This window comes from Flavitalea antarctica (assembly GCF_054461535.1).
On record NZ_JBTLQG010000023.1, the window covers coordinates 1 to 57671 of the forward strand.

Annotated in this window: 41 protein-coding genes (1 of these 41 running past the window's edge); 23 read left to right on the forward strand and 18 right to left on the reverse strand. The window is 44.4% G+C overall.

The annotated features are described in order from the left end of the window. From ACX0G7_RS18215 to ACX0G7_RS18225, 3 genes are all read left to right on the forward strand, one after another. A partial coding sequence (locus ACX0G7_RS18215) for a T9SS type B sorting domain-containing protein (RefSeq protein ID WP_458924948.1) occupies positions 1-5341 on the forward strand: 5341 nt, incomplete at its 5' end. A 10-nt stretch (positions 5342-5351) separates the two neighbouring features. Continuing rightward, complete coding sequence (locus ACX0G7_RS18220; RefSeq protein WP_458924949.1) at positions 5352-6350, forward strand: PorP/SprF family type IX secretion system membrane protein; 999 nt, start codon at positions 5352-5354, stop codon at positions 6348-6350. 273 nt (positions 6351-6623) lie between these two features. After that, positions 6624-7025 carry a DoxX family protein gene (locus ACX0G7_RS18225; RefSeq protein ID WP_458924950.1) on the forward strand — a complete coding sequence of 134 codons (402 nt, stop codon included), beginning with the start codon at positions 6624-6626 and terminating at the stop codon, positions 7023-7025. A 123-nt stretch (positions 7026-7148) separates the two neighbouring features. Here ACX0G7_RS18225 and xrtN read toward each other — a convergent pair whose 3' ends face one another. Further along, positions 7149-8504 (reverse strand): exosortase N, encoded by a 1356-nt coding sequence (gene xrtN / locus ACX0G7_RS18230; RefSeq protein WP_458924951.1) that lies wholly within the window; start codon positions 8502-8504, stop codon positions 7149-7151. A 4-nt stretch (positions 8505-8508) separates the two neighbouring features. After that, positions 8509-11094 (reverse strand): XrtN system VIT domain-containing protein, encoded by a 2586-nt coding sequence (locus ACX0G7_RS18235; RefSeq protein ID WP_458924952.1) that lies wholly within the window; start codon positions 11092-11094, stop codon positions 8509-8511. A 518-nt stretch (positions 11095-11612) separates the two neighbouring features. Here ACX0G7_RS18235 and ACX0G7_RS18240 point away from each other — a divergent pair. The 3 genes from ACX0G7_RS18240 (at position 11613) to ACX0G7_RS18250 (ending at position 14708) form a co-directional block, all read left to right on the forward strand. Then, positions 11613-12413, forward strand: coding sequence for a GNAT family N-acetyltransferase (locus ACX0G7_RS18240; RefSeq protein ID WP_458924953.1), 801 nt, complete (start codon positions 11613-11615; stop codon positions 12411-12413). A 100-nt stretch (positions 12414-12513) separates the two neighbouring features. After that, complete coding sequence (locus tag ACX0G7_RS18245; protein ID WP_458924954.1) at positions 12514-13230, forward strand: 3-keto-disaccharide hydrolase; 717 nt, start codon at positions 12514-12516, stop codon at positions 13228-13230. 65 nt (positions 13231-13295) lie between these two features. Then, complete coding sequence (locus tag ACX0G7_RS18250) at positions 13296-14708, forward strand: serine hydrolase (protein ID WP_458924955.1); 1413 nt, start codon at positions 13296-13298, stop codon at positions 14706-14708. A 74-nt stretch (positions 14709-14782) separates the two neighbouring features. Here the strand turns inward: ACX0G7_RS18250 and ACX0G7_RS18255 are convergent, their stop codons facing one another. Further along, positions 14783-16408, reverse strand: coding sequence for an amidohydrolase family protein (locus ACX0G7_RS18255; protein ID WP_458924956.1), 1626 nt, complete (start codon positions 16406-16408; stop codon positions 14783-14785). 88 nt (positions 16409-16496) lie between these two features. Next, on the reverse strand, positions 16497-16988 hold the full coding sequence (gene msrA, locus ACX0G7_RS18260) for a peptide-methionine (S)-S-oxide reductase MsrA (protein ID WP_458924957.1): 492 nt from the start codon (positions 16986-16988) through the stop codon (positions 16497-16499). Between the two features lie 229 nt (positions 16989-17217). On the opposite strand from msrA, the gene ACX0G7_RS18265 reads away from it, so the two are divergent. Continuing rightward, positions 17218-20067, forward strand: a complete 2850-nt coding sequence (locus tag ACX0G7_RS18265; RefSeq protein WP_458924958.1) for a TonB-dependent receptor — start codon at positions 17218-17220, stop codon at positions 20065-20067. 226 nt (positions 20068-20293) lie between these two features. Here ACX0G7_RS18265 and ACX0G7_RS18270 read toward each other — a convergent pair whose 3' ends face one another. Beyond that, entirely contained in the window at positions 20294-20803 is a 510-nt protein-coding gene (locus ACX0G7_RS18270; RefSeq protein ID WP_458924959.1) for a DUF4382 domain-containing protein, read from the reverse strand. A gap of 508 nt (positions 20804-21311) precedes the next feature. Between ACX0G7_RS18270 and ACX0G7_RS18275 the strand changes: the two genes are divergently transcribed. Continuing rightward, positions 21312-22646 carry a vanadium-dependent haloperoxidase gene (locus tag ACX0G7_RS18275; RefSeq protein WP_458924960.1) on the forward strand — a complete coding sequence of 445 codons (1335 nt, stop codon included), beginning with the start codon at positions 21312-21314 and terminating at the stop codon, positions 22644-22646. 185 nt (positions 22647-22831) lie between these two features. Continuing rightward, the gene (locus ACX0G7_RS18280; RefSeq protein WP_458924961.1) at positions 22832-23263 is read left to right on the forward strand and encodes a DUF1801 domain-containing protein; all 432 of its coding nucleotides are present in this window, start codon (positions 22832-22834) and stop codon (positions 23261-23263) included. 23 nt (positions 23264-23286) lie between these two features. Here the strand turns inward: ACX0G7_RS18280 and ACX0G7_RS18285 are convergent, their stop codons facing one another. Then, positions 23287-23733 carry a hypothetical protein gene (locus tag ACX0G7_RS18285; RefSeq protein WP_458924962.1) on the reverse strand — a complete coding sequence of 149 codons (447 nt, stop codon included), beginning with the start codon at positions 23731-23733 and terminating at the stop codon, positions 23287-23289. Positions 23734-23900: 167 nt separating this feature from the next. On the opposite strand from ACX0G7_RS18285, the gene ACX0G7_RS18290 reads away from it, so the two are divergent. Further along, entirely contained in the window at positions 23901-24509 is a 609-nt protein-coding gene (locus ACX0G7_RS18290) for a YdeI/OmpD-associated family protein (RefSeq protein WP_458924963.1), read from the forward strand. A gap of 30 nt (positions 24510-24539) precedes the next feature. Here ACX0G7_RS18290 and ACX0G7_RS18295 read toward each other — a convergent pair whose 3' ends face one another. Then, positions 24540-25454, reverse strand: a complete 915-nt coding sequence (locus ACX0G7_RS18295) for a sugar phosphate isomerase/epimerase family protein (RefSeq protein WP_458924964.1) — start codon at positions 25452-25454, stop codon at positions 24540-24542. Positions 25455-25693: 239 nt separating this feature from the next. Here ACX0G7_RS18295 and ACX0G7_RS18300 point away from each other — a divergent pair, with 239 nt between their 5' ends. After that, positions 25694-30070 (forward strand): hybrid sensor histidine kinase/response regulator transcription factor, encoded by a 4377-nt coding sequence (locus ACX0G7_RS18300; protein WP_458924965.1) that lies wholly within the window; start codon positions 25694-25696, stop codon positions 30068-30070. A gap of 37 nt (positions 30071-30107) precedes the next feature. Here the strand turns inward: ACX0G7_RS18300 and ACX0G7_RS18305 are convergent, their stop codons facing one another. The 4 genes from ACX0G7_RS18305 to ACX0G7_RS18320 form a co-directional block, all read right to left on the reverse strand. Next, positions 30108-31757, reverse strand: coding sequence for a glycoside hydrolase family 28 protein (locus ACX0G7_RS18305; RefSeq protein ID WP_458924966.1), 1650 nt, complete (start codon positions 31755-31757; stop codon positions 30108-30110). Positions 31758-31795: 38 nt separating this feature from the next. Then, positions 31796-33436 carry a RagB/SusD family nutrient uptake outer membrane protein gene (locus ACX0G7_RS18310; RefSeq protein ID WP_458924967.1) on the reverse strand — a complete coding sequence of 547 codons (1641 nt, stop codon included), beginning with the start codon at positions 33434-33436 and terminating at the stop codon, positions 31796-31798. A gap of 16 nt (positions 33437-33452) precedes the next feature. Further along, positions 33453-36416 carry a SusC/RagA family TonB-linked outer membrane protein gene (locus tag ACX0G7_RS18315; RefSeq protein WP_458924968.1) on the reverse strand — a complete coding sequence of 988 codons (2964 nt, stop codon included), beginning with the start codon at positions 36414-36416 and terminating at the stop codon, positions 33453-33455. A gap of 409 nt (positions 36417-36825) precedes the next feature. Continuing rightward, positions 36826-37278, reverse strand: a complete 453-nt coding sequence (locus ACX0G7_RS18320; RefSeq protein ID WP_458924969.1) for a DUF1569 domain-containing protein — start codon at positions 37276-37278, stop codon at positions 36826-36828. Between the two features lie 204 nt (positions 37279-37482). On the opposite strand from ACX0G7_RS18320, the gene ACX0G7_RS18325 reads away from it, so the two are divergent. Beyond that, a complete protein-coding gene (locus ACX0G7_RS18325; RefSeq protein ID WP_458924970.1) occupies positions 37483-38478 on the forward strand; it encodes a GlxA family transcriptional regulator in 996 nt (331 codons plus the stop codon). Here ACX0G7_RS18325 and ACX0G7_RS18330 read toward each other — a convergent pair whose 3' ends face one another. After that, on the reverse strand, positions 38479-39375 hold the full coding sequence (locus ACX0G7_RS18330) for a sugar phosphate isomerase/epimerase family protein (protein WP_458924971.1): 897 nt from the start codon (positions 39373-39375) through the stop codon (positions 38479-38481). A 78-nt stretch (positions 39376-39453) separates the two neighbouring features. Then, entirely contained in the window at positions 39454-41268 is a 1815-nt protein-coding gene (locus ACX0G7_RS18335; RefSeq protein WP_458924972.1) for a DUF885 domain-containing protein, read from the reverse strand. 179 nt (positions 41269-41447) lie between these two features. Between ACX0G7_RS18335 and ACX0G7_RS18340 the strand changes: the two genes are divergently transcribed. Next, on the forward strand, positions 41448-42743 hold the full coding sequence (locus tag ACX0G7_RS18340) for a serine hydrolase domain-containing protein (protein WP_458924973.1): 1296 nt from the start codon (positions 41448-41450) through the stop codon (positions 42741-42743). Positions 42744-42886: 143 nt separating this feature from the next. Further along, entirely contained in the window at positions 42887-43306 is a 420-nt protein-coding gene (locus ACX0G7_RS18345) for a pyridoxamine 5'-phosphate oxidase family protein (RefSeq protein WP_458924974.1), read from the forward strand. 16 nt (positions 43307-43322) lie between these two features. On the opposite strand, the gene ACX0G7_RS18350 is transcribed toward ACX0G7_RS18345, so the two are convergent. After that, a complete protein-coding gene (locus tag ACX0G7_RS18350; protein ID WP_458924975.1) occupies positions 43323-44597 on the reverse strand; it encodes an alginate export family protein in 1275 nt (424 codons plus the stop codon). Positions 44598-44791: 194 nt separating this feature from the next. Here ACX0G7_RS18350 and ACX0G7_RS18355 point away from each other — a divergent pair, with 194 nt between their 5' ends. Then, a complete protein-coding gene (locus tag ACX0G7_RS18355; RefSeq protein ID WP_458924976.1) occupies positions 44792-45130 on the forward strand; it encodes a YciI family protein in 339 nt (112 codons plus the stop codon). A 7-nt stretch (positions 45131-45137) separates the two neighbouring features. Beyond that, positions 45138-46397 (forward strand): RNA polymerase sigma factor, encoded by a 1260-nt coding sequence (locus ACX0G7_RS18360; protein WP_458924977.1) that lies wholly within the window; start codon positions 45138-45140, stop codon positions 46395-46397. Positions 46398-46495: 98 nt separating this feature from the next. Here ACX0G7_RS18360 and ACX0G7_RS18365 read toward each other — a convergent pair whose 3' ends face one another. Next, positions 46496-47347 (reverse strand): class I SAM-dependent methyltransferase, encoded by an 852-nt coding sequence (locus ACX0G7_RS18365; RefSeq protein ID WP_458924978.1) that lies wholly within the window; start codon positions 47345-47347, stop codon positions 46496-46498. Positions 47348-47706: 359 nt separating this feature from the next. Between ACX0G7_RS18365 and ACX0G7_RS18370 the strand changes: the two genes are divergently transcribed. Beyond that, complete coding sequence (locus ACX0G7_RS18370) at positions 47707-48090, forward strand: rhodanese-like domain-containing protein (RefSeq protein WP_458924979.1); 384 nt, start codon at positions 47707-47709, stop codon at positions 48088-48090. 125 nt (positions 48091-48215) lie between these two features. Beyond that, on the forward strand, positions 48216-48830 hold the full coding sequence (locus ACX0G7_RS18375; RefSeq protein WP_458924980.1) for a LysE family translocator: 615 nt from the start codon (positions 48216-48218) through the stop codon (positions 48828-48830). Positions 48831-48875: 45 nt separating this feature from the next. On the opposite strand, the gene pckA is transcribed toward ACX0G7_RS18375, so the two are convergent. Beyond that, positions 48876-50519: a phosphoenolpyruvate carboxykinase (ATP) gene (pckA, locus tag ACX0G7_RS18380; protein WP_458924981.1), complete on the reverse strand. Its 1644-nt coding sequence runs from the start codon at positions 50517-50519 to the stop codon at positions 48876-48878. 165 nt (positions 50520-50684) lie between these two features. On the opposite strand from pckA, the gene ACX0G7_RS18385 reads away from it, so the two are divergent. The 5 genes from ACX0G7_RS18385 (at position 50685) to ACX0G7_RS18405 (ending at position 54793) form a co-directional block, all read left to right on the forward strand. Continuing rightward, positions 50685-51038: a DUF6152 family protein gene (locus ACX0G7_RS18385; protein WP_458924982.1), complete on the forward strand. Its 354-nt coding sequence runs from the start codon at positions 50685-50687 to the stop codon at positions 51036-51038. A gap of 8 nt (positions 51039-51046) precedes the next feature. Next, entirely contained in the window at positions 51047-51517 is a 471-nt protein-coding gene (locus tag ACX0G7_RS18390; protein ID WP_458924983.1) for a DUF6644 family protein, read from the forward strand. A gap of 101 nt (positions 51518-51618) precedes the next feature. Next, positions 51619-52113, forward strand: a complete 495-nt coding sequence (locus ACX0G7_RS18395; protein WP_458924984.1) for an SRPBCC family protein — start codon at positions 51619-51621, stop codon at positions 52111-52113. Positions 52114-52256: 143 nt separating this feature from the next. Beyond that, entirely contained in the window at positions 52257-52871 is a 615-nt protein-coding gene (locus ACX0G7_RS18400) for a DinB family protein (protein WP_458924985.1), read from the forward strand. A 290-nt stretch (positions 52872-53161) separates the two neighbouring features. Then, positions 53162-54793 (forward strand): NADP-dependent glyceraldehyde-3-phosphate dehydrogenase, encoded by a 1632-nt coding sequence (locus tag ACX0G7_RS18405; protein ID WP_458924986.1) that lies wholly within the window; start codon positions 53162-53164, stop codon positions 54791-54793. Positions 54794-54799: 6 nt separating this feature from the next. On the opposite strand, the gene ACX0G7_RS18410 is transcribed toward ACX0G7_RS18405, so the two are convergent. Together ACX0G7_RS18410 and ACX0G7_RS18415 are read right to left on the reverse strand one after the other, a co-directional pair. Beyond that, the gene (locus ACX0G7_RS18410) at positions 54800-56470 is read right to left on the reverse strand and encodes an FAD-dependent oxidoreductase (protein WP_458924987.1); all 1671 of its coding nucleotides are present in this window, start codon (positions 56468-56470) and stop codon (positions 54800-54802) included. Between the two features lie 171 nt (positions 56471-56641). Further along, a protein-coding gene (locus tag ACX0G7_RS18415; RefSeq protein WP_458924988.1) for a S9 family peptidase crosses the window boundary here: on the reverse strand, positions 56642-57671 show its end. Its footprint extends 1220 nt past the window's final position; the window shows 1030 of its 2250 coding nt (coding positions 1221-2250); its start codon lies off the right edge, out of view — the gene reads right to left on this strand; the stop codon is at positions 56642-56644.

Consider the following 57671-nt stretch of genomic DNA (forward strand, 5'->3'; position numbering starts at 1 on the left):
TGTATCCTCAGGAACATTTAGCAACCTGGCTGCAGGAGCGCATACCGTTATCGTAAGAGATGCAGCTGGCTGTACCAATACTGCCAACATAACCATCACCCAACTGAACAATACCGTTACAGGAACCACCACCAAAACTGATGTCACCTGTGCCGGACCAAATACCGGTTCCATAACGGTTACCGGTGCCGGTGGAACGCCACCATATCAATATGCATTGGGTACCGGGGCTTACCAAACGAGTGGTTCATTTACCAACCTGCCAACAGGCAATTACACGGTTCATGTACGTGATGCAAATCTTTGTATCACCGATCTTCCTGTTGTTACCATTGCAGCCGCAGTGAACACCGTTACTTCAAGCATCACCAGCCAGACCAATGTATCCTGTGCCGGTGGAAACACGGGTGCAGTTACTGTAGCCGGTGCCGGTGGAACCGGACCTTATACTTACCAGTTAGATGGTACCGGTGCGTTTGTATCCTCAGGAACATTTAGCAACCTGGCTGCAGGAGCGCATACCGTTATTGTAAGGGATGCAGCTGGCTGTACCAATACTGCTAACATAACCATCACTCAACTAAACAATACCGTTACAGCTACGATGACCAAAACCGATGTCACCTGCGCCGGGCTAAACACCGGTGCTATAACGGTTACCGGTAGTGGTGGCACCACACCATATCAATACGCATTAGGCACCGGTGCTTACCAGACCAGTGGTTTATTCAGCAATCTTGCAGCAGGAACCTATGCCATTCATATCCGTGATGCGAACCAGTGTATAAAGGATACAAGCATAACCATTGTAGCGGCAGGAAGTACAGTAACTGTAGGTCTCGTTTCAAAAACCGATGTTTCCTGTGCAGGAAATGATGGAAGCATTACAGTGGCGGGTGCAGGTGGAGCGGCTCCATATACCTATCAACTTGGGGCCGCGGCCTTCCAGACTGCTCCAGTATTTAATAACCTGGCTGCAGGCAATTATACCATTACAGCAAAAGATGCTGCCGGTTGTACCAATGCAACAGTTGTCACCATCGTGCAATTGAACAATACTGTCGGCGCAGTCTTCAGCGCACAAACCAATGTTAGCTGTGCCCCGGGAAGTACCGGCTCATTCACCATAAGCGGTACCGGTGGAACAGGACCCTATAATTACAGGCTGGGAACAGGAATCTATCAGCCCAACGGAACATTTAGCGGCCTCGCAGTCGGCACTTATGCAGTCAGCGTACGTGATGCAAACAGTTGTACAAAGGACACAACGATAACCATCGTTCAAACCGCAAACACGGTAACAGGTAGCATAACAGCCAAGACTGATATCGCGTGTACAGGTAATACAGGATCGGTAACAGTTGCAGGCAGTGGCGGCACAGCACCATATGAATACCGCATCGGCAATGGTGCGTTCCAGGCCGGCAATGTTTTCTCCGATCTTCCAGCCGGTAGTTATACCATCGGTGTCCGCGACGCGGTTGGCTGTATAGCAAATATCCCGGTAACTATTTCACAACTTGCCACCACCCTGACCGTGGCAGTCGCCGCTAAGACCGACATACCATGTACAGGGGGAACGGGTTCAGTAACGGTAACAGCTGGTGGTGGTACGTCGCCTTATACTTATAAGATAGGCACTGGTGCATACCAGGCCGGATCAACATTCACAGATCTTCCGGCAGGAAACTATATAATAACGGTTCAGGATGCACTTGGCTGTACAAGGGATGTGAACGTAAATATTGTGGCTTTACCAAACACAGTAACCCCAGTATTAGTTTCAAGAACCGATGTACCTTGTTCAGGTGGCAACGTTGGATCACTTAGTGTAGGTGCTAACGGTGGTGCTGCACCATATCAATATAAACTGGATAACGGAGCGTACCAGGCTACCGGTGTCTTCACCGGCCTTGCCAGCGGTAGTTATATTGTTACGGTGAGAGACGCCAACGGATGTACGCGTGATCTCGCAGTCGCAATAACACAGGTACCCAATACAGTAGTTGCGGGAGTAGCATCGAAGGTTGATGTCTCCTGCGCCGGAACACCAGGTTCCGTAACCATAACCGGCAGCGGTGGCACCCCTCCGTATACGTATAAACTTGGGGCGGGAGCTTTCCAGGCGAGTCCGGCTTTCAGCAACGTTCCTGCTGGTAATTATATCGCCACCGTAAGAGATGCCAACGGTTGCACCAGCGATATAGCCGTTACCATAGTACAGTTGAATAATACGGTGTTACCGGTGGTGACTTCAAAAACAGATATTCCATGTACCGGTGGTACCGGGTCCGTGACCGTTGCTGGTAGCGGCGGTACTGCACCTTACCAGTATAGCCTGGGCGGTGCAGCATTCCAGGCAACTGGTGTCTTTAACGGTCTTGCAGCTGGCAGTTACAATATAACAGTCAGAGATGCCGGCGGCTGTACGAAAGATGTGGCTATAATCATCGAGCAGGCAGTTAATACCGTTGTTGGTACCGTGGTCGCAAAAACTGACGTTCCATGCTCAGGTGGAAATGTGGGTACACTGACGGTTGCAGGTAGCGGAGGCACCGCGCCTTACACTTATAGATTAGGAACAGGTGCATTCCAGCCGACAGGAGTTTTCAATAATCTCGCCGCCGGTGCACATATCATAACCGTGAGGGATGCCAATGGGTGCACCAGCAACGTTACCGGCACCATTGCCCAATTGAATAATACCGTTGATGGTACCGTGGTTGCAAGAAGAGACGTTCCATGCTCAGGTGGCAATACTGGCTCAATAACAATAGCCGGCACAGGCGGTACGGCACCATATGAATATAAACTGGGAACCGCACAGTACAGAGCTGACGGTACATTTATCGGATTGCCAGCAGGTAATTATATAATCACCGTAAAAGATGCTGCGGGTTGTACAAAAGATGTCCCTGTGACAATAGGTCAGATAAATAATAATGTTGTTGCTGTACTTAATTCGAAAACCGATGTTTCCTGCCTGGGTGGTAACACAGGTTCGATAACTATATCCGGAAGCGGCGGTACTGCACCTTACGAATACAAAATCGGTACGGGCAGATATGGTTCGGCAAATACGTTTAGTAACCTTGCTCCAGGAGAGTATATAGTGTCTGTACAGGATGCACTGGGTTGTTCGAGGGATTTAACGGTGCGCATTGATCAATTACCGAATGCAATCACTGCCACTATCAATAATAAAACAGACATCCCTTGTGCAGGTGGTAATGGCGGGTCAGTTAGCGTTACGGGTGGCGGTGGCACGGCTCCTTATGCATATAAACTTGGCAGCGGTCAATTCAGCGGAAATTCAACGTTTACTAACCTTGCAGCGGGACAACATATCATCACCGTCAGGGATGCGACCGGATGTTCAAAGGATACAACTATAACTATAGTCCAGACACCCAACACCGTCAGACCATCGGTTATTTCCAGGATTGATATCCCATGTTCAGGCGGTACCGGATCAATAACCGTAACAGGTGTTGGTGGTACAGCCCCATATGAATACAGGTTGGGCACAAGTCCGTACCAGCCTGGCGGTTCGTTCACAGAACTGGTGGCAGGGTCTTATACCGTAACGGTGAGAGATGCCGGTGGTTGTACAAGGGATACAACACTGGTAATTTCGCAGATCCCCAATACGGTCACAGTTACCCTGGGATCCAAAACAGATGTTGGATGTGCGTCGGGCAATATAGGGTCAATCACAGTTGTTGGCAGCGGCGGAACAGCGCCTTACGAATACAGAATTGGCAGTGCTGCATATCAGACCTCTAATACATTTAATAGTCTGCCGGCAGGTCGTCATGTGATTACGGTCAGAGATGCAGCAGGCTGTACCAATGAGGTAGCTGTTACCCTCACCCAGATAAACAATACGGTGACGGCGACTGTAACAAAAACTGACGTCCCTTGCACTGGTGGAAACACGGGTTCAATAACGGTACAAGGTGGCGGTGGTTCCACACCATACACGTACAAACTTGACAGCGGGGCTTACCAGCCAGGCGGCACATTCAATGGTTTGGCAGCAGGCAGGTATGTGATCACCATCAGAAATAGCCTTGGTTGCACAAAGGATACAACTGTTGTAGTTGACCAGGTAGATAATACTATCATCGCAAGAATTGGCAGTCAGAAAGATGTACCATGTGCCGGTGGAAACGTCGGATCTGTTACCATAGTTGCAACAGGTGGTTCAGGTGTCTTACAGTATAAGATTGGTACAAGGCCAAATCAAAACACCGGTGTCTTTAACGATCTCGCGGCTGGTGATTATGTTGCTACAGTAACGGATATAGCAGGCTGTACCAGGGACGTCCCTGTAACTATTGCACAGATCAACAATACTATAAACCCGGCAATAGCAACTAAAACTGATGTGCCATGCTCCGGTGGCAATACTGGTTCAGTGACAATTTCAGTAACTGGCGGTAATGCACCATTCACCTACAAAATGGACACCGGGCCATATCAGCAAGCAGCAACCTTTGACAATCTTGCTGCCGGCGAACACGTTGTTACCGTCAAAGATTCCGCTGGTTGTACAAAAGACCTGAAGGTCACCATCGAACAAGTCGGTAATACAGTCGCGGCGACTGTCACCAAAACCGATGTTCCTTGTTCAGGCGGAGGCGGCACAGCGACAGTGACCGCAACCGGTGGAACCGCTCCGTACACGTATAAGATCGACAATGGGCAGTATGGACCAGACGCAACCTTTGATAGCCTGCCTGGTGGTGAGCATGTGATTACTGTTAAAGATGCTGCAGGTTGTACAAAGGATGTCACTGTAACCATTGCATCGCCTGCCGGAACTCCGGGAACAATCACCCCTGCAACTGTTGATCCGATCTGTGCGGGAACAAGCCAGGTGCTGACTGCTTCCGACGGAGTAGCTTATCAATGGTATCGAAATGACACACTCATTCCGGGTGCTACGGGCAAAACATACTCAGCTAACACAGCGGCCAGGTATACAGTCGTAATCGACAATGGTACCTGTAAGATCAGGTCATCCAATGTTGTTACCCTTACTGTTAACAGTTGTACTGAAACTGTAGTATTCGTGGCGAAGGCGTTTACACCTGACAACAATAATCTGAATGATAAGCTGGCTCCGAAGTTTATCAATGTTAAACAGTTCAGGTATTTCAAAGTATTTAACAGATGGGGTCAGCTGGTCTTCCAGACCACTGTTATTGGCGAAGGATGGGATGGTGTATTCAAGGGAGTACGTCAACCTATGGAAACCTATAGTTGGATACTGGAATGTGTTGATAACAATGGCAAAACCATTAAAGCGAGTGGTAAAACAATCTTAATACGATAAACTTAAAAACATGAAAAACACTTTAAGTTATCTATGCCTTGTACTATTCTTAGCTACGGATGTCAGTGGACAATCATACCACTTCTCCCAGTTTTTTAGTACTCCCCTTCTTACAAACCCCGCAAACACCGGGGTGATGGAAGGTCCTTACAGGCTGGCATCTAATTTCAGGGCACAAGGCCTTTCGGGAGGCAGCCCGTATCTCACGGGATACATATCGGCAGATATCAGCCCCTTTAAAGAAAAACTCACGGACGGTCATAAAGCCGGTATAGGCTTATACGTCATGAACGACCAGGCGTTAAACGGAGCATTGGTCACCAATTCCGTTGGATTCAGTGCAGCATATAATGTAGGACTTGACGCAAACAAGGTACATAGCCTGGGACTTGGCTTCCAGGGCACCTACCATCAACGTGAACTCGATTATAATAAACTCTCGTTTGATTCACAGTTCGGAGGATCGGGTTATAACCCGGCCCTCCCTATCGGTGAAACCTTCCAGTATTTCAGGAAAAATTATTTCGATCTCAATACCGGTTTGTTGTACAGAGCACAAACCGATAACGTTTCCTTTTTTGGAGGGGTTTCTGCTTACAACATTCTGAAGCATGAAGACAATGTTTTTGTTGACGAATTTAAAATGCCAACACGGTTTGTTGCCCAGGGCGGCGCTCAGTTTCATTCCGGCACAACCGGGACAGTATATACTTCCTTCACTTATATGCAACAGGCGAAAGCCAGTTCCACTACTGTTGGTGCAGCTTATGGCATACAATTAAATGAAGGTGAACAAAACAACATAAGGTTTGGAGCCTGGTATCGACTAAACGATGCTATCATTCCTTATATTGGTTTTCATAAAAATGGATTCCAGGTCGGCTTTACTTATGATTACACCACATCTTCTAAAAAGACAGGAGCTGAAATCAGAAATGGTTATGAGCTCACGATTTTGTTTACCGCTCCAAATAAAAATGAATTGAAAGAAGCCCTTCCCTGGTATTGATCTGTTAATCGATAAAACTCCTCTTATTTCATTTTTGAACCTGGATGTTCCATTTTTAAAACTTCTATTAATCAATTCTAAACTGGTATTGACCTACTCTTAAGACTGGTATTGATCTATTTTAAAATAGGTATTTAGCATCTTAACAACAGGCCGATCCGGTCCTGCTGAATTGTTTGTCGCAAATCACCCCGAAAATTGGCGTATTGCAGGACGTTGTTTGTACAGTAACCAACCTAATTTTGGATTGTCAAACCACTAAAATGCTTTTTTATGAAACGCACAAAAATCCTTTACTGGGTCTTTACTGTACTTTTCGCCGCCTTCATGATATGGTCTGGAATACCAGGCATCGAGCCTTCCAAACAATCTGTTGAGTTTCTGAACGGCTATCTCGGATATCCCGTTTATTTTATCCAGTTCATAAGTGTCGCAAAGGTTATTGGTGCAATAGTTATCCTTGTACCTGGTTTGGTAAAAATAAAAGAGTGGGCTTACGCTGGTTTGTTTTTCGACCTGGCCGGAGCCGTTTATTCAGTCATATCAGTCGCTCAAAAAGTAGACCCGGGTGTGTTTTTTATTTTCCTTCCCATTTTACTGGGAGTGTTTTCCTATATCTTCTGGAAAAAACAATTGCCACACACCACTGAATACCGGCAAGCTGCTATGGCATGATATCAATGGTATCAATCCCATTCTTCTTAACAGGCTTATTGGGCAATGTAACTGGTCTTAAATCTGCTCATTCTTCGAAAATGCTATATCATTTGCTCAATCCCCACTTGCAAGGTAAGGCAGCTATAACTCCTGGTTCATAAAAAATTGAATGCTTTTTACGAGTGATGCCTCGTCTCCTACGGTAACATTCACAAGCCTGAACTTCTCCTCTCCTTTTAACATACGGAAGCGCCAGTCCAGTTGACTAATTGTTATGGTTTTCCCGTTGCTGTACCACCAGGCAGTAAACAATACTTCACCGGGCCGCGACAACTTACCCGTATACACCTCTACCCCATTAACAGCTGATTTTTTCACTCCTTTAAAAGAGTAGCCGCCACCCCGCCAGCATATGAGGGGGGTATGTTCTCCTGAGAAGAATTCCGGGATTGGTTTTATATAAACCAGGGTCTCCCGGTTAAATAGTTTCGTTATGCCATCACTGATCGCTGCGGATTCAAATCCCGGCACAACAATAGAAGAACTTAAGAACCGTTCATTTCTGTGTTTGATTATGTTGAGATAAACGCCAAGCGACAGGAGAATCAGAGAGACAAAAAACAGGAATGGACTAAGAAACGATCTGCCGGCATTTCCAGCATGCACTGAAACTCGTGCAATCCGTGCTTTCCTGATCATCCATGAACTGAGAAAAAAGACAGGAACCATAATGTAAGAAGAAAAGCAAAGCAGACCGATGATCTCATGCATCGGATCTTCAGGTTCAATTCTGAATGCCACGAGTACAATTATCCTAAGGAGATTGCAAACTATATTCAATAAAAATACAATAGAAAAAAAGAGAATAAGCTTACTAAAGGATAACCTGTTTTTATGGATCCTGTATCTGTACCCTAAAGAAAATACCGCCATAAGCATGGATGTTGAAAGCATATTTAAACCCATACAGGCTTCATCCACCGAAAACGCGGATCCATTAAGTACCATCAGATTCCCTTCAACCTCCACATTAACTCCGGCAGCCATCAGAATGTTTCCTGCGACTGCACTCAGCCCGAGCCGTATGGGAAAACCCATTATCGCTATGACCTGGTGAAAAAAGGGAGACATGAATAAAAAAAGGAACAAAATGATCTTATCACACTTCCCGACATAAAGTTCCAATAACGTCAGTAAGAAAAACGCGAGGGCGAAAAAGTAAAATATTTTTACCTCGTAAGTGTATGAAACCGTAGCAAACACCACCATCGCCAGAAAATAAACCCCGTTGAACCTTTTTTTAGTGGAACAATACAAACTGACAGGCGCTATAACAAGTCCGAGCGTCACATTGGTCGAGGATAAATATGATAGAGGAAATGCAAATGCTGCTCCGACAAATGCAAAAATGATACAGCTACTGAAATAAAAGTTAATGCCCCTCAGGTTGATGTCCAGACCAACAAATCTTCTGTTTAGTCCTTGTATAGTACGCATGTTTTTATAGATATTGCCTGGGTGATTGCAATGATTGATTCCTGACTTTCATATACAAGGCAAATACAAGAAACATAATGATCAATACCCATTCATGCGGCTCGGGGACCGACCCGGATGACTCGCGGGCAGCATTTTGTAAACCATCACCCGTTTTCTTAATGTCAAATCTTTTGTAATCTTCCTGGGTTTCAAGTACGATTAAGCTTGATACCGGTGAAACAACATTAGCAGTTGCCGCCTCTTGCACCAGGCTTTCATTGATATAGTCATCATTGAAATAGCTTACGCCAACCTTCCTCATAATATTGTTATAAGCAAATAAGCGGGCCAGGTGATCCGGTGCATCACCGCCCTTAGGGCTTATGGAATCACTCGTCCTGGTTATTTTGACACCTGCTTCCGGCAATACAACAACATCATCATTTTCACCCGCCTCCGTATAAATTCCCTCATGGAGCAATTCCTGCAAATGGCTGACTTTTCCAACACAAAGGTCTATTCCACGCAGCTCAGCCAAAGAGGCTATATAGGTTGATCTTGCCCCGGTGATATTAAAGACTCTTACCTTTTTGCCCTGGGCAAAAAACCCATTTACACCATCCGCAAATTTGCTTTCTTTTATATCTGCCAGGTGGGGAGATAACCGGTTTCCTTTTGACACCACCAATGAATGCTCCGTGTCCTGAACCTTATGAAACGGAAACAATGAAAAGTTGCGCGCTTTCATTGCATTTGTTACGGCTGACCAATTGGCATCTGTAAGTTTTACGAACTGATCATCCTGGGAACCGAATACCTGGCGGTCTTTAAGCAATGTTCGTAATTCAGCAACTTCGGTATTCGTCCAGCTTTTATTGATATCGAGAAAAACACTTTCAATTGTCACATTAACTTTGCCAGGCTGAAATTCTTTCACTGAATAGGAATAGCCGTTGTAATTGAAATGGTTTGACTTCACTGGGGCAGCCCGATAAGAAAAAGTAAAATTGGGATCATATCTTTCCTCCGAAATATATTCACCCTTCAAATTTTTTAGAAAATTTGAAGGTGCTCCCATTGTACCATCACCTCCGATATACCGGATCCTCGTGGTGGCGGCGGCATCAGAGGGATCGGGCCCATCAAATAAGACGTTTTTATATACTACCTGTCCATCCTGAACATGGAGGGGTGATGTGATGCCAATCTTAAATTTTCGTTCCTCATCATTGGTACAGGGGAAAACGCGGACAGTAATTGTATTTCCTTCCTGCCAGTGAACCACCGAAGGATCCCGGCGCTCAACACCTACTATGGTTTGATATGCCTTAGTTGCTTTTTGGCGGGAAGTAAGTATTGCCTTTTCTTCTTTTCCATTGATCCAGAGAGAAAGCGAAGTCACTACTGAACCTGGTGATAAATAAAAAGTATAAATTCCTTCCTCAGTGTCTGTGCGGGATGCGTTTCGCAAGCTATTGTTACGGATGTTAAAAAACTGTTCCGTATACGTCAGTCGCAGATCAGCATAAATATCAATGTCGCTAAGTATATATGATGTGGTTAAATTGTCACCCGACCAAAGTCTTTCGTTTGAAAGATGCCGCTTATCTGAGATAGCCCTTAGTACTTTAATCCGTTCATCTGAAGCAAGCGTGATTTTTGAACTAAGACTGGCAAGATAAACCAGCGGGTCATGTTTTTTCTGCTCGCCCCATGAAAAGGTCTGCGGCATAAAACGCCATTCGTTAAAGTCCGTGTCGGCAGTTGTGAATACAAGGTCTGCTTTGAAAATCCTGTCTGAGATCCAATCATTTTTCAGTACCTCAGCAATCTTCAGCCATGAGGGTAGCTCAGCGTTTTCGTATAAGGGTGACTGATTACTTATCCTTTCAATGTTGGAAATCCTGGAGTTCCATTCAATCGTAAACGCGATTGCCGCAAAAGTTGGAATAAGAAAGCCGGCGGCAACTGAGATATTATGAATTCGCTGTGTTCTAAAATGCAGAAACAAAGTGATTGAAGTGATCAACAATATCAGCGGAACGAATATATGCCCCCCTATTCCGAAAAAGATGACTCCCAATGAACCAACAGGATAAAAGTTAACAACATACAACGCCAGGTATAGATAAAGTGTTATTGCGGTTCCCAAAAGAAAATACTGCAGGTTATTCACCCAAAGGGGTAATCTGTCAACGTAAGCAAAGCTCAACAAGGTGACGGAACTAAGGAGGATGTAAACACAAAGCCAGCTCACAGAATTTTCAAAGACGGTAAGCTCCCTGTTTAATGCAAATGCAGAGAGCAGGTAGAGGTTTAAAAGAATCACCGTTCTATTCGTATTTTCTTTTTTCCAGCTTCTTTTAATTCCAAAGGAACTGTTGAATATAAGTACGAACGTATACACGATTGCAGTGCTGTAGTGGAGAAAAAAGAACAGGAAAAGATTTTCCTTCACGTTGTAGTACTCGCACATCCCGTAAAGAACCGAAGATAGAAGAAGTAATATGTAGCCTGATCTGACAGGTGCTGGGGCGGGCCCGGGTATAACCGGGATTGTCCGTTGCAATCTCTTCGGTGATGGGGCAATGCTTGTTAAAGTATCCATGTTGTAATGTTTATGTTTTATAAAGTGCTTTGAATTACAAAGTGATTGACCATGAAAAAAGCCAAAACCCACGATTTGATTTCCATTTGGCTGATTACAATTAACTAACTGATTGTTTCAGGATTTCCGCGATCCGCACAAGATGCATACCAGGACTACGCTGCAGGCCGATCAATAATAGCCTGTATATATTAAAGGGTGACCTGGATCAATTCCGAAAAAACTTCCGGCTCTCAATTTCACTAAAAGGCTGCAACTGGACAAGTGGACTGTGTAATCCGTAAAGCACTTTGTATCTCAGAGCTAATAATGTTTTCCTGACTTCCAAATAAATCTTCAACAAATATTTGACGATTCTGTCGTTAGTGATGAGTCAATGAATTCACACTGTACTTTTTAGGCTGATCAATCGGGCGTTAAGCATCGGGCCGCGACCAGAGAGACAGTTTAGTCTTTAAATGGTCCATAAGTTTCCATTTCTTTGGCTTTTAGCGAATTTTTGATAACTTCAAAATGCAGTGAATTTCGAGTCCATCATACCAATTCTTTCTTCTGCTGATGTACACGCAAGCATCCGTTACTACACTGAAGTGCTGGGTTTCAAAAACAGTTGGACCTGGGATGAACCAGCAACTTTCGGCGGTGTAGACCTGGGAGATGTGCGAATATTTTTTTGTAAAGATGGACAAGGCAATCCTGGTACATGGCTGGCAATAAATGTGGAAGATGTAGATGCTTATCATGAACAGATAACCGCCCGTGGGGCAACCATTATCAATCCACCTCAAAGTTTCGACTGGGGCATGCGCGAGATGCTGGTCGGGGATCCCGATGGACATCGGATACGTTTTGGTCATGGCATTTCACACCGGTTGAAAAGCGCCGAACGGATGCCGGAGGATATTGAAATTATTCCCGGTATACCGACAGTTGATCAGCTTGAAAGCCTTATGAGATCTGTTGGATGGGCTGCCCAGGTGCCGGGCCAGCGGGCAGTTGTTGGCGACCCGGCCAATATTGCATATAGTGTTATTGCCAAAAAACGAAACGATGAGGAAGTTATCGGCTGTGCTTTTCTTTTTAGTGACAGCGCAGGTTTGTATTATATAAAAAACGTAATTGTTCACCCTGCATGGCAGGGAAAACTGATAGGTTCTGCCATGTTGAAACATATTAACGACTGGCTGGAAAATTATGCACCGGATCACTCTACGGTTGCACTGCATACAGGTCCAAACCTTGCCCATTTTTACCGCCGTTACGGATTCTCTACATCTTTCAGCATGCAGAAAACAATTACACGAAATAAGTTACTTTGACCTGATAGTGCTGTTTCACTATATTTTAATACTGCAAGAACGAATTGCCTCTTGGTCAGGTGCATCAATTTCCTAATTTAGCGATCTCAAAATGTGTTTCATGAAAAAGTTGTCCATCTTATTGGTTTTGATATTGTCCATAATCAGCATGTTTGCCCAGAAGCCTAATACGCTAACCAGGAAGGAGAAAAAGCAAGGCTGGAAACTGCTCTTCGATGGTAAATCCACCAATGGCTGGCATACTTACCTGCGTGACACTGTAGGTTCAAAATGGCAGGTGAGAAATGGTGTTATTATTTTTGATACTTCTAAACCAAGAAGCGGCGGTGGTGACCTGGTCACAAATGAAGCGTTTGAAAACTATGAGTTGCAATTGGAGTGGAAGATTTCAAAAGGCGGTAATAGCGGAATCATTTTCAATATACAGGAAGACCCGAAATTCCCGGCAACTTACCTGACTGGTCCGGAGATGCAGGTTTTAGATAACATTTACGCCTCTGACAATAAGAAACAAAACCACCTGGCAGGATGTTTATATGACCTTGCAGGCGATTCAACTGTCTCCAAACCGCGGCCCGTCGGCGAATTCAACAAAGTCAGGATCGTGCAGAACAAAGGCCATCTTACGCTTTGGCTGAACGGTATCCAAACCTATGATGGCCAGATCGGGAGCGATGATTGGAATGAACGGGTTGCTAAAAGTAAATTTGCGGCTAAACCTTTTGCAAACTTCGCAAAAGTACCGAATGGAAAAATCGCCCTTCAACAACATCCCGGTTCGAGTGAGTGGAGAAACATCAAGATAAGACCTCTCTAAATTATCATTTGCTATAGTTTGTAACGAATTGACCCGGGCAGCGTCCAATGACTTAAATAGTCTGTATGCATAAATCACACCGGGTTTTCCTTGTTTTTACATCTTGTGTAATATTGGGCCTGTGCTTTGTTCCAGCATCACTGAAAGCCCACCAGTTGTTACCTGATTCTGTGATACAGAAACTTGACCAGGTTGTGACGAAATTTATGGCTACCTCTAAGCCGCCGGCAATAAACGTTGCAATTATCCATGATCAGGACATTGTTTACAAACACGCATCCGGTTACACAGACGTGCGTCAGCAGGTGGTAGCGAAAGCAGACTCAAAGTTCCCGATCATGTCGATCACAAAAACTTTCACTGCAACCATGTTCATGCAGCTTGTCGAACAGGGCAAAGTTGGTTTGAATGATGATGTCCGAAAATACATCCCGGAGTACAAGGTCAGGTCGACCTATAACAGCACAACACCCACTACCCTGCTTCAGCTGGCGACACATACATCAGGGCTGCCCCGCAACTCACCTGCAGACACCGCTTTTACTTTCTCATTTGAAAGATGGATGTTAACGGATGGTGCATACCCTATACAACCTTTTGCAACCAACAAAGAAGTGCTGCACTCATTACAATATATGAAGCTGGATTACCCGCCCTATGATTTTATGCACCACAATGACCGACACTATTCTAACCTGGGATATACTTTGTTGGGGATTGCCATTGAAAGGGCAGCAAAAACATCTTTCAGCAAATATATACAGACCAATGTGCTTGACGTTCTGGGGATGACCGAATCAGGATTTTTAACTGAGCCGCGGATCGGTACCGAAGTTGCGAAAGGATACCGAATTGATAAAAAAAACGGGAAAACTTTTGAAACACCTTTGTTTGAGGTGAATGCTGCTATTTATCCCGGGGGCATGTACTCTACAGCCTCAGATATGACCAAATATATCAGGGCCCAATATGATGATGGAGATAAAATACTAAAAACTGAGAGCCGCGGTATGATGAGGCAACTCAAAATCGCATGGAAACCGGCATATCCCTATGTGTTACATGAGGGTGGTTTCCCGGGACATCGAAGCATCGCTGTTTTTAACCCGGCAAGCAAAATAGGCTGGGTTATCCTTACGAATAGTGGTGATATCGATTTTGGTTGGATCAATGAGCAGTTTGCCAATGTCCTATCCGCGGCTTATCAAAAGACAGCAAAGCTTCCCCTCGAAAGATATACAGGGAAGTATGTTTTACCGGGAGGTTATGGCAGCATTGATATTTACTTAAAAGATGATTTGCTTCATTCGACTTATTGCCAGGAACTATTAACAAGCACAACGATGAAACCGGACGGCACAAATCGTTTTAAAGTGGAAGCAAAAAATGGTTACAGTATAAACTATGAATTTGCCGCGGACAAATCCGGAAACATTACCGGACTAAGGCTCGGGCAGTTCCTCTGGGAGAAGCAATAACGATTAAGTACAAACGTCGTTCTTGTCAACTGACACTACCTGGTTCCCTGAGACGATCTGCCTTAAGACTACAATCATTTGATCCCGGGCTGAACGATCTTATACCCTGTTTTAGCTTTTTCTTCTGTGACCATTTTCTTTACATCTGCCAGCAGCTGTTTTGCATCGTAAATAATTCCATCCTTTATAGTATACTTTACACCACCTGCACGGATCACCTTATCATTTTCAACAAGTTTGATGGAACCGGTGCCATATAATGATTGGAGATTTGCCAGCGGGTTTTCTTCCACAATCACGAAATCTGCAAGTTTGCCAACTTCGACACTTCCGATCTGTTTTTCCATTCCAAGGGATTCCGCTCCGTTCAGGGTTGCTGCTTTGATAACTTCCAGCGGATGAAAGCCAGCTTCGCGTAACAGTTCCAGTTCACGCACATAAGAAAAGCCATACAATTCGTATATAAACCCGGCATCCGTGCCTACCGTAACGCGTCCCCCGCGATTTTTATATTCGTTCAGGAAGGTCATCCAGAGTTTATAATTGTCTTTCCAGGCAATCTCCTGCTCTGTACCCCAGCTATGCCAATAAGATCCATGTGAGTTCCAGCTTGGTTTGTAAAACTCCCAAAGCGAGGGCATGGTGTAGTCATCGTGCCATTCGGCACGGCGGGCCCGCATCAGGTCCCTGCTGGCTTCGTAGATCGACAAGGTAGGCGATAAAGAAAATCCGAGCGAGATGAGTTCATTCATCACCTTGTTCCATTTATCGGAAAATGGTGGTGCCGCCTGTTTCCATAAAGTCCCTGCCTCACCAAAACGATCCTGCTCATTCTGATAATTGTAGTCTAGCGAATAATCCTGCACGGTCCTGTCGGTGAACATAGCTTCAGGAAGGCCATACCAATGTTCCATTGAGGTCAGGCCGGCCCTTGCACTGTGTAATACATTCCAGCCGCCGACATGTGTTTGTGAGTGATGCATCTTTGAACGCAATCCAAGCTTCTTATTTTCATCGAGGGCGGCTGCCATTATCTCGGGACTGGCACCGAAAAATTTTATCCCGTCTGCGCCTTGTCTGGCATTTTCGCGCACCCACAGGCGTGCCTGTTCAGGCGTCGCCAGAGGGGTTGTGGCCCTGGCGCCAAACCGGTTAAAGGCCTGTATTCTGGGAGCCGTAATTTCGTTTTTACTGCTTTTTAATTTCTGATCCAGCACCCAGTCGAGACCGTTCATGCAACCAGGTTCAGCGATTGTTGTTATACCATGCGCCATCCATAACTTAAAAACATACTCGGCATTGGCTCCCTGGGCGGTGCCGCCAATATGACCATGAGTATCAACGAAACCGGGCATCAGGTAAAGTCCGGTTGCATTCAGCTCCTTACCGCCCGGTTTAAGCTTTGCTCTACGGAGCGAGTCTACCGGAAGACCCGGAGTTCCTACCACCTGTACCGATACGATCCGGTTTTTTTCAACCACGATATCAACCGGCCCCATTGGTGGCGCAAGTGTTCCATTAATAAGGGTCACTCCGCGGATGATCAGCTGATCCCAGGGTCCATCACCTTCTTTCCTGGCTGGCGCCTTTAATGGCAAAGAAGACTGTGTATAAGAGAAGAAATAAGTAAGCAGGCAAATAAACAGAAGGACGGATCGCAGGCTCGTTTGCATGGAAGTGTTCGCGCTGGTGAACAGCAAATATGACGATTACCAGCGAACCAAAGGGCTGATCAGCGTTTTATTTATTTTTGCGCCGATCAGCACCTTGATGTCTGTTCTAGTACAATCAGGACAAAGTCCATTCTGGTCTGATGAAGTGGCAGGTATATCCCCCGGGATGTTTACGAAGATAGTCCTGGTGCTCAACTTCTGCTTCCCAGAAATCTGAAGCTGGTACGACCTCCGTCACTACCGGCCCAGGCCATTTCCCGCTTGCATCCATTTCTTTTATCAGTGCCACCGCTGTTTGCTTTTGCTCGTCACTCAGATAGAAGATGGCTGAGCGGTATGAAGTTCCGCGGTCGTTCCCCTGCCGGTTCCGTGTTGTCGGATCATGTATCTGGAAAAAAAACTCCAGTAAGGCCCGGTATGAAAGAACAGAAGGATCGAAGTCGATGGCGATGCCTTCTGCATGATTGCCGTGATTTCTATAGGTCGCATTTGGGACTTCCCCACCGGTATAACCCACTACTGTTTTGTGTACTCCCGGCAGATCCCTGATTAGTTCTTCTACTCCCCAAAAACATCCGCCGGCAAGTATTGCTTTTTCTGTGCTCATTGATCTCAATTTTAATATTGGATAAACCCGTTAATGATACCGGGTGCGAATATAACCATCATAAGTGCAAATTGTTTGCGACTGTCCCGTGCCGTTACAGTATGAAATTTTGTCATCTGGAAAAAAGATCCGCCGCTCAAAGAATTTCGATGCTTAAGTCGATAATATTCTGTAATTTATAGTAACTCCCTTTTACCCGAACCATCTCATTCACCAAAAAACTGCATTTATGAGTATGTTCAGATCCCGCATTTATTATTCGGTTATTACAACATTCATTTTACTGGTATTTATTAATCCGGCGAATGCCCAGAACGGCACCATCAAAGGGGTGATAAAAGGTGCAGATGGACTGCCGCTTCCCAGTGCAAGTATTCTCCTCAAGGGAACGGGTTCCGGAACAACTTCTGACAACAAGGGTGAATATTCGATCGGTGCTCCGGCCGGAAAACAAACCCTTCTCATTTCGTTTGCCGGGATGACGACCAAAGAGATAGATGTCACCGTGGTTGCTAACACAACTATTGAACAGGATGCGCAGATGGATGTGACACCTGACCTGACTATGGTTACTATCATCGGGTCAAGAAGTCCATCCCGAACCCGGGTTCAGACACCCGTGCCGGTCGATGTAATACCGATCAGCCAGATAGTAAACGAGATCGGCCAGGTTGATCTCAACCAGATTCTTAATTATATCGCACCTTCTTTTCAATCCGCCCGTCAAACGATATCAGACGGAACTGATCACGTAGATCCGGCGCAACTCCGGGGACTTGGTCCTGACCAGGTACTGGTATTGATCAATGGAAAAAGAAGACACCAGTCCGCGCTGGTAAACGTGAATGGAACGGTGAACCGAGGTACCGTTGGAACGGATCTGAGCGCTATACCCTCTGCTTCGATTGAAAGAATAGAGATCCTTCGTGACGGCGCTGCTGCCCAATATGGATCGGATGCCATAGCCGGAGTGATAAATATCGTACTGAAGCAAACTACCGGGGTGTTGACCGGTTCGGTAAGCTATGGAGCCAATGTGACTAAGTATCCAAAAAACTACGCTTTCAATAAACTCACTAACAAAGCTGATGATCCGGATGTGAGTGTGACAGATGGCAACACCGTCCAGGCTTCGCTCGGATATGGTTTCAAGATTGGCAAAGGCAGTCTGAACCTTACCGGCGAGTACCTGGACCGTCAGTCTTCCAACCGCGGTGGCACTTACACGGGTGCTGTATACCCGAATGTGGGTGGCGTGAACCGCGATGATTCTATCATGGGTGCGAGAGGCCAAACCCGGAATACGTTTGACATGATTATTGGTAATTCTGATATTCAGTCTGCTTCAGTGTTTGCAAATTTCACTTACCCTGTCAGCGAAAAGGGAAGCATCTATGTTTTTAGCGGATATACAGGCAAAAAAGGCCAGGCGGCAGGCTTCTATCGTTATCCTTCCGGGATACCGGGGGCAGCCACTACCTATGCAAGCCAGGTATTTGCAATTTATCCGAGTGGCTTCCTTCCTGAGATCCATAGTGATATCAAAGACTTTTCAATTGCCGGTGGTTACCGGACAAAATTGGGGGAATGGAATTTTGATATCAGCAATACCTATGGAATGAATACATTCGGTTTCAGCGTTGAAAATTCAGCAAACTATTCCCAGTTTGCATTACCCGGGAATAAACAAACTTCGTTTGACGCGGGCGGTTTGGAAAACTGGCAAAATACCTCCAACGCAGACTTTTCAAAGAAGTATGACATATTTGAGGGCCTGAACGTAGCAGCTGGCCTGGAATATCGTGTGGACGCATTCGGTATCACGAGTGGCGAGGAAGCCTCGTATACTAATTATGATATTCCTTCAAAAGCCGCTGCCGGATCCCAGGTCTTTGCGGGCTTTGTCAACACAATCGGCGATACCAAAACCAGGAACTCCAAGTCAATTTATCTCGACCTCGAACAGGACTTATCGAAAGACCTGCTGGTTACCGGCGCTGTCCGTTTTGAAGATTACAGCGACTTCGGATCTACCTTCAATTATAAGTTTTCGGCAAGGTATAAATTTGGCGATTACCTGAACTTCAGGGTCTCACATAGTACCGGGTTCCGCGCGCCGTCCATGCAACAACGATTCTATTCGAAAACAAATACATTGTTTGTTTCATCCGGTGGTCAGTTGGTACCGCAGGAAGTGGGCACTTTCACAAATGACAGTAAAGCAGCAGAGATCCTGGGTATACCCCCTTTGAAACAGGAAACCAGTAAAAACTATTCTGTGGGTCTTACCGCGATGCCGGTGAAGGGACTGGAGATAACAATAGATGCGTACCAGATCGATATCGACGATCGCATCATCCTCACAAATAATTTCAGCGGAGGTAATGACCCTGCACTAAAAGCTGAACTCGAAGCAGCAGGGGCAAGCCAGGCGAACTTCTTCACCAATGCTATCGACACACGGGCTAAAGGACTTGAAGCAGTTGTAAGTTATGTTCACAACTTTGCCGGAAAACATTCTCTTCGTACTGTTTTGGCAATGACGTTTATAGATAATGAAGTCAAGAAGGATGATAATGGCAATCCCATAATACATGCTTCAGAAATATTGGTAAACAGCGGTCAGTTAGGCAGCTATTTCAACCGCGAGGACCAAAGCCGTATCGAAGTTGCTAATCCTAAAAGTAAAATAAACCTCGCATTCAACTACAAATACGGCAAATTTGGTGCGATGCTTCGTTTTGTGCAATTTGGAAAAGTAACGTACCTGGATCCAACGATCAATCCGGCTAATCCCGCGGCTTTCCCGGTAAATGCCTTTACCGGCAAAGCAGAAACACTTGACCAGACTTTTGATTCAAAGATCGTAACGGATCTTTCTTTGTCTTACCAGGTTACAAAATATCTTGGGCTTACGCTCGGTGCAAACAATCTCTTCAACCAATATCAGGACATGCATGTTCATAGCGGTAATATGAGCCTTGGAAGATTCATTTATAGCCGTCGCGTTCAGCAAATGGGATTTAATGGTTCCTATTTCTTCGGACGTCTCAGTTTCAGCCTCCCAACAGCAAAGTAATATCAAACAGCAGCAAGCATAAAAATCCCCATCTTTTGGACGGGGATTTTTTGCTAAATGTATGAAGTCAGATCTTATTCGCTGACTATGTGTTTTGTTTGCAACAGCCGCAATGGCTCCGCTTCATTTTGTTTTAAACAGTCGCAATGCTGGCCTTTCATTTTGTTTTCGACAGTCGGCATGACTGCCTTTTATTTTATTTAGTACAGCTGTGATAGGTGCAACTTTATTTTATCTTCAACACCGGGCGAAGTTTATAATCGCCGGTTCCTTCCTGGAGGATAGAGAGTGCTGCATCAAAATCGATTACTAAAGAATCAAGACCAGCATGAAGCTGTTTGTTTAATTTAATTTTCAGCCCCGATGAACTACCACTGGGAATAGTAAGCGGATAAACAACATTATTGATTTTTATTGAGTTTCGGTTTCCTAATACAAAGCGTATTTCTTTTAAGGTACCTGTAGGCACAACCTGTTCTGCAATCAGCGTATCAATGCCATTCTGAAAATCAAGTAAGTTATAAATACCTGCGCGTGTCTGAAGGTCGGTCCATCCGGCTGAGTCGGCGGAGAAATTGACTCTCACCTGCTGCAAATCGATATTTACTTCTGTAGCATTGTAGGGATTGTCGGTGAGCCTGATCTTTAAGTTGGTTGTGGAGTCATCATCTTTGTTACATGCTACAAGGGTCGCAATTAAGATAGCCAGGGGGAACACAAATTTCTTTAGTTTCATAGAGATTAATTTAGGATTATCGCTTTTTTTAGAACGATACTACAATACAATAATATCTATGCCATAATGCAAACGATTCTGGGTATTTTTTGAAGTTTGTTTAAAAAAAGAATTTTCCTCTCCCAGGTTAGGACATATTCCCGGAATGGTACCAATCTGGCTAATGCAGAAGGATAAAATAGTGCCGGACATGTGTTTTTTATTGTATTCAATTCTCTACCTTCAATGAATCAAATCTTTGAAGGAAGATCGATTAATCCTCACATCAACTGTACACTTCAGGAATTACCTATAGACGCGGCCTTCATCTTTTAAGACTTAAGCTCCTTACAAGTCCCTATAATAACTTTTAATATTGCCTATAAATGGCGATTAACAAAGTCCTCCCTGTCTATCATCTATCTTTTGAAAATGATTCTTCGTTAAGCCGAGATCAGTATTGCAGTGAAACTTCCGACCAGAAGTTTCGTTCGTTTCAACATTTCTTTCACCCTTAAAATTGTTGATTATGCAAGCATTATTTATCGGCCAAAACCGATGTTTTAAGATGATTGTCCTCCTCATCTTTTTAGGATTATTTACTGGCTGTGTTAAAGATGATCCTTTTCACCCACCGGCCAAGGAGGAGAGCGCCACTGTAATATATGATTGGTACAAACTGATCATAAGCATCCAGCTAAACCTCACCCCATCACCAATTGTATTACAAAATAACCGGGACCTTGCCTATGTGGGTGTAGGCTTATATGAGGCCGTGCATCCAGGCATTAAAAATTCGGTAAGTTTATCCACGAAGCTTTACCAGATGCCGGTAATGCCAAAGCCTCAATCGCACAAAGAATATTTGTGGGGTGCCAGTGCCAACGCTTTCATGGCCAGTATCCTCAGGCAATCTTTTCCTAATCTGACAGCAGGAAACAAAACAAGTATTGATTCCCTCGAAGATGCATATATCGCAAGATTTAAGGCACACACTTCTGACGCTGTCCTTGATCGTTCCCAGGCATTCGGGCGATCAATTGCTACGGAAATTTACAACTGGTCAAAAACCGATAATTTCACACTGTCCAGTGCAGGTTATACTATACCAGCTTTTCCCGGTGCCTGGGAACCAACTCCTCCCGCACGTGCTAACCCCGTGGGACCATTCATCAAGGATTCAAGACCTTTTCTTCATTCGAGTCTGAGCTTTACTTCCTCGCATATCCCCTACTCTGAAGACACCGATTCAGATTTTTACAAAGCTGCAAAGGAAGTATATGATATTGGAAAAATGCTGAATGATGAGCAGAAAGCCACTGCATTGTGGTGGGCTGATGTGGGTGGTGTTGGAGTAAATTATCCGGGCCCCGGGCATATTATTGCGATAGTAACGAGCGTGCTGGAAAAACAAAAGGCAAAGCTTGCAGAAGCCGCGGAAATGTATGCAAAAACCGGCATGGTTGGGAAAGAAGGCATTTATAGGGTATGGAAAGTCAAATTCACACATAACCTTATTCGCCCGGTGACATACATAAACAAACTGATAGATAAAGCCTGGTTGCCTTTTCTCGTTACGCCTCCCTATCCCGACTATCCATCCGGGCTTGCGGGTTTGTATGCTCCATGTATGCAGATATTGACAAGGGCTTATGGTGATATTCCGGTATCAGACGATACTTACGTCTGGAGAGGAATCCCCGCACGTAATTATGCGTCTTTTTCCAAACTTGCAGAAGAAGCAGCTCTTTCAAGACTTTATGGAGGCATACACTTTCGGTGGACCCAGACGGCAACCCTTGAAATTGGCAAGCAATTAGGTAATGAAATCGCTGACATCAGGTTGGTGTCTGACAAGCACTGAAAGACTGAACCACCCGTTAGCTGATAACCGGCGTTAGCACTGGTTATTGGTTGGCTTCAATACGAAACAACATCCTGTGATACGCTGGACATAGGTGGTTACAGGATGTTAGTTTCGTATCAATTTCAGCCCTATGTTTGTAAAGACATTTGCATTTTTCACTTCCAAAATGACGATCAGCAACCATGGCAACAACAAAAACCAAAGCCACAGAAAATAATGTAAGTGATTTCATAAAAAGCTGGGCACAGGAAAAAAGACACGACGATAGTTTTAAACTCATTGAACTGATGAAAGCGGCTACGGGCGAAGAGCCAAAAATGTGGGGTCCGAGCATAGTCGGCTTTGGAACCTATCATTATAAATATGACAGTGGTCACGAAGGTGATGCACCGCTGCTGGGATTCTCGCCACGTAAAGCTGCGATCTCTTTATATGTTTATACTGGGAGAGAGGATCATAAACCCCTTCTTGAAGGCCTTGGGAAATTCAAGATGGGTAAGTCCTGTATATACATCAACAAACTTTCCGACATTTATGAAATCAAACTCAAACAACTGATGAAGGAAACAATAAAATTTATGAAGTCAAGGTATACAACCACCGTAACCTCCTGACCAGACAACTCGTGAGATCTTAATTACGACAAGGGTGCTCCAACAGCAATTTCACATCGATGCCCCGGTTTGCCATGAGCGGGATTTAATTTAACACCGCCAGGTGTCGGCTGAAGGCTGGGCAATGTCGGGGTTAAAGCAGGCATCGTCGGCTGCCCGGTGTTTCCTTTATCTACCAATGGAGCTCCTACTGCAATTGTACAATCGTGATAAGGCAGACCATGTGCTGGATTTTTTAGTGGTCTCTGACCTGCCTGGGCAGGAAGACCTGATGGCGCCTGGGGCAAAGTTACTGCGGGTGGTGGAAGTGCAGGTAGCGGTGTCGCTGCTGCCGGCGTGGCAGAATTGCTGACACTCATAGTATCTGCAGAAGGAGTATCAATTTCTTCCACATCGTCCGAGCCCGAGTTGCAGGCTAAAAGACCTGAAGCAATACATATAGTTAACAAAACGGAAGATATGAGTTTCATGCAATTTTTTTAGAATGTGAAATAAACCGGCTGACTCTTGAGTTTTGAAGACGCCTGCCAGATAAACGAAAACCACGCAAAGGTATTGTTATCCGTTAATACAGAAGCATATTGCCCTGTTAATACGCATGTGCCTGCTGAATTGTTTGGTTTATCATTGTTTACATATGCCTAAATTAGCTCAGTCAACCTTCAATAACACAACAATCTTGCTTATGGAACATGCCGGTAAATGGAAAGAAGAACTCGAAATGCTAAAAGCTATTGTCCGCAGTACGGGACTGATTGAGACTATAAAATGGGGCACTGAAGTGTATACTCACCGTGGGAAAAATATCGTAGCGGTGGTGGGGCTAAAAAATTATTTCTCACTTTGGTTCTATAACGGTGTATTCCTGGCAGATAAACATAAGGTACTCGTTAGTGCAAAGGGAGGTAATACAAAAGCATTGCGGCACTGGCAGTTCACCGAAAAGAAAGACATCAATGAAAAACTTATCAAAGAATACATAAACGAGGCAATAATAAATGAGGATGCAGGAAAAGTGTGGAAACCCAAAAAAACGGAAGCTCCTGAAATGCCGGAACTACTCGCGGCCATTTTTAAAAAAAATAAGGCGCTGAAGGCGGCATTTGAAAAACTCAGCCCCGGCAAACAAAAAGAATACATTGAATATATCAGTTCAGCTAAAAGGGAAGAAACAAAAAAAGAGAGACTGGATAAAATGACACCGATCATTCTGGCCGGTAAGGGCCTGAATGATAAGTATAAGTAATGTAGTTGAAAAGGGCTGGTTAGCTGTTTGTCATTTCAAATACTTCTCGAGGTTTTTCTTAAAGAAAGCAGCGCTATCCGTAACGCTTTGCATAGGGTCCTTCGCAAAATTACCTCCCTGCTCGATATAATAATATTCTAATCCTGATTTTGATGCTTCAGGTAGAATGGTTGTGTAATCAATCGATCCATTCCCAAGTTCTGAATAGTCGCGTGTCTTTTTATCCATATCTTTTATGTGCCACATAACAAAACGACCAGGTTGTTTGGCAATAAGCTGGGCTGGTGTCAACTTTGATGAATGCATCACCCAATAAAGGTCAAGCTGTAATTTAACAAGCTTCGGATCTGTTTCTGCCATAACAATCTCGTATCCGTTTTGGCCGCCATGGTCAGTAAATTCAAAGTCATGATTGTGATAGGCAAAACCAAGTCCGGCTTTGTTTACCTGTTCCCCTATCCTATTCAATTTTCCTGTTAGTTGCTTAAAGTGTTCGAGTGTTCTGAAGGCGGGGTCCAACCATGGCCAGGTAATATATTTCTGCCCGAGCGCCTGCGCACCGACAATACATTGATCAACGAAACGGGCCATCTCATCTGCAGATTTATCAAAGTACTTCGTGAAGTCGTAATGACCGCTGGTGGTGATCATCTTGTTATCAGCCAGGAGCTTCCTGAAATCGGCTGATTTCATTCCATAATATGTACCCTGAATGGGGTCATACCCATAGGTTTCGGAATCTTCGTAACCAATCGCGGAAACCTGTTTTATAGTACCCACAACATCTTTACGCAACGGCTCGCGGATAGTAAACAGCTGTAAACCCATTTTATACTTCGGGGCCGGTAATCGACGTAAAACATCCATGGCGAATATTGATCCCGGAATGAGCCCGGCGGTTAATGCGATAAAATTGCGGCGGTTAACTGTTGACCCTGATTTCATGATAATAAAATTTGCATTCGTTGAGTTCTTGCATACACCAGCCAGATAAAGCAGCCAGGTAAGCGTCTTGAAGATAGATAACTTTGGACTCTGTAAGAAGAACAAATGGCTACGGCCGCAAATCTATTTTTTTCGGGCGAATCCGGTCTAAACCTAAGCCTGGAATATCGGCCACCACCTACTATATAATTTCTATATTTGTTTGTATGCTGAAAAGCTGGAAAATACCTGCCATTTGTATGATATGCTGTCTGTTTAAGACAGAAGTGGTGGAGGCTCAGCCTAAAGTTAACTTCGAACATTTCTCTACCGCGGACGGCCTGTCAGACAACAGGATCATGTGTATGATTAAAGACCGGGAAGGTTTTATGTGGATGGGATCCTGGACGGGCATAAACAGGTTTGATGGCCATCATTTTGTGACTTATAAATCCCGGCCGGGTGACCGGTCAGTTTTAAAACATAACCGGATAGATTTTATTACAGAAGATCATGCGGGCCTTCTGTGGTTGAAGGGTTATGACATGCAGGTGTATCGTTTTGATAAAAGAACAGAACAGTTTTTGTCCTTCGCTGAACACACCAGGGCAGGTAACAAATCACCTGCGGTCATTGACAAGATCATCCTGCTCAAAAAAGACCAGGTTGCATTAACTACAAAAAGCCAGGGTGCATTTATCATCACGAAAGCCTCTTCGGATCAGCCTTCCTGTGTCCCGTTTTCAGAAACCGCAAATGCCGGGCATGATCTTAAATCCGATTCGATCAATTTTTTATACCAGGACAGTGCTGCCAGGATCTGGATAGGTACAAAAAAAGGTCTTGCCTGCATAAAGGTGAACCCTGATGGCAATTTTGAAAAACAAAGGATCATTGCTCCACTGGATAATACCGATGTCACCAGTATAACCGAAAGCAGTACAATGCTGTGGTTTAGCACAGGGAACGGAATGTTAATTGCAGTAAATAAAAACACTGGTAAACATTCAACATTAACTGTTAGCGGATCGAAGATAAATCATCTGAAACTCTCAGCGGGCGAACATAAACTTTATCTCACAACGGGGGCTAATGAACTGGTAACCGTATCAACCCATCATCCAAAAGTTATCTCCACTAACGTTTTCCCGGAACATGAATTGCTTTCCATTTACGAAGATCAAAGTGGTTTATTGTGGATCGAACCCAGGGAACGGGGTATCATTCTGTTTGACCCGGTTAATCAAAGGTTCCGTTTGTTCACCCAACAAGCATTTGCCAATTACCTGCACGACGATGAAGAGTATTCCGTGTTCGAAGATAACAGGGGTATAGTCTGGATCAATATGAAGGGATGTGGCTTTGGATATTATGACGCTGAATCCGGATCAGTGAAACATTTCTATAATGAGACCGGGAAAGACAACCGCAGGTTTTCCAATATGGTTAGTGCTGAGTTTATGGATCCTGCAGGGATCCTTTGGTTAAGCACAGACGAAGGGGGTCTGGAAAAAATAATTTTCCAGCCAAATGATTTCAGGCAAACAAGGCCGGTAGGCAACACTTACCTCAAGGCAGACAATGATGTCAGAGGCATATATAGCGATAGCAAAGACCGTTTGTGGATAGGCACCAAAGGACGAAAACTTTTTGTTTTCAACGATGGTAAAAAAATTCCGCTTGACCAGGTTTTTCCAGGCAGCGCATTTTCATCCGGTGTTTACGTGCTGCTTGAAGATAGCCGCGGAAATATCTGGATGGGAACAAAAGGGGATGGACTTTTTAAGGCTGAGCCGCTAAACCCAACACGTAGTCAGTACAGGATAAAACAGTTTATGCCTGACGCAAAAAAAGCGGACGCAATCAGCCATAATTCCGTATATGCTTTGCTCGAAGACAGAAAGGGACGTATATGGATTGGCACTTTTGGTGGCGGTTTAAACCTGGCTGATGAAACTGGTTCATCTGTTAAGTTTTATCATTATAATAATCAACTCCGAACTTATCCTTCGAATGGTTACAACAGGGTCAGGCATCTGGCCATGGACGCGGGTGGAAAGTTATGGATCGGAACCACAGATGGATTGCTCTTGTTTGATCCTGGTTCAGAAGCATTTTTGAATGGCAGATTTGTGAAGTATGGCAAGGTTCCGGGAGATATTCATAGCCTTGGGGACAACGATATCCAGTTCCTGTATCGCGATAGCCGGGACACTATGTGGGTGCTCACCTCGTCCGGCGGGTTAAATAAAGCCATCAGCCAGGATGTTATGGAGTCCATGAAGTTTGTGAACTATACAAAAAAAGACGGTTTACCAAGTGACTACCTGCTCAGTTGTGCGGAGGACAAGCAACGACAACTTTGGATAGCCACACAGAACGGCTTGTCAAGAATGAATCTTGCTAAGGGTACTTTTCGGAATTTTGACGCAGCAGACGGTCTTCCCGCAACAGCATTTGCTGAAGCTTCATGTACATCAACAAAAAACGGTGATATCATTTTTGGAACGGTTGACGGTTATCTCCTTTTCAAACCGCAGGACATAGTAAACCCAACGATCGATGCTAATATTGCATTTACAAATCTCCAGATTAATAGTGAGGACATATTCCCCGGAGAAAACAATTCTCCGTTGAAGTTTGCCATAAAGAGTTCTGATAATATCGTTCTTGGCTATGATCAAAACTCTCTGAATATTGACTATGCAGTACTCGACTACCGCTCGCAGGCAAAGGAATCGTATGAGTACCGGCTGCTTGGATTCGATTCATCATGGAGAAACAACAAATCGGCGAGGCGGGCCAGTTATACCAATCTGCCTCCTGGAAAGTATATTTTCCAGGTTAAGTCGACAAGCGTTGATCTTTATTCGAACACGCCCTTAAGATCCCTGCACTTTACCATCGTTCCCCCATTATGGAAAACCTGGTGGGCCTATGTCATATATTTAATTATAGGCTGCCTTATCGTCTATTTGATTTTGAGAAGTGCGCTGACCATGTTACGCCTTCGCCAACGGGTGATTATAGAACGTAAGCTGGCCGATCTTAGACTTAATTTTTTCACTAATGTGTCACATGAACTACGAACTCCACTTACATTAATTCTGAACCCACTCGAAGAAATCTCAAAAAAGGAAACACTGTCATGGGAGGGTAATCAGCACGTTAACCTGGCGCTGAAAAATGTGCGGAGGATGACCAGGTTCATTAACCAGTTGTTGGATCTGAGAAAGGCGCAGAGCGGAAAGGCTACGCTGAAGGTAAGCCAGGTAGAACTGGTCGCTTTTACCAGAAGGGTTGCAAGCTACTTTTCGGAAGTAGCATCCCGAAAACAAATAGGGCTTACTATAGAGCCTGCCAGTGAACTGATGTATTCCTGGATAGATGCAGAGAAGATGGATATTGTGCTTTACAATGTTCTGGCCAATGCATTTAAATTTACAAAGGATAGAAAAAATATACGCATCATTTTAAAGTACACCGGGCAGGATAACAACGTATTGATAGAAATTATCGACGAAGGCTCTGGTGTTCCGATGGATGAACTTGACAATATTTTCAATCTCTATTTTGAATCTGACCACAATGGCAGCAGTGATTCAAAAGGCACCGGCATAGGCCTGGCACTTTCCAAAGAAATTGTTCAGCTTCATCATGGATTGATATCTGCCCGTAATAATGAAATCGCCGGCTTAACAGTTAGTATTGAACTGAAAGCGGGCAAAAGCCATTTTGAAAAGGATCATGTAGTGTTTGAAGATACTTCCCGTGTTTTTGAAATTTCGACGCCGGGAGAGCCTGAGATTGAAGAGGAGAACGGTACGGGAATGTTCCCTCCTGGTAATACAACCGGTTTGCCAGTATTACTGCTGGTGGAAGACAACCGCGATCTCCGTTCATTTCTCAAGATCCAGTTAAGCGGTTTGTTTTCTGTAGAGACAGCATCGAATGGCGAAGAGGGGCTTAAAAAAGCGGGACTAATCTTACCGGATCTCATTTTAAGTGATGTCATGATGCCCGTTATGACTGGTATCCAAATGCTGGACAAATTAAAAAAAGATCCATCTACGAGCCATATACCGGTAGTTTTGCTTTCCGCGAAGTTTTCAGAAGAGAGCCAGATTGAAGGTTTGCAGTATGGAGCGGACTTTTATATAGGAAAGCCGTTTAACAACGAGCTGCTGATGGCAGCGTTGAACAACCTGGTCAACAGGCGGAAAAAGCGTTTTGATTCCATACTGGAAAACCAAAAAGAAATCGACATTAAGGCTACCCCGATTGTTATTACTTCGCACGACGAGCGATTTCTGCAGGAGGTTATCAGGATAGTGGAAGATAAAATCGGCGATTCTCAATTTAACATAGATGTAGTAGCAGATAGTGTCAATATGAGTCGTTCGGCGTTTTACAAGAAACTGAAAAGTCTCACCACGTTAAGCCCGGTAGAGTTTGTCCGTGAGATACGGCTGAAACGCAGCCTTCAATACCTTGATGCCGGCGAACACAACATTACCACCATTGCATATGAAGCCGGGTTTACCAGCGCCAAATATTTCAGCACTTGTTTCAAACAGCGTTTTGGACAAACACCCTCGGACTATTTGAAATCGAAGATCAATAACATAGCTGGTTAAAGACATTGATAATGCCGGCCCATCAACGAAAGGGCATTTATTTTCCGGAAATAAATGTTGCAGCATCCGCACCATAATTAAAATTAACCCTGCTTTTCGCCGCTGACATATCTGTTTGCTGAACTTTGATATTAGCCGACCGGTCTCCATTCACACTGAAAAACAATTCCGGGGGTTTGGTGGTAACAATCCTGTCAAAGTTAATATTCTTACTGTTTTCAATGTTGATCAATGGGGCTGATTGTTCGCTTTGCAGCGTAATTCCGCGCATATCTAGGTCACTTGCTTCAAGTATATCTACCCCTTTCTTTGATTTGATAACAACATTGCTAAGAAAGATTTCTTTAATGCTCATTTCGGGTAATCCCCTGATGAGCATCGCTTTCCCTGCTCCATCGCAAACTAAATTATCGATATAAAAGCGACGAAATTGCGGTGTAGCCCCGGTTGCCTGGGGGATATTTACTATCCCGTTGGTTTGTGCAAGGCTTTGGGCCTTAGCAAAATAATACATGTCAAAAAGTATCGCTTCATGCACGATATTGTGCATGACGATATTCCTGATATAGATGTCTTCAACTATTCCACCACGGCCCCTGGTCGTTTTGAAACGAAGGCCGATATCAGTACCGATGAAAGTACAGTCAGAAACAAAGATATCATGAGCTCCTCCCGACATCTCACTTCCGATAACAAAACCCCCATGTCCACGATAAATCACGTTATCCCGTATCACGATATACTGTGAAGGTTTACCGACCTTTCGTCCCTCTTCATCCTTTCCTGATTTGATACAGATACCATCATCTCCACAATCGAGCGTACTATTTTTTACCTCAACGAACGAACAGGATTCAATGTCGATCCCATCACCGTTCTGAGCACTAGGCAGGTTGCGTACCTTAACACCATCAAAGGTTACATGCTCGGAATAAATGATATGCAAACACCAGGCAGGTGAATTCTGGAAAGTAGCGTTCTGCAGCAAAACTTTTTTGCAATTCATCAGAACAAGTAAGTTCGGACGCAAATAGTCTTTGATGGTTGCAAAATCTTCCACGCTTTTTAGATTCATTGTATCCCTGCCTTTTTCACCTGCTTCATAAGCGGCCGATGGAAACCAGGTTTTACCATCTTTGTCTGTCACCCCCCCTGAACTGATTAAGTGCTGCCACTCCCCTGCAGTCAGCTTGTCTTTTTTCACAGCCCTCCACACATCACCATTTCCATCAATAACTCCGTCACCGGTGATGGCAATATTTGTCAAATCTGAACCTGATATCGGGGCCTGGTTACGGACTGTTTTACGACCCTCGAAATTTGCTTCAACCAGTTTATACAAACTTTTGTCTCCACTAAACTGCAACAGTGCGGAGCGACTGACATGAAGGTTTACATTACTTTTCAAAGAAATCGGCCCGGTGAGCCACACTCCTGCCGGGATCAGCACCACACCTCCCCCTTTTTTGCTGCAATCCTCTATAGCTTTGTTTATACTATGAGTATTGAGCGTAATGCCATCCGGTTTCGCTCCGAATGCGGTTATAATAACAGTATCTTTTTTAAATACGGGCATATTGATAACCGGCAGGTTATTCCAATTGTATTTCTTTGCCTGGCCATAGCCGTAAGAGAAAGAGCAGGCTACGGCAACAACGAGTGATACAATAAAACTTGATTTACTCATGAAATCTATTTAATCGATTTTTAAACAACTGGTATTATTTACTGATATCCTTCGTTCTGTTTGAACTCATCACGGTTTGTCACCGCATCAATCTGTGTTTGTGGAATTGGCCGAAGCACATGGTAAGGTTTAATGTGAACGGCATTGTTCGGACTGTACGCCTGGATACGAGACAACAACTTACCAGTACGTTTAAGATCAAACCAGCGAAGCTGTTCTCCTGCAAGTTCTCTTGCTCTCTCATCGAGAATAAAGTCGAGCGTTATATCTGCTGCACTTATCTGCATCGCAGCAGCACGACCGGGTTTGGCGGCTCTTGTTCTCAATACATTTATCAGTGTTGCCGCGGCTGCATTATCTCCCAGCTTCATATTGGCCTCGGCGGCTATCAGGTACAGTTCAGCCAAACGAATTACAAATACATCCCTTGCGCTCTGGGCTTCGTTAAAATTGGGCCTGGTAGGATCCATAAACTTAGAAAGTGTTACATATCTCAGGTTGTCTTTTACAGTGCCGTTTGCATTATACACTTTACTCCTGTCGTAAGTCCGGTATTTACGTGTTGCCTCATAAGCATCATCAATTTCCTTTTTCGTCACATAAACCGCCGTATCGCCAATGTTCATACCTGCAGGTCTCGACGTTGAATTCGCGAGCCAGGCCTGCATAAACGATCCTTCATAACGGGCATCATCATCCGAATAAAGATCAAGCAAAAAGCGGGTTGGCATATATCGGTTAAACGGACGTCCATAAGTAAGATCCCTTGTGAGTCCCGGAAGATCATCATATTTCATCAGGAACAACAAGTGACCGTTATTGCTACCGCGACTATGGCCATATGGGTTTAATGACGTATTGATGAGATCGTTTACCGCTAAGTTCACCGCATAGTTTACTGCATAAATAACTTCTTTACTTTTAAGATTGCTCATCTTCCAGAGATCGACGTAATTCGCCTCGAGTTTATAATTGGTATTCGCAATAACAGTCTGCGCAGTTGCGAGTGCCTCTGCGTTCATGCCCCTGGTCAAATACATGCGCGCGAGAAAAGCCTGTGCCGCGGGCTTATTTACCCGGCCATATTCCGGTTGGGTGTTGGGAAGATTTGCGACCGCAAATTGCAGATCGCTGAAAATTTGCTTATAAAAAGTATCCACCGGTGTCCGGTTAGCGGTTGAAATCAATCCCTTGGTTTCTTCAAGTGTAAAATGTACGCCGCCCCAGGTTTCAACGATATGCCAGTAATAAAAAGCCCTCAGGAATTTTAACTCACTTTCACGGGTTGTACGCATCTGGGGCGTAAGCCCGGCATCAGCGATCCGGTTTATCCCACCGTTACACAAATTGACGGCAGCATATAGCTCTCTCCATTCACTGGCCAGTGCTGCGTTTCCGGCCTGAAGATTTTCATATGTTGTAAGATCGCGGTAAACTTCTCCGGTGGCACTTGTCCACAGATCCGTACCTGTTTCAGCCATATTATAAGCCTCTTCTTTCCCGTACCACCAGCGCTGGTAGGTGTAAGCAGCGTTTACCAGTGTTTCGAACCCTTCAGGTGTGCTATAAACACTTTCGGCAGTGAGGCCACTTGGATTGTATTCAACCAGTGTTTTTTTGCATGAAAACAGGACTCCTGAAAATGCGAGATATATGCAAGCTATGATAATGCGTTTCATAATGTTCTTTTAGAGGTTATAGGGTAACATTGAGTCCCACTACAAAAAGTTTTGTCATCGGGAAATTTTCTGAACCACCCCGTTCAGGATCATAATTGAGATCAGTGAACGTAAACAGGTTTTTGCCTGTCGCATATACCCGGAAAGCTTTAATGAATGAACCCTGCAGGTTTTTGGCGGGGATAGTGTATCCTAATGAGAGATCCCTGATTCTCGCGAAAGAGCCATCCTGGTAAGCCAATGTGCTTAGGTAAAGCAATCCACCGTTTTTATTGGGACGGGGATAAGCATTGGTAGGATTCTCGGGCGTCCAGTAATCCATGCCTTCCATATTTGTTTCCAGACCGTTAGGATTAAACTTACCATAGCGGTCCGAAGAAATCATCTGCCCCACCCTTGCATAAATAAATACCCGGAAATCAAAACCTTTAAAAGTCACCGTGTTGTCAAACCCACCCATCCATTTCGGCCGTGGGTTTCCCAGGATGACACGATCATTCTGACTATCAATTTTTCCATCTCCGTTCTGATCCTTCACCCGGATGTCACCTGGTTTTGCATTAAATGTGGCACCGGAGGATGGATCTTTTATTTGCCATATTCCAAGCTTTTCATAATCATAATACACATTGATTGGCTGACCAATGAACCAGCCGTTTCCAATGTCATTTGCGCCAGGGATTACCAGCGATACGATCTCCTCTTTGTTTGTGGTGAATGTCAGGTTGGTTGTCCAGCTAAAGTCTTTGGTACTGATATTGGTTGTTCCCAAAGTAATTTCGAGTCCCTTATTCCTGGTTTTACCGACGTTCTGATTGATGGTTGTTACGCCTGTTGTTGGTGGCAGCCCTCTTACCAGCAAAAGGTCTTCTGTTCTGGTATCATAAACATCCACGGCGAGGTTGATCCTGTTGTCAAAAAAGGACGCATCCAGTCCGAGGTTTATTGTTTTTGAAAGCTCCCATGAAAGATCTGTATTGCCCACGAGCCTTGAAAAAGTGTAGGCAGCAGCGGCGGCTTCATCCCAACCATAAGCAAGGCGGGTGAGCCCGCTTTGTGTAGCATAAGGTCCTGACGGATCATTACCGGCCACACCATAAGATGCCCGCACTTTCAGATCACTGAGAAAACCAACATCCCGCAGGAAGTTCTCTTCTTTTATTCTCCAGGCGACTGCCGCTGACGGGAAGAAGGTCCATTTTTTACCTTCGGATAATTTGGATGAACCATCACCTCGCGCCGTCAGGGTCAACAAATATTTACTGTTGAAATTATAGTTGAATCTGCCAGCGAATGATACCAGGTCGTTTTTGGAATAAGATGAAAAAATCTCTTTTTGCTCCGTTGTGTTCTGGAGCGCATAGTAAAGTTGAGTAGATAATAACTGGTTGACACCTGAAGCGCTTACATCGTCTGAAACTCCACCGAGATAGCTTCCAACCCCGGTAATGGTAAAGCCATGTTTACCGAGATTTTTTTGATAGGTAATAACGTTCTCCCAGTTTAAGTTCTTTGAATTGCTAGCGGCAATACTCGCCAGTGATTTACCTGTCAGGAACCGATCGAGTGATTTGGGAGAAGCATAACTTCCACTGCGGGCAGACTGAAGTGTGACTCCAACGGTGCTTCGGAAGCTAAGCCCCGGTAATGGCCTTATATCAACATAAGCATTGATCAGTGAACGGGTAGTCAGGTTATTGCCATCATATACATTAGGCTGCTCGTCAGCCAGGGGATTGACCGGGCCATTGCCCAGCATAACATAATTGAAATTCCCGGCAGAGTCATACAAAGAACCAAGGGGACTAATCTTATTAGCCTGGTTAAGCGGATCCCTTCTTAAACTCTGGTCATAATATGTGAGCTGGCTCTGCAATCCGAGTTTTACCACCTTATTGACCGTATAGTCCACATTCAGCCTGGCTGTATATCTTTTCAGTTCATCAAGTTTAAGCACACCCCTTTCGTTGAAGTAACCAAGTGATAAGTAAGCTTTAAGTTTTTCGGTTCCCCCGCGGATACCCACCTGATATTCCTGCTGGAGACCAGGGTGAAAGAGCTCTTCCAGGTAGTCCGACCATATCCGGTTTTGAACAGAATATAGTTCACCGGCACCTGTAAAAACCTTCGGATCATCTGCCGGGCTGTTCCAATCACCAGTTGTCCGGTAAGCCTCGCGTTTAAACCCTACATATTCATCAAAACCCATCGGTTTGGGATACATCGTCACCTCCGAACGCCCGGCATAAGCATTGACATTTACCTCCATTTTTCCTGCAGCACCTGACTTGCTGGTAATGATTATCACTCCATTAGCGCCCCTGGAACCATAGATTGCTACTGAAGAAGCGTCTTTCAGCACCTCCATGGATTCTATATCATTGGGATTGATATCCTGTATATTGGAATACTGAACGCCGTCAACGATAATCAGCGGAGCATTATTTCCTCCTATCGAACGGTTTCCCCTTATGCGAATGTTAACGCCCGCACCTGCCTGACCACTGCTTTTGGTAATATCAGCCCCCGCAATCTTTCCCTGGGCAGCTTCCAACACATTCGTACTAGGTACTTCCTTAAGTTCGGAACCTTTGAGCGACACTACTGAGCCGGTGAGATCCTTTTTCCGGACTGAACCATACCCAATTACAACCACCTCATCGAGCGCGGTGGCAACACGGGACAACCTAACGACCAGGGGCTGCCCTGCCGCTGCACTTACCTCCATAGCGGTATAGCCCCGGGAGGAAATAAGTAAATCGACTGATTTTTGATCACCTGGAACATTAAGTGTAAATGACCCTTTTGAATTGGTCGTGGCGCCGACCGAGGTTCCCTTCAGCGTGACGGATACACCGGACAACGGTGCATCAGTGCTGTCTTCCAGTATAGTCCCAGAGATGATTGTTGCCGTGCCTGGCTGGGAAAACAAAGTGAGAGAAACGAAGATCACAATAAAAGAGAGCAGGAATTTCTTCATATAAGCAAGCTTTTGGTTAATGAAATGAAGTGATGCCTTTTGGTTTGGCAACAGTTTTCATTGGTGTATCGTTACACGCAATCTAGCCTTGCGATCGAAGTATGATGTCCGCTTTTTGGTCAAAAAGGTATAAAAACTGGTATTTTACCAGAAATCCGACCATCAATCTATGGGCACTTGCCCTGGATTGTCCGATTGTCTACAGCAATGGAGAAAATTCTAAGGATGGAGATAAACGTATGGCATCAGGATCGGATACTGTACAAGTACCCTGGTGGTTCGCATAAAGGGTGGCGTAGAGAGAATAAATAATCCGGATGCTTCAACAAGATTAGCATGGAGGAATACTATCTGGCTAGCCGGAGATAAAAAGAAGGTCCGGCAACTAAGACAGGAAAGATGAAATCACCTATGCGCTAAACTGTCTTAAATGATGGTCTGCATGTTTGTACGCAAAAATCCCGATTTCGTCTACAGTCATCTTTCCAAAAAAATCATGAACGAAATCCGGGTTTGAAAAGTGCGCATATGCACGAATAAGGGCGACCCATGTCTGCTTCAGATCTTCTAAATCTCCATCTGTATCTTTGACGATAAAATAACGGGTCGTAGGCATATTTCTTTTTATTGGGCGGTCATCTTTCACCTGGGACTTCAAGGCCATTTTGCCGAATATCAACCCCAATAGCGTTTGCTTATACCCGGTCTTTCTTATACCCAACACCCATTCGTCCCATATAATGCAATGCTTTGCCATCTGGTGAATTTCCATCTTGCCCCATTGACGTTTGCTGCTTTTATCCAAGGCATAGATCCTTGTTATCAATTCATCCCGTACTGATTTATCAAATACTGTTTTCATGCCTGTATTGGTTTTTAAGAGGTCAAATGGTTTAATCACCACTACTTTGATTTCGCTACCGGACTTTTACCTGGCAGATTGCTTATGTCAGGGATAAAATTAGACCGGCTTCCGCCACCTTCCACTGTGGTAAAGTGACATTCAAAGGTGTATTTCGTGCCATTATTTTTTAATACATTCGAACTGGTATTAGCAACATCCATTATGAAACATATTTCCATCCTGGTTTATGAGGAAGTTGTGCTGACAGCACTTTCAAGCATCACTTCATTGTTGACAAGTGCAAATGAGGCGGCGATCCGCAGAGGCAAACCTGTGCCTTTCCAGGTGGATCTCGTTGGGGTTCATGTCAGGAAAGTGCAGTTAAAACTGCCTGTCCAATTCACCTGCGACAAAACTATTTCAGATAAATTCAACACTGATGTGGTAGTTATCCCGCCTGCTGTTTCATCGCAGGATGACATGAATAAGCTGCTATCGAAAAACAAAACTCTGATAGCATGGGTGAAGAAAAATTATGCTGAAGGAGCTCAGGTGATCAGTCTCTGCACCGGCGCTTATTTTGCGGCTGAAGCAGGTTTGTTAAACGGCATGCCGGCTACCTCGCATTGGGGAGCAATAGAAGATCTGCAAAAGCGGTATCCACTGATTCATTTTCAACCGGACCTTGTAGTTACGAACTCTAAAGCTATCATCACCGGGGGCGGAGGTTTTTCGTCTTTGAATGCAATGTTATACTTCATTGAAAACGCCTGCAGCAAAGAGGTAGCCATAGAGCTGAGCAAATTTTATGGTCTTGATTACGGACGTACATCACAAAGTGTTTTTACCATTTTTTCGGGACAACGGCAGCATAATGATCATGCGATACACGAGGCCCAGACATTGATCGAGAGACAATTCAAGACCGATATTTCAGTAGAGCAGATTGCAGGCCAGGTGAATATGAGCAAACGAAACTTTATACGCCGCTTTAAAAACGCCACGTCTTTGAATCCAATTGAATTTATTCAGAAGATAAAAGTGGAAGCAGCAAAAAAAGCATTAGAGGCCGGTGAAACTAATATTGCTGCTGTCACCTATGATGTCGGTTACAATGATCTGAAAACCTTCAGAACCGTCTTTAAAAAAATCACGGGTCTCACGCCCATGGAGTATAGGAATAAGTACAATCAAGCCTATCCTCCGGCCTCCAACTGATTATTTTGTTCCAGCTGTTTTTGTGTTATTCACCATAGTATTAAACAAGGCAAGTTGTTCTTTCATGGCTGCAATCCTGTCGGCAGGACTATCGTGTGCTTCAAGCAGGATCCATCCTTTGTAATCGATGGATTTAAAAAGGCTGATCAGGGTTTGAAATGAATAAACCTTATCATTTAAGTTCCGTACATGAACCGTATCGCCGAACCATTTTTTTACGCTGTTGAAATTAGCTTCCAGTCCAGGTGGCAAAAGATCCGTCTCATTGCTGTTCCAGCACATCTTTACGTTTGATTCGGTAACCTGCTCAAAAATAGCTTTCATGTTCGGAATCTCCTGTGTGTGCTTGCCATGCACCTCTACCCGTATTAACTGGCCGTAATCTTTTGCAAATTTTCCAACTTCATTTAAAGAAGCTGCTATCTGCGCAATTGTTTTTTCCTTTGACACTTCAGGCGGCAGGTAATTTGGTTTAACCTTCAGACCTGATGCACCGATGTCCTTGCACAACTTTACATAGTCTTTCGTCTCGGCAATATTTTTTCTCAACACCTGCTGATCCGGACTATGGTACTCAAAATTCGATCCATATCCAATGCAGGTTACTTTACTATCAGCAAATCGTTTTTTAACTTCTGCACGTTGAGCAGTACTTAAGTCAGACTCCACTTTGTGCGCATGTTGTGTTCTTAACTCAACTCCCAGGAAACCGGTCTTCTCACAATTTGCAATCAAGGTCGGAAGATCCCAGTCCTTTCCCCACTGATATGTCACAAGTCCCATTCTCATGCCCGCCTGCTCCACTTTCAATAACTCAAATGGGTTAGCCAGGGAGAGGACCATACCCGCACTTACACTGTTCTTAAGAAAGCCGCGACGTGAAAGCTCATTACTCATATGGTTGATGTTTATTTGTTGTGATGCTTTTATCTAGAAGCCAAATATAAGGGCAAACATCGGGCTTTTAAGTGTCAGCTATTTCTTCTCAGCGATCCATGAATCAATTTTCTTTTCCAGTAAAACAAGCGGTAAGCTACCTGAATTCAAGACCTGGTTATGAAAATCTTTCACCGAAAATTTGTTACCCAGTGCCTGCTCCGCTCTTGAACGGAGCTCTCTTATTTTTATTTGTCCTACCTTATAACACAGGGCGGCACCCGGAGAAGCAATATATCGTTCAACTTCCACAGTTATTCCATCTTCCGATTCAGCTTCATTCCTGAGAGAATATTCGATAGCCTGCTCCCTCGTCCACCCCATGGTATGGATGCCCGTCTCAAGTACAAGCCTGATGGCACGATGCATTTCCATGCTGAGCATGCCAAAATACTGATAAGGATCTTCATATAGACCGAGTTCTTTCCCGAGCGATTCCGCATACAAACCCCAGCCTTCAACAAATACAGAAATACTTTCAGGATGCAGGAATTCGGGAAGTTCATCATTTTCCTGCTGGAGGGTGAGTTGATAGTAATGGCCTGGTATTGCTTCGTGTAAAAACAATGCTTCGTCAGAAAATACATTGTATGTTTTCACATCGGGAACAGGCACATAAAATACGCCGGGTCTTGAACCATCTTTGCTGCCCGGAAGAAACTCTGCACTCGCCGAAGCTTCGCGAAACGATTCAGTGCGACGAACTTCAAATGCGCCCTTTGGTTTAAGATCAAACACATCACCAAGTTTTACATTCAGTCGCTGATGGATGCGGTTGAACCCCTGCAGGACCTCTTCGGGACGTTTATAGGGCATCAGTTGTTTATTGCTCCTTACATGTTCAAAGAACTCCCTTAGGTTGCCCTTGAATCCAATATCAGTCTTTACTTTCTCCATTTCCGAAAGGATCCTTGCCACCTCTTTTTTCCCCAGTTCATGGATCTGTGGAGCCGTCATATTTGTGGTGGTATGATACCTGATCAGATACTGAAAAGTTTCCGCCCCGCCAGGCAAAGCACTAAGTCCAACCGATTCGCGGGCAGCGGGCAAATATGTATTGACGAGGAAAGAAAGCAGCTGCTGGTATTTCGGAATTAGTTTCTCACTGATCATTGCAGTGTATTCTTTAGTGATCCGCTGTTTATCCGGTGCCGGAAGTCCGGGCGGTAAAGCTTTGACCGGAGCGAAGAACAAATGTGCGGTCACGTCCGTTCCTGCAAACTGTTCAATCTGGGGGATCATTTTTTTGACCACCACTTTTGGAGCAACAATGCCCTTTGCGATACCCTCCTTCATTTTTCCGATACAGGTATCCAGGAAAACGAGGTAGCCATCAACCCGCCTGAGCCAGTTTTCGTAATCGGTAACAGTTTTGAATGGCTGCAGGCTGTTGCCACCTGCCAGCTGTGAAAAATACAGATGAAGAGATTGGATCTGGTTCAGTGGAAACAGCTCAAAGCTCGGCATATCATACATTGGCGAGGGAATGGTTGTTAACGTGTTTTGTAAACCTTCGATTTTGATCTTACAATCCCACTCCATAACACCAAGGCTCAACCATTGTGAAGGACTCACCATCGTTGAGTCATACCGGGCAACTTCTTTCAGGAAACCCGAATAGCGGGCTAACAAATCCTGTTGGTATGGTTCCGAAATATAATTTGCCAGTTGTGAATTATGTTCGGAAAAGCCGGCCTTGGTGGCTTCGATGGGGTTTATCCGTTTTTTAAAAGTATAATACTCCGTGAACAGGCTATCGATATTGCCGGTGGATTGTGAAGCGGCAGCCGGTTGCTTTGAATTACAAGCTCCTATTAACGCCGGCAAGCTGATGAGCAGCAAAATGAATCTCATGTTGGTGTTGGCCTTTAGTATAACGGAAGATAGAAAAAATTCATTTGCCCGCCGGTTGCGGTAACGCACAAGTTAATATTGATTAAAAGTCTACATTTATAAATGGCAGAAAAGAAACGTTTGATAAAAGTTATTCCAGGACTTCACCAGATAAAATAATGTAAAAAATCAACCCAAGAATGAGAGAATTAAGTTTGCTGTTCCTTGCGATCAATATCCTTTACACTTACGGGCTTGCTCAATCCGGCACGGTTACCACTAACAGGAAACCAACGCTGGCTGAAGCAAATCCATCGACCGCAGGATATTCAGCAGAAAGGCTACAACGCATCGACCGGATGATCCAGGATTATGTTGACAGGAAATGGATCGCCGGCGCAACAGCCATCATTGTACACGACGGTAAAATTGTTTACTACAAAGGTATCGGGTATGATGATATTGAAAAGAAGACGCCGCTAAAAAGAGATGCCATATTCCGCATTGCCTCCCAAACCAAGGCAATCACCAGTGCTGCAGTAATGATCCTTTACGAAGAAGGAAAATTTTTGCTTGATGATCCTATTTCAAAATACATCCCCGAATTTGCAAAACCAAAGGTCATCGACAAGTTTAATGAAGCAGATTCTTCATACACTACTTTTCCCGCAAAAAGAGAAATCACGATCAGGGATCTGCTCACACATACTTCCGGTATTGACTATGCGGAAATAGGAAGCAGGAACATGAGGGCGATTTACGCGAAAGCCGGCATTCCCAGCGGGATTGATGCAAAAGATAAAACACTGGGACAGGAAATAAAAAAACTGGGTGCCTTGCCATTGGCGCATCACCCGGGGGAAAGATGGACCTACGGATTAAATACCGATGTGTTGGGATACCTGGTAGAAGTAACGTCAGGCGTGAAGTTGAATGAGTTTTTTGCCAGGAGAATATTCGAACCCCTCGGCATGAAGGACAGTTATTTTTATCTGCCGCCTTCCAAACACAACCGCCTGGCTTCACTTTACACAGAAGACTCTTTAAAACATCTCGCCAGGGCTCCTGAAACTGTTAACAACATAAGATTGAATTATCCAAACACTAACGGCACTTTCTATTCGGGAGGTGGTGGGTTATCGTCTACCATGTATGATTATGCGATTTTCATGCAAATGTTTTTGAACGGGGGTGAATATAATGGTAAAAGGATATTATCGAGAAGTTCAGTCCGGATGATGACCATGAACCAGATTGGAGACCTGACAATGGGAGACGGCAAGTTTGGTTTAGGCTTTGGTATCACAACAGAAAGAGGGAGCGCCCAGTCCCCGGTGAGTGAAGGGTCTTTTGAATGGGGTGGCTATTTTGGAACAAGCTATTGGGCCGATCCAAAAGAGAAAATCGTAGCGCTCCTAATGACGCAACAGGTTCCTAACAGTCACGGTGATCTTGGCGAAAAATTCAGGGTACTGGTATACCAGGCATTGGATTGATAAGACCTTCTTATATCATACATAGCATTAATACGATACCGGTTCACAGCCATTGAGTTAATACAATATTGCTTCACGCGCATTGGATGATAAAATATCGCTTTGCCATGGCGCAGTTATTGAATAATCAGTCGTAAAACAATATGAAAAAAGTATCTCTCAGTACCTTGTCGGCAAAAATGAAGAACCTGGACTTCTGCATGATGGTCACCCAGGATGGCAGGAATGTATATCATTCGCGTCCGATGAGTAACAATGGAAAGGTCGAATTTGATGGCACCTCATGGTTTTTCAGCTACTCCGACAGCAATAAGGTAAAACAAATTGAGAAGGATCCGAAAGTTAGCCTGGTATACCAGAGAGACGACATGTTGTTTATCGAATGTTATGGCAACGCTTCCATTATTACGCAAAAAAGTATGCTGGCTGAAAAATGGATGAAGGAACTGGAAATGTGGTTTCCAAAAGGAATTGACACTCCGGGTATCTGCCTGATCAAAGTGGTTGCTAAACGCGTTCAGTTCTGGCACAAAGACGAGGAAGGCGAATACACAGCAGATTAATTGAAATTAACTTCTATTAATTACGGTTGTTGTACCGCTTTGAATCAAGGATGTTGAGATTGCAGGAAATCATCAGGTAACTCCAATAGGCCATTTTATTTTCATCCTGGATCTTGGGAAGAAACTTCATGGCCGATGATGATTTGAAAAAAGAAAACCCGTAATTAACTTCGATGTTTGTTAGCGGTATATACCTGAAGGATAAATCGTTTTCGAATCCAAGATATTTTTTGGTTGTCTGACCCGTGTTCCGGCCAGGAGAATGCTGAGAAAAAAAGAGGTGAAAATCTGATCGGAAAGCTAAGTTCTTAACGATAGGAATCAATATAAAGAAGTAAGGATTGATCAATCCGTTGCCGGCAACATCTGGAGGAAAACGGGTGAAGATATTCATATTACCCATAAACTTCCAGGCTACACCATATAACACATCAAAATCGCCAGACCTCTCAGGCGATAAGCCTGGCCCGGATCCACTAAGAAATTCCGCGCCTACCCTGAAGATATTTTTGTTTATTGTCAATCTTAATTCCGGTTGAATATACCACGCCAACAATTTTTTACCGCGTGGATCCCGACCAAATTGTACAAAACCGTTGAGCGTTGAATACCATTGCTTGTTTGATAATTCAACCCTTCCACCGGTTGTAAAGCGAGCGTAATCGGCGCCGCCATTTTCATCTCTGAAAACATCCATGGCGTTAATTGAATTAAAGGAGAAGTTCATATTCGGACGAAAACTAAGATGATATAACACGAGGTACTTATACCGGTGTGCAATAACCGGCGAAAAGGCCGGGTCAAACTCATTACTATACTTTCGGGTAAACAACAGGAACAAATCATTCCTGAATTTTTTAGAGTATTTCATAAACCTTATTCCCTCATGTGCCCGGCTTTGTTGTGCCCAGGGGGCATCTGAAAAAATCCTGCCATTGTCCAGCAGAACACCTTGCCTGCCTACCCTGAGATTAACTCCATTGAATTTACTTTCCAGGTATAGCTGGTAAAAGTTGATACTGCCTGCTTTTGATCCCTCGTTTTTATCCCAGTAATGTATCTCCTGGAAATCCGATTTTAGCAGCCATTTGCGCCTGGCGTACAATACAGACAAACGGTTGCGTTGGGTTACATTAAAAAATTCGGGGAGTGTATCCTGCGGCGGATAGATAAAATTATACCGGTATTCGGCCCTCGGTCTTAATTCCAGCTGAATTGACAACTCTGTCGACGTATCTGCCTCCTGAGCTATCAATGAATCCTCATTAAGGAAAGCGAACAGTACAGTCAATAATATTTTTATCCGGTTCCTGATGGCTTCGAAATTATGGCAATCCCATTTTACTTTCCAGATACGATAAAATCATTTTTAGAATTATCTTGATTAAAAAATGTCCATTTAAAATATTTTTCACCTTTTTTGTCCGGTTCTCATTAGTGGCTTCGTCATACCCTGAATCATCTTAAAACCTAAAAACATTTATTATGGAAAAGTTCATGTTGATCTTTCACGGGGGAATTTCTATGGATGCATCTCCTGCCGACCTGCAGGCAAATATGGGTAAATGGTTGGCCTGGGTGGAGAAACTTTCTAAAGAAGGAAAATATGTTTCAGGCGAACCCCTTCTGCCCGGCGGCAAATTGGTGAGCGGCCCCTCTTCAGTTACAGACGGCCCTTATACCGAAGGAAAGGAAGTTGTTGGTGGCTATTTTATCATGAATGCCAACAGCATGGAAGAAGCCGTTGAGGAGTGTAAAAATTATCCTGATTTCAACTATGGCGGCCAGGTACAGGTTCGGCAGGTAATGAAATTGGATATGTAATTAACGTATGCAGCCTTCTATTCACCAGACGATCGATCATCTTTTCCGGCATGAGTCGGGAAAGATGATTGCTGTTTTATCAAAACTCCTGGGGTTACAGCAACTCTACATGGCCGAAGACATAGTACAGGATACATTGTTGAAGGCCATGACAACGTGGGCATACAATGGTCTGCCGGATAATCCAACAGCCTGGTTACACCGGGTTGCAAGGAACAAGGCCGTTGATCTTATCAGGAGAGAAAAAACTTTCAGGCATCTCCAGCCAAAGCTTCAATACCTGTTACAATCTGAATATACTTTATCGGCTACGGTACAAGGGTTATTTGAAGTTGAAGAGATCATGGATAGCCAGCTCCGTATGATGTTTGCCTGTTGCCATCCCTCCATACCCCTGGAATCACAAATCGCGCTTATATTAAAAACACTGTGTGGTTTAAGCACTGGCGAGATTGCCAGGGCATTTCTGAAAGAGGAAGAAACAATTGCCAAAAGGATTTACAGGGCGAGAGAAAAAATCAGGACGGATAACATTTCACTTGAGCTGCCTGCTGCCTCAAAAATTAAGGACCGCCTCGAAGCTGTGCTGCACAGTCTTTATCTTCTGTTTAATGAGGGTTATCATTCCTCGCATCCTGAGCAATTAATACGAGAAGAACTTTGTGAAGAAGCAATGAGACTGGGTTACCTGCTTACTAAACATCCTGCTACAACTGGTCCGAGAACCCACGCGCTACTCGCCTTGTTCTGTTTCCAGGCATCCCGGCTAAATGCCCGCCTGGATGATAAAGGGAATATTATTTTGTTGAAATACCAGGACCGGAATCTATGGTACCGGCCATTGATCAGACAGGGCAATTACTTTCTTGAACTGGCAACACAGGAAGAAACTTCAGTGTATCACCTGGAAGCTGCAATTGCATGGTTGCATGCGACGTCACCGGACTTTGAGCGTACAAACTGGAAGGCCATTTATCATCTTTATACTATATTATCAGAACATCACCCATCCAATATCATCGCTCTGAATAAGGCGATAGCTGCCTCGTATGCCATCGATCGCAAAACAGCGCTGGCAGAACTAAGTGCGATCAGGGGTTTAGACAACAATCATCTTTACCATACCGCCCTGGGAGAAATTTATTATGATGAAGGCAGGTATGAAGAGGCCGGGGAACGATTTCAACATGCGTTGAAACTGGCTACAACTTTCGCTGAGCAACAATTCATTAGTTATAAACTTCAGCAGCTAAACCGAAAATCATGATTTGTATACAGGATGCTCAAAACCCGCACCACCTGTTGCAATGTTCAGGTGAAATGCGGGTTTCAAAAATTAAAATGTTATTATAGTTTGTTCCCGGTTCAGCGGAGTACCGTCACTTTTAAAAAAGTAGCAGGTATTGAAGTCTTACCAGCGTCATCGCTTTTGTTCTGGCTTTTGAATAATACTTCAAGTTCATTTTGCAGTTCGGCGGTTTTACCGTTTTTCTCTGCCGCTTCAAATGCATTCATGGTAGGCCCATAAAAGTTTCTAAACTGACTTACAAATTCTGCAGTGCTATACGGTGCTTCGAACGTGAAAGTCTCCCTGCTGAAAGATATGTTTGCTGCTGGTATACCTGCTGCTACAAACCGGTCAGTCACATGCTGCTCAACACCCCATAACATCGGGCTTACAAATCCTTCAGGCGGCGGTGGCATATAAGCGCTGCTGATTTTGAGGATTTGAGCCACAAGTGTTGGATCGCCGGGTATCCAGTTACCCATAACTATTCTACCACCGGGACGGGTCACCCTCACCATTTCTTTTGCGACATCGAATGGCTTTGGGGCGAACATAGCTCCAAATATAGTTACTACCAGGTCGAAAGAAGCATCCGGGGTATCGTGGAGGTCAGTGGCATCGGCTTCGTAAAAATGGCAATTGGTCAGTCCTTCCGCTTTAGCTCTTGCATTGCCGGCTGCTACGAGGTTACGCGCGATGTCAAGCCCTGTTACCTTTGCGCCCAGCCGCGCTTCCGGTATGGCAGTGGTTCCGTCGCCACAACCAAGATCAAGCACATCCATGTCTTTTGTGATGTTAAGGCTGGCTACAAGCTTCTCACCACTTTTGCGCATCGTTTCTGCGAGCCTGGTGAAATCACCTTTTTCCCATAGGGCCTTGTTAGGATTAACGTGGTTTGTTTTTTGAAGTAATTCTGTGTTTGCATTCATGTAATAAGGTTTTTGAGATTGTGAACTTAACGTTATTTGATTATGATGGTGCAAATTTAACTTACGCTGGTTTTTCTATTTTGCCTGACAGGTCCTAAAATATGACTTAAAAGTCCAGCGTAAATATTTTACACCGTCAGAACGTCTAGTAACTATTGTGACGGGATTGGCGTTTGTTGAAATGATGATATGTGCGTCTATCCATCATGCAAGTAACACTTTGAACATGAGACAATAAAATGAGGTGACTTTGGCCGGTTTCCGGCCCTGAAAAATATGATTATTTTTGCCTTAGTTCATATTTAAGGAACCATTATTTTGAGTACCGCAGATGCGGCAAACAAATATTGACAGACATCATGAAAAAGTTACTCAGCCTGGCGCTAAGCCTGTTCATAACAGTCGTTTCAGTAGCCCAGGATAAAAAGACGGTATCAGCTGACGAGTTCCAGAAGGGAATTTCAGATAAGAAGGCGATCATCGTGGATGTAAGAAGGCCTGAGGAATTTAAAGAAGGTCATATCAAAGGTGCCATAAATGTCAACTGGCAAAACCCCGAAGAATTCAAAGAGAAAACGGCAAAGCTTGATAAATCTAAACCAGTCTATTTATACTGTCTCGGAGGTGTGAGAAGTGATAAGGCCGCAGATTACCTGCTGCAAAGCGGGTTCAAAACAGTGATAGCCCTGGATGGAGGTATAAAGGCGTGGAATGAGGCTGGTAAACCAGTAACGAAGCCATAACCTTTGCATCAAGCCAAATTGCAAAACATTATCAGAAGCCACCCACCTCGTATTGAAACCACGATAAAGAGTCATGCGCCGCAGCATTATGCGGACGATTTTGCTTAGTTACCAATCGATGTAATTTGAATATATTTATCAGTTACGCTTTTAGCTTCCTGGGTTCTCTTACACCGGGTACGATAAACCTGAGTGTTTTGCAGTCCGGCCTGGATCATAAATCTTCGGTGGCAATCCGTATGGCAGCGGGAGCCGCGATCGTAGAATATTTTTATGCATGGATAGCCGTGCGTTTTGAACTGCTGATCAGAACCAGTCCGATGATTGTTTCGAATATGCAGTTGATCACGGCAATTGTTATGAGTGCCCTTGGACTTATTGCCATCTTCTCATCGCATGGACCGGCAAAACCAAAGACCAGTTCAAAGCCGAACGGTTTTGTAAAAGGCGTGTTACTTGGGATATTAAATCCCCTCGCGATACCTTATTGGACCGGGGCGACCGCATATTTCAAGAGCCAGGACTGGATCGATCTCAGCACTTCAATTGGACTTCATTCTTACTTAACAGGAGTATCGCTGGGCGTTTTTTCTTTGCTATTACTGGTGACCTTCGCCGCAAGGAAGCTTTCGAAAATCCTCCTGGATAAACACTCTGTGATCAGAAAAATACCTGGCTACCTGATGCTTGCACTTGGCATATTTGCCTTTACAAAATTCTTTATCGGCCTATATAATTGATTCTATAACGTGTAGGCATAGGCGACTTGTTTTGAACCTTGCTGCTTACGTCAGCATACGTGGCATTGCGGCTTTAGTTTCAGCCCCTGCCTTATCCTCATATTTTTCAAAATTTCTAATGAATAATTCGGCAAGATGATTTGCCGCTTCATCATAGTGATTTTCACTCTGCCAGCTTAAACGTGGATTAAGCATAGACAATGGTACTCCCGGTACCGCCTGGGGGATCCGGAAATTGAAATGCTCGTCTGTATCATAATTTACATTCGCCAGGTCACCGTTAAGCGCTGCGCGGATCATAGCTCTCGTATATTGCAGGGAAATGCGTTTGCCATTTCCAAATCCGCCTCCCGTCCACCCGGTATTAACCAGCCAGACATTAATTTCAGGATGCGCCTCCAGTAAACCGCCGAGTATTTCTGCATACTCAACCGGGTTTAAAGGCAGGAAAACTCTCCCAAAGCAAGCGGAAAACACGGGTTGGGGTTGAGCGATCCCTACCTCGGTACCAGCGATCTTTGCGGTGTAACCACTGATATAATGGAACATGGCCTGGCCCTTGTTAAGTTTACTGATAGGGGGCAATACGCCTGAAGCGTCACAGGTAAGAAAAAATATGTTCCTGGGATTGCCACCAACAGAAGGCTGTTTCGCATTGTTGATATAATCGATCGGGTATGCGGCCCTTGTATTTTCACTGACAGAGTCATCATCATAATTGACCCGATCGGTGCCCTCATAAAAAACCACATTTTCCAGCAATGTTCCGCCTCGGATCGCGTTGAAGATCTGCGGTTCTTTTTCAGCATCCAGCCGGATGCACTTTGCATAACAGCCACCCTCGAAGTTAAATACAGTTCCTTCTGCCCAACCATGTTCATCATCGCCGATCAGGCTACGACCCGGATCAGTACTAAGTGTAGTTTTTCCCGTACCGCTTAATCCAAAAAACAATGCAACATCTCCTTTCCTGCCTTCATTGGCAGCACAATGCATAGACAATACTTTTTTACGTTGTGGCAAAACAAAATTGAGTACACCAAACAATGCTTTTTTTATCTCGCCGGTATAAGCAGTGCCACCAATCAATATGATCTTCCGGGTGAAATTGATGATCGAAAAGTTTTCCTGTCTTGTGCCATCTTCAGACGGGGAGGCTATAAATCCCGGCGCCTGCACAATCAACCAGTCAGTCTGCGAATAAGGCAACTCACTTTCTTCCGGCCGCAAAAACAAATGATGACAAAATAAATTTGCCCAGGGAGTATCGGTAATGACCCGTACATTCAGCCTGTACCTGTCTTCTGCACAAGCATAGCAGTCACGCACCCAGATCTCTTTCCGGGAAGAGAGGTATCCACAAACTTTGTCGTATAAACTATCAAATTTCCTGGCATCAAATGCGATGTTCACATCGCCCCAATCCACTGTTTTACGGGTGAGGGCATCCATGACGATGAACCGATCTTTGGGTGACCGGCCGGTAAATTTGCCGGTATTTACGCACAGTGCCCCGCGATCATTCAATTTTCCCTGCTTTAAAGCCAGGGTTTGGCTTGTAAGTTCGGCGGGCTGAAGCTGATAGTGCAGGGTATTGACCTCGATACCCAGGCTCAGGAGGGATTTTTGCATGGCAAGCTGCATAATATGATGTTTGATAAAAACTAACGAACGTTCGTATGTACTCAAGATATTGAATTATTTAACAACCCGGTCGTTTTTGATAAAAAAAATCTCCGGGCGATAGCATCTCACAGGAATTGGCTAAAGCAGGTTAACTGGAATTGGTTAAACCAGACTCACCGAATTTTTCAATGGCGATTTTTGTAACTTTCATAATCAAATACTTGCGTTATGAAAAGTCTTAAAAACATTTGCGCGGTCCTGACTTTCCTGATCTGTGCATCTTTTACTCCCCCACACCATGGTTGGGCCGATTATGATCAGACCAAAACACTTGATTTCACGGGAAATATTAAGACATCCAAGTATGAGAATCCGCATGGAGTGATTAAGGTAAACGAGGGGAAAAAGGTCTGGACAGTAATACTCGCACCGGTGAGCCGGATGACTGACCGCGGCCTCACTGCGGAAATGATAAAACAAGGTGGCCAAATACGTGTTGTAGGATATCCGCACAAAGAAAAAAAAGATGAAATGAGGGCGGAAAGAGTATTTGTAAAGGATATCAAATACGAATTGCGTTGACAATTGGAATGAATGCTTTTTTGCAGTTTCTGGAGCAATCATCCTTTGCAGTGGCTATCCGGCAGTCCACCTGGCTGTATCCCTTTCTTGAAATTATACATATCACCGGCATAGTATTGCTGGTAGGCGGAGCTTTCCTGTTCGACCTTCGTTTACTTGGATCATCAAGGCATTTAGCTGTGGATGGCCTAAGCAGGCATATATTGCCCTGGTCATTGAGAGGGCTGATCTTAGTAATACCTTCCGGCATCCTGTTGTTTACCACCAATGCCAGCACTCTCGGGTACGATCCTGTTTTCTGGACCAAGTTGATGTTGTTACTGGTGGCAGGATTGAATGCGTTTGTTTTTCATAAGATTGTCGCGCGTTCGCAGTCCAACAATAAAACAGAACCACATTCTGCCGCGAAATTAATGGCGATACTGTCAATCGTTCTATGGGTAGCTATCATAGCATGCGGGCGGCTGCTGGCGTATTAGTCCGTATCGCCCCCACACAATGTCCAGTTCGTACCCATTCGAGTATTGCTATTCACTCTAGCTTTAGGGATCAATTTGTCTTCCTCATTCAATAGATTAAAATGCCTAATATTTATCACGCATTGGTAATTGCCTCTCCGGCAGAAAAAGTATATGATTCAATCACCAGTGCCCATGGACTTTCGGCCTGGTGGACACCAGGATCAACCGCAAAATCTGAAGTCAACAGTATTGCTCGTTTTCCCTTTGGTAGCGAATACTATAAAGAAATGCACATTGAAAAACTCGAACCGGGGCGGCTCATAAAGTGGAAGTGCCTGAGTGGAGATGCTCAATGGATAGATACAATGATCACCTTCAGGATTGAAGAAGGTGATGCACAATCGCTCGTGCAAAAACATCCGGAAATAAGAGGACAGATACAGCAACTGAAAAAAGTTGCAATTGTCAGCCTATTAATATTTAATCACGACAACTGGAGCGACCAAACGCTGATGTTAGCGGAGTGTAATTTTACCTGGGCTATGTTTCTCCGAAGCCTGAAATTGTTTTGCGAAACAGGCAAAGGCCGACCCTGGCCTGATCAACATAAATAGTCCAATTCACCCCCTTAGATTGTCCTCTTAACACCCGCGCATAAAATCTTCCAACAACTATCTTAGCACCCGGCTATGCCAGTTGAAATGAACGTTTTGAATAGCCATGATCGGTGTAATTGTCTAATCTAAAAAACTATAGTATGAACTCAATGAAATTGCTTCTCTGCTCCCTGCTTTTCGTAACTACCAGCTTTAACAATACAGCCGGACTAACAGATGCTGAGCGGAAATACGCTTCAAACCTGCTGCAGGAGTCACGCGAAACGTTATTAACAAAAGTCAAAGGTCTTACTCCTGCCCAGCTCGCCTTCAAAGCTGATTCATCAGCCTGGTCCGTGGCTCAATGTGTCGAACATATTACTATCGCGGAGAATGGGCTCTTCGATCTTGCGCTATCAACCTTAAAAGCTCCGGCCGATCCTTCAAAAAGAAGTGAAGTAAAGTTAAGTGATGACCAGGTAGTTAAAATGATAGAGAACAGAAGCACAAAATTTAAAGCACAGGAAGCAGTATTGCCAACAGGTAAGTTCGGAGATTTTCAAACAACGTTAAAAGAATTTATCTCAAGACGAAATAAACACATTGATTACATAAACACTACTACTGATGACCTGAGAAATCATTACTATGATTTTCCTTTTGGCAAAGTTGATGCATATCAGACAATCGTCTTCATGGCTGGTCACTGCAAACGGCATACTGCACAGATTGATGAAGTTATGCAAAATCCTGACTTTCCAAAAGCAGACAAATAAATTCAGTTAAATAAATGATCGAACGTGGTAAATGATTTTGTTCCTATGAGGGACTTTAGAAGCAAGCTATTTAAGCTTGCTTTTTTTTTTGCGGGGTGGTTTAAAAAATTTTACAAAAATATAATGTCAGTTCAACATTCAGTTCAACACTCAAATGCTGAATTTGATACAAGCCTTAATTCAGATATAGAATATCGTTCAACCAAAATATGCTTTAAATTGCCGTCGCTAACCGGCTTATTTCAAAGTCACAACACCAAAGTTTCAGAAGTTCAACTAATAGCACAAACATGGATCAACAAACATTAACTAAAGCATCGTTAGAAATCTTCAAGGAAGAAAGTAACATACCAGCAGAATATATCGTTCCGGAAATTCACCAAAAATCTTACCTGTTGAATGGCGAACTGGTCCCATGGAATGGACCCGTTACCCAGGTCTATTCACCCGTTTGTATTCTTACCAAAAACGGCCCTGAGCGCAAACTGCTTGGCACTATTCCTAATACCAGTGGAAAAGAAGCACTTGAAGCCCTTGACGCGGGCGTGGCTGCCTATGATAACGGCTTGGGAGAATGGCCAACCATGTCTGTTGAAGGCAGAATTAAGTGTATGCAAAAGTTTGTTTACCTCATGATACAGCAACGCGATCTTGTGATCAGGCTGCTGATGTGGGAAATCGGTAAAACCCTGGCTGATTCCACAAAGGAGTTTGACCGGACCGTTGATTATATCAATTTCACCATTGATGCCCTGAAGGATCTTGATCGCGAGTCATCAAGGTTTCAGCACGCAGAAGGTACCATCGCGCAGATACGTCGTGCACCGCTGGGGGTTGTATTGAGCATGGGCCCTTTCAACTATCCCCTGAATGAAATTTTTACGACACTCATTCCCGCACTTATCATGGGGAATACAATACTGTTTAAACTGCCAAAACATGGAGTGCTCGCACATTATCCACTGCTCAATGCGTTTAAAGAATCTTTTCCGAAGGGTACAGTGAATACATTATATGGTAAGGGTGCCGATATCGTAACCCCCGTTATGGAAAGCGGAAAGGTAAACGTCCTCGCATTTATCGGCTCCAGCAAAGTTGCTAATGGTCTCAAGAAATTACACCCCAAAGTAAATCGTCTTCGTGCGATACTCAGCCTCGATGCAAAAAATGCTGCCATCGTCACCCGGAACGCAAATCTCGACGTTGCGGTGAACGAATGTATCTTAGGGGCTCTGTCATTCAACGGACAAAGATGTACGGCGCTAAAATTGATTTTTGTTCAGAAAGAAGTGGCACCTGCTTTTCTTGAAAAGCTGAAGGTGGCGGTGGAGGCCCTCAAACCCGGGCTGCCGTGGGAAAAAGATGTGAAGATCACCCCTCTGCCAGAAGCCAATAAACCCGCATACCTGAAAGAATGTATTGATGATGCTATTGCCAAAGGAGCAAAAGTGATTAACAAGAACGGAGGGTATAATGAAGCCTCATTAGTGATACCTGCAGTCGTTTACCCCGTGAATGACCAGATGAAACTGTACCACGAAGAACAATTTGGCCCTATAGTACCGGTAGTGCCATTCGAATCCATAGATGAACCCATCAGTTACCAGGTAAATGCCACCCATGGCATGCAGGTAAGTATATTCAGCGAAGATCCTGTAGAGGTTGCCCGGCTTATCGATCCTTTTGTAAATCTTGTCAGCAGGGTGAACATCAACTGCCAGGCACAGCGTAGTCCTGACGTATTTCCATTTACAGGAAGGAAAGATAGTGCAGAAGGCACACTTTCTGTTTTTGATGCGCTGCGTTCATTCTCTATACGGTCGCTGGTGGCAACAAAGGAAACTGAATCCAATAAAAACCTTTTCAACGAAATCGTAAAGAAGCGCGACTCGAATTTCCTGAGTACGGATTACCTGTTCTAGAAAGTGTTACTGAGCCGTATCATTCAGACTTAGCTTCTGGTTTTGCTTTAACAAAGATGTTTTCAACGTCTCATAAGGCAGATCCTGTACATTGATTTTGGCATCGATGGCAAGGGAAGCAGCTGTAGCGGCCGATTCACCCAATATCATGAATACCGGTTCCATGCGTATCGAACCAAAAGCAATATGTGAACTGGAAATACATACAGGGACAAGCAAATTACCGCATTCTGCTTTTTTGGGTATGATGGACTTATAGGAGATACTGTAAGGTTTCGGGGCCTTCACGCCTACATCACCTTCATTCTGAACAAATCCTTCCGGTGTAATATATCGCTGCGCGTGATGAGCGTCCAGCGTATATGATCCCATGCCCACGGGCTCAGGCACCTCGCGTTTGCCGAGGGCATCGTGTTCGGTCATCACATAATCGCTGATCATCCGACGGGCCTCACGCACGTAGATCTGGTGTGGCCAGTTGCCATTATCCCTGAATTCATCCTTCGCCAGCCCCCAGGTGTTAAACGCTTGCTGGATACTATCCGGGATGCGGGGATCGGTACTGATAAAATACATCAATCCTTTTTGATAAGTCTCGTGCTTTTTGATGATCTCACGGCGTGCCTCATACGAAGCTTCAGGATAATCATAGTTCATCCCGATGTAATCAGTGCTGAAAGGACCGTGATTATTAGTATCCGTCTTGCGGTTTGGTATCGGATCAAACTTATTGAATAATTCCTTCCAGCCTGCAGCGAAAACACGAACGAGGAGCTCGTATTGGGTAGAATCATAGCCATCGGGCCTGGCAAAAGCGACCCTGTTTTCCGGGTTATTGGTAAGGCACATTCTGAAGCAATAAGCCTGGATCTTACTATCGCCTTCACCTTTCTTTCCAGGGTCCGCAGATGAAATATTTGCCAGCAAACCACTGGCAGGATCGCCGGGAACCTTATATGGTGAAATGTTCATTGTGAAGTTGTGGCCATGATGGAAAATCCCGGTCTGTACGCCATTCCACTCTTCCTTATATACGCTGTTTGCTTCCCGCCCAACATGATATTTCACATTTGCCGAAGCCATAAGATCACCTTCGTACGTAGCATCCACAAACATCTTTCCTTTAAAAGTCTTACCGCTCAGGGTTTTGATGGAAACAATGGCATTATCCTTTTTCTCCACACCTTTTGCGCGGTCGAGCCATTCGTTGCGGTATATCTCGAGTTTATTTTCGGTTACATAATCTTCAAATATTGCCTCGGCTATATGGGGTTCGAAGATCCACATGGTTCTTTCATTTCCATCGATTGCCGGCGTCCCCTGACCCTTGTTTCCGTATTCTGATTTAGGCTGCCACTTCCAGTTACTATCCTGGGCATAGCGCATATATATCCTGTGGTAGAAATCGCGCGACAAGCCACCAATCACTCCCTTGTTGCCGGTATCTGTGAAGCCGAGGCCGCCTGCACTGAGCCCGCCCAGATGGGTATCCGGCGAAACGATGATGACTGTCTTACCCATGTTTTTTGCCTGGACCGCGGCAGTGATTGCAGCCGAAGTTCCGCCGTAAATAATGATGTCTGCCTCATAATCGTTTGTGTTCTCTTTTGGTGAATTACAGGCACACGATGCAATCCAGAAAAACAGGATCAATCTTATGGGATTAACAACTTTCATCAGCATTTTTAGTAATGTTTATAGTAACCGTCAGGTATAAGCGTTGCAGGTATATAATTATCAGTCAGATCTGCAACCAGCTTTAAAAATATGCATTCAAAATTTAATAAGGAGTTTGTCACCAAAATTTAATCTCTAAGTCCTGGCCCAAAGCAATGCATAAGTGAAACTTTATTTCATTTCGAAATCCCAGATTGGCCTGGCGCCAAGCAGGTGCTGAACAAAATAATTCCATTTCTTTTTTGTAAAATAGTCATTGAACTTTCCCGTGTAACCATGGTGCTGACTGGGGAAGATAAGCATATCAAATTCCTTATCCGCTTTTACAAGGGCCTCTGCCAGTTTGAAAGTTGCTGATGGGTTTACGTTTTCATCCAGCCCGCCATGAACGATCAATAATTTGCCTTGTAATTTTCCGGCCATCGTAATGTTTGACACCTGGTCATAAGTTGAATCGACCGGCCAGCCCATATACATTTCGGGCCACCAGTCTTTTTCCATTCGAAAATCATGATCAGCGGAACTTGCCACGGCAACTTTATAGAATTCAGGAAATTCGAGCATTGCGTGGCCGGCGTCATAACCACCGGCAGAATGACCGAAGATCCCTACCCTGCCTGTATCGATCCATGAATACCGCTTTCCCAGCTCTTTTATGGCAAGCACATGATCCGTAAGATTTTTTCCCATGTTTTTATAGGAAACATTGTGGAATGCCTTTGATCTTCCCGCGGTGCCCATTCCATCTATGGTTACAACAATAAATCCGAGTTCGGCAAGTGCCTGGTTTGAACGGGCCAATGTTGATGTGAATGTTCTCGGGAACATATTGGTATGAGGCCCGGTATATGACTGGTCAATAACCGGGTACCGCTTTGACGAATCAAACAATGTGGGCTTCCAGATAGCACCATAGATTGTTGTAACACCATCACGCGCCGTTGCGGTAAAGGTTTCCGGGAAACGATAATTCATTGCCATTAATCCTGCGATATCTGCTTTACCCAATTCATTGAGGATCCGACCCGTTTTGGTGTCTCTCAACACCAGTACCGAAGGTTTATCGGGGGCGGAAATATTGTCGGCAATATATTTTCCATCAGGTGAGACCGAGACGTCATGGTTGGCATTTTCCGGGGTTAAGAGCGTTAATCCGGAACCGTCCTGGTTTATTTTATAGGCATGCTGATAATAAGGATTA

What these genes read in the sequence shown, in the direction of transcription:
- ACX0G7_RS18320 (WP_458924969.1), bottom strand. Translation starts at nt 37,278, where the DNA reads ATGAAAACAGTATTTGATAAATCAGTACGGGATGAATTGATAACAAGG.
- ACX0G7_RS18275 (WP_458924960.1), top strand. Translation starts at nt 21,312, where the DNA reads ATGCAAGCATTATTTATCGGCCAAAACCGATGTTTTAAGATGATTGTC.
- ACX0G7_RS18295 (WP_458924964.1), bottom strand. Translation starts at nt 25,454, where the DNA reads ATGAAATCAGGGTCAACAGTTAACCGCCGCAATTTTATCGCATTAACC.
- ACX0G7_RS18245 (WP_458924954.1), top strand. Translation starts at nt 12,514, where the DNA reads ATGAAAAAGTTGTCCATCTTATTGGTTTTGATATTGTCCATAATCAGC.
- ACX0G7_RS18265 (WP_458924958.1), top strand. Translation starts at nt 17,218, where the DNA reads ATGAGTATGTTCAGATCCCGCATTTATTATTCGGTTATTACAACATTC.
- ACX0G7_RS18405 (WP_458924986.1), top strand. Translation starts at nt 53,162, where the DNA reads ATGGATCAACAAACATTAACTAAAGCATCGTTAGAAATCTTCAAGGAA.
- ACX0G7_RS18395 (WP_458924984.1), top strand. Translation starts at nt 51,619, where the DNA reads ATGCCTAATATTTATCACGCATTGGTAATTGCCTCTCCGGCAGAAAAA.
- ACX0G7_RS18410 (WP_458924987.1), bottom strand. Translation starts at nt 56,470, where the DNA reads ATGAAAGTTGTTAATCCCATAAGATTGATCCTGTTTTTCTGGATTGCA.
- ACX0G7_RS18280 (WP_458924961.1), top strand. Translation starts at nt 22,832, where the DNA reads ATGGCAACAACAAAAACCAAAGCCACAGAAAATAATGTAAGTGATTTC.
- ACX0G7_RS18315 (WP_458924968.1), bottom strand. Translation starts at nt 36,416, where the DNA reads ATGAAGAAATTCCTGCTCTCTTTTATTGTGATCTTCGTTTCTCTCACT.
- ACX0G7_RS18340 (WP_458924973.1), top strand. Translation starts at nt 41,448, where the DNA reads ATGAGAGAATTAAGTTTGCTGTTCCTTGCGATCAATATCCTTTACACT.
- ACX0G7_RS18250 (WP_458924955.1), top strand. Translation starts at nt 13,296, where the DNA reads ATGCATAAATCACACCGGGTTTTCCTTGTTTTTACATCTTGTGTAATA.
- ACX0G7_RS18310 (WP_458924967.1), bottom strand. Translation starts at nt 33,436, where the DNA reads ATGAAACGCATTATCATAGCTTGCATATATCTCGCATTTTCAGGAGTC.
- ACX0G7_RS18400 (WP_458924985.1), top strand. Translation starts at nt 52,257, where the DNA reads ATGAACTCAATGAAATTGCTTCTCTGCTCCCTGCTTTTCGTAACTACC.
- xrtN (WP_458924951.1), bottom strand. Translation starts at nt 8,504, where the DNA reads ATGCGTACTATACAAGGACTAAACAGAAGATTTGTTGGTCTGGACATC.
- ACX0G7_RS18305 (WP_458924966.1), bottom strand. Translation starts at nt 31,757, where the DNA reads ATGAGTAAATCAAGTTTTATTGTATCACTCGTTGTTGCCGTAGCCTGC.
- ACX0G7_RS18225 (WP_458924950.1), top strand. Translation starts at nt 6,624, where the DNA reads ATGAAACGCACAAAAATCCTTTACTGGGTCTTTACTGTACTTTTCGCC.
- ACX0G7_RS18270 (WP_458924959.1), bottom strand. Translation starts at nt 20,803, where the DNA reads ATGAAACTAAAGAAATTTGTGTTCCCCCTGGCTATCTTAATTGCGACC.
- ACX0G7_RS18390 (WP_458924983.1), top strand. Translation starts at nt 51,047, where the DNA reads ATGAATGCTTTTTTGCAGTTTCTGGAGCAATCATCCTTTGCAGTGGCT.
- ACX0G7_RS18285 (WP_458924962.1), bottom strand. Translation starts at nt 23,733, where the DNA reads ATGAAACTCATATCTTCCGTTTTGTTAACTATATGTATTGCTTCAGGT.
- ACX0G7_RS18300 (WP_458924965.1), top strand. Translation starts at nt 25,694, where the DNA reads ATGATATGCTGTCTGTTTAAGACAGAAGTGGTGGAGGCTCAGCCTAAA.
- ACX0G7_RS18365 (WP_458924978.1), bottom strand. Translation starts at nt 47,347, where the DNA reads ATGAATGCAAACACAGAATTACTTCAAAAAACAAACCACGTTAATCCT.
- ACX0G7_RS18385 (WP_458924982.1), top strand. Translation starts at nt 50,685, where the DNA reads ATGAAAAGTCTTAAAAACATTTGCGCGGTCCTGACTTTCCTGATCTGT.
- ACX0G7_RS18325 (WP_458924970.1), top strand. Translation starts at nt 37,483, where the DNA reads ATGAAACATATTTCCATCCTGGTTTATGAGGAAGTTGTGCTGACAGCA.
- ACX0G7_RS18355 (WP_458924976.1), top strand. Translation starts at nt 44,792, where the DNA reads ATGGAAAAGTTCATGTTGATCTTTCACGGGGGAATTTCTATGGATGCA.
- ACX0G7_RS18335 (WP_458924972.1), bottom strand. Translation starts at nt 41,268, where the DNA reads ATGAGATTCATTTTGCTGCTCATCAGCTTGCCGGCGTTAATAGGAGCT.
- ACX0G7_RS18235 (WP_458924952.1), bottom strand. Translation starts at nt 11,094, where the DNA reads ATGGATACTTTAACAAGCATTGCCCCATCACCGAAGAGATTGCAACGG.
- ACX0G7_RS18290 (WP_458924963.1), top strand. Translation starts at nt 23,901, where the DNA reads ATGCCTAAATTAGCTCAGTCAACCTTCAATAACACAACAATCTTGCTT.
- ACX0G7_RS18220 (WP_458924949.1), top strand. Translation starts at nt 5,352, where the DNA reads ATGAAAAACACTTTAAGTTATCTATGCCTTGTACTATTCTTAGCTACG.
- ACX0G7_RS18330 (WP_458924971.1), bottom strand. Translation starts at nt 39,375, where the DNA reads ATGAGTAATGAGCTTTCACGTCGCGGCTTTCTTAAGAACAGTGTAAGT.
- ACX0G7_RS18360 (WP_458924977.1), top strand. Translation starts at nt 45,138, where the DNA reads ATGCAGCCTTCTATTCACCAGACGATCGATCATCTTTTCCGGCATGAG.
- ACX0G7_RS18370 (WP_458924979.1), top strand. Translation starts at nt 47,707, where the DNA reads ATGAAAAAGTTACTCAGCCTGGCGCTAAGCCTGTTCATAACAGTCGTT.
- msrA (WP_458924957.1), bottom strand. Translation starts at nt 16,988, where the DNA reads ATGAGCACAGAAAAAGCAATACTTGCCGGCGGATGTTTTTGGGGAGTA.
- ACX0G7_RS18345 (WP_458924974.1), top strand. Translation starts at nt 42,887, where the DNA reads ATGAAAAAAGTATCTCTCAGTACCTTGTCGGCAAAAATGAAGAACCTG.